58 protein-coding genes and 1 tRNA gene (2 of these 59 running past the window's edge) are annotated in these 55,609 nt (G+C 65.9%); 38 read left to right on the top strand and 21 right to left on the bottom strand.

All coding sequences use genetic code 11. The annotated features are described in order from the left end of the window. Both DKT70_RS07360 and dxs read left to right on the top strand, forming a co-directional pair. Window positions 1–338, top strand: the end of a protein-coding gene (locus DKT70_RS07360; RefSeq protein ID WP_111558548.1) for a farnesyl diphosphate synthase. Its footprint begins 526 nt before the window's first position; only the last 338 of its 864 coding nucleotides appear in the window; its start codon lies off the left edge, out of view; the stop codon is at window positions 336–338. A gap of 29 nt (window positions 339–367) precedes the next feature. Further along, on the top strand, window positions 368–2,299 hold the full coding sequence (dxs, locus tag DKT70_RS07355; RefSeq protein WP_111558528.1) for a 1-deoxy-D-xylulose-5-phosphate synthase: 1,932 nt from the start codon (window positions 368–370) through the stop codon (window positions 2,297–2,299). Here the strand turns inward: dxs and fliP are convergent. Genes fliP through fliF form a run of 4 tightly spaced genes read right to left on the bottom strand, consistent with a single transcriptional unit; the run spans window position 2,290 to window position 5,385 of the window. Further along, window positions 2,290–2,985, bottom strand: coding sequence for a flagellar type III secretion system pore protein FliP (gene fliP / locus DKT70_RS07350; RefSeq protein ID WP_407672197.1), 696 nt, complete (start codon window positions 2,983–2,985; stop codon window positions 2,290–2,292). The two genes, dxs and fliP, sit on opposite strands and share 10 nt — an antisense overlap. Next, window positions 2,985–3,242 (bottom strand): FliM/FliN family flagellar motor switch protein, encoded by a 258-nt coding sequence (locus DKT70_RS07345; RefSeq protein ID WP_083554021.1) that lies wholly within the window; start codon window positions 3,240–3,242, stop codon window positions 2,985–2,987. The genes fliP and DKT70_RS07345 overlap by 1 nt, the downstream gene beginning before the upstream one ends. Beyond that, on the bottom strand, window positions 3,230–3,793 hold the full coding sequence (locus DKT70_RS07340) for a hypothetical protein (protein WP_146612601.1): 564 nt from the start codon (window positions 3,791–3,793) through the stop codon (window positions 3,230–3,232). Before DKT70_RS07340 ends, DKT70_RS07345 begins: the two co-directional genes overlap by 13 nt. 8 nt (window positions 3,794–3,801) lie before the next feature. Next, window positions 3,802–5,385, bottom strand: coding sequence for a flagellar basal-body MS-ring/collar protein FliF (fliF, locus tag DKT70_RS07335; RefSeq protein WP_111558526.1), 1,584 nt, complete (start codon window positions 5,383–5,385; stop codon window positions 3,802–3,804). 117 nt (window positions 5,386–5,502) lie between these two features. Between fliF and DKT70_RS07330 the strand changes: the two genes are divergently transcribed. From DKT70_RS07330 to DKT70_RS07270, 13 genes are all read left to right on the top strand, one after another. Further along, on the top strand, window positions 5,503–5,967 hold the full coding sequence (locus DKT70_RS07330) for a flagellar basal body-associated FliL family protein (RefSeq protein ID WP_111558525.1): 465 nt from the start codon (window positions 5,503–5,505) through the stop codon (window positions 5,965–5,967). Then, entirely contained in the window at window positions 5,964–6,314 is a 351-nt protein-coding gene (locus DKT70_RS07325; protein WP_072295674.1) for a hypothetical protein, read from the top strand. Before DKT70_RS07330 ends, DKT70_RS07325 begins: the two co-directional genes overlap by 4 nt. Next, window positions 6,307–6,849 (top strand): MotE family protein, encoded by a 543-nt coding sequence (locus DKT70_RS07320; RefSeq protein WP_111558524.1) that lies wholly within the window; start codon window positions 6,307–6,309, stop codon window positions 6,847–6,849. The genes DKT70_RS07325 and DKT70_RS07320 overlap by 8 nt, the downstream gene beginning before the upstream one ends. A 10-nt stretch (window positions 6,850–6,859) precedes the next feature. After that, entirely contained in the window at window positions 6,860–7,726 is an 867-nt protein-coding gene (motA, locus tag DKT70_RS07315) for a flagellar motor stator protein MotA (RefSeq protein ID WP_111558523.1), read from the top strand. A 5-nt stretch (window positions 7,727–7,731) separates the two neighbouring features. After that, window positions 7,732–7,980 (top strand): hypothetical protein, encoded by a 249-nt coding sequence (locus DKT70_RS07310; RefSeq protein WP_233490464.1) that lies wholly within the window; start codon window positions 7,732–7,734, stop codon window positions 7,978–7,980. Beyond that, window positions 7,977–10,052, top strand: a complete 2,076-nt coding sequence (locus tag DKT70_RS07305; protein WP_111558521.1) for a flagellar biosynthesis protein FlhA — start codon at window positions 7,977–7,979, stop codon at window positions 10,050–10,052. The genes DKT70_RS07310 and DKT70_RS07305 overlap by 4 nt, the downstream gene beginning before the upstream one ends. Beyond that, on the top strand, window positions 10,052–10,807 hold the full coding sequence (locus DKT70_RS07300; protein ID WP_111558520.1) for a flagellar biosynthetic protein FliR: 756 nt from the start codon (window positions 10,052–10,054) through the stop codon (window positions 10,805–10,807). Before DKT70_RS07305 ends, DKT70_RS07300 begins: the two co-directional genes overlap by 1 nt. After that, a complete protein-coding gene (flhB, locus tag DKT70_RS07295) occupies window positions 10,804–11,862 on the top strand; it encodes a flagellar type III secretion system protein FlhB (protein ID WP_111558519.1) in 1,059 nt (352 codons plus the stop codon). The genes DKT70_RS07300 and flhB overlap by 4 nt, the downstream gene beginning before the upstream one ends. After that, complete coding sequence (locus tag DKT70_RS07290) at window positions 11,856–12,227, top strand: hypothetical protein (protein WP_072295681.1); 372 nt, start codon at window positions 11,856–11,858, stop codon at window positions 12,225–12,227. Before flhB ends, DKT70_RS07290 begins: the two co-directional genes overlap by 7 nt. Before the next feature lie 64 nt (window positions 12,228–12,291). Continuing rightward, a complete protein-coding gene (gene bioB / locus DKT70_RS07285) occupies window positions 12,292–13,332 on the top strand; it encodes a biotin synthase BioB (protein WP_111558518.1) in 1,041 nt (346 codons plus the stop codon). 49 nt (window positions 13,333–13,381) lie between these two features. Beyond that, window positions 13,382–14,530 carry an 8-amino-7-oxononanoate synthase gene (locus tag DKT70_RS07280; protein WP_199559545.1) on the top strand — a complete coding sequence of 383 codons (1,149 nt, stop codon included), beginning with the start codon at window positions 13,382–13,384 and terminating at the stop codon, window positions 14,528–14,530. Next, on the top strand, window positions 14,515–15,171 hold the full coding sequence (gene bioD / locus DKT70_RS07275; protein ID WP_111558516.1) for a dethiobiotin synthase: 657 nt from the start codon (window positions 14,515–14,517) through the stop codon (window positions 15,169–15,171). The genes DKT70_RS07280 and bioD overlap by 16 nt, the downstream gene beginning before the upstream one ends. Beyond that, window positions 15,168–16,406, top strand: coding sequence for an adenosylmethionine--8-amino-7-oxononanoate transaminase (locus tag DKT70_RS07270; protein WP_111558515.1), 1,239 nt, complete (start codon window positions 15,168–15,170; stop codon window positions 16,404–16,406). Before bioD ends, DKT70_RS07270 begins: the two co-directional genes overlap by 4 nt. Here the strand turns inward: DKT70_RS07270 and DKT70_RS07265 are convergent. The 3 genes from DKT70_RS07265 to leuC are packed head-to-tail and all read right to left on the bottom strand — an operon-like array spanning window position 16,392 to window position 19,434. After that, window positions 16,392–17,393 (bottom strand): endonuclease/exonuclease/phosphatase family protein, encoded by a 1,002-nt coding sequence (locus DKT70_RS07265; RefSeq protein ID WP_233490463.1) that lies wholly within the window; start codon window positions 17,391–17,393, stop codon window positions 16,392–16,394. The genes DKT70_RS07270 and DKT70_RS07265 overlap by 15 nt on opposite strands. Beyond that, window positions 17,384–17,989, bottom strand: coding sequence for a 3-isopropylmalate dehydratase small subunit (gene leuD, locus DKT70_RS07260; protein WP_111558514.1), 606 nt, complete (start codon window positions 17,987–17,989; stop codon window positions 17,384–17,386). Before leuD ends, DKT70_RS07265 begins: the two co-directional genes overlap by 10 nt. A gap of 11 nt (window positions 17,990–18,000) precedes the next feature. Beyond that, complete coding sequence (gene leuC / locus DKT70_RS07255) at window positions 18,001–19,434, bottom strand: 3-isopropylmalate dehydratase large subunit (RefSeq protein ID WP_111558513.1); 1,434 nt, start codon at window positions 19,432–19,434, stop codon at window positions 18,001–18,003. A 426-nt stretch (window positions 19,435–19,860) separates the two neighbouring features. Between leuC and rsfS the strand changes: the two genes are divergently transcribed. From rsfS to DKT70_RS07225, 6 genes are all read left to right on the top strand, one after another. Then, entirely contained in the window at window positions 19,861–20,196 is a 336-nt protein-coding gene (gene rsfS / locus DKT70_RS07250; RefSeq protein ID WP_072295686.1) for a ribosome silencing factor, read from the top strand. A gap of 9 nt (window positions 20,197–20,205) precedes the next feature. Beyond that, window positions 20,206–20,673 (top strand): 23S rRNA (pseudouridine(1915)-N(3))-methyltransferase RlmH, encoded by a 468-nt coding sequence (gene rlmH / locus DKT70_RS07245; protein WP_111558512.1) that lies wholly within the window; start codon window positions 20,206–20,208, stop codon window positions 20,671–20,673. Between the two features lie 66 nt (window positions 20,674–20,739). After that, complete coding sequence (gene gpmI, locus DKT70_RS07240) at window positions 20,740–22,254, top strand: 2,3-bisphosphoglycerate-independent phosphoglycerate mutase (RefSeq protein WP_111558511.1); 1,515 nt, start codon at window positions 20,740–20,742, stop codon at window positions 22,252–22,254. After that, window positions 22,251–23,435, top strand: a complete 1,185-nt coding sequence (locus tag DKT70_RS07235) for a murein hydrolase activator EnvC family protein (protein ID WP_111558510.1) — start codon at window positions 22,251–22,253, stop codon at window positions 23,433–23,435. Before gpmI ends, DKT70_RS07235 begins: the two co-directional genes overlap by 4 nt. A 16-nt stretch (window positions 23,436–23,451) precedes the next feature. Then, complete coding sequence (locus DKT70_RS07230) at window positions 23,452–24,861, top strand: S41 family peptidase (protein ID WP_111558509.1); 1,410 nt, start codon at window positions 23,452–23,454, stop codon at window positions 24,859–24,861. A gap of 5 nt (window positions 24,862–24,866) precedes the next feature. Continuing rightward, window positions 24,867–25,352: an RNA pyrophosphohydrolase gene (locus DKT70_RS07225; RefSeq protein WP_111558508.1), complete on the top strand. Its 486-nt coding sequence runs from the start codon at window positions 24,867–24,869 to the stop codon at window positions 25,350–25,352. Here the strand turns inward: DKT70_RS07225 and bluB are convergent. The 4 genes from bluB to DKT70_RS07205 all read right to left on the bottom strand — a co-directional run bounded on the left by bluB (window position 25,310) and on the right by DKT70_RS07205 (window position 28,465). Continuing rightward, window positions 25,310–26,023 carry a 5,6-dimethylbenzimidazole synthase gene (gene bluB, locus DKT70_RS07220; RefSeq protein ID WP_111558507.1) on the bottom strand — a complete coding sequence of 238 codons (714 nt, stop codon included), beginning with the start codon at window positions 26,021–26,023 and terminating at the stop codon, window positions 25,310–25,312. The genes DKT70_RS07225 and bluB overlap by 43 nt on opposite strands. A 2-nt stretch (window positions 26,024–26,025) precedes the next feature. After that, a complete protein-coding gene (locus DKT70_RS07215) occupies window positions 26,026–27,294 on the bottom strand; it encodes a lytic murein transglycosylase (protein WP_111558506.1) in 1,269 nt (422 codons plus the stop codon). Between the two features lie 85 nt (window positions 27,295–27,379). Next, the gene (locus DKT70_RS07210) at window positions 27,380–27,712 is read right to left on the bottom strand and encodes a hypothetical protein (RefSeq protein ID WP_072295691.1); all 333 of its coding nucleotides are present in this window, start codon (window positions 27,710–27,712) and stop codon (window positions 27,380–27,382) included. 3 nt (window positions 27,713–27,715) lie between these two features. Further along, a complete protein-coding gene (locus tag DKT70_RS07205) occupies window positions 27,716–28,465 on the bottom strand; it encodes a DUF421 domain-containing protein (RefSeq protein ID WP_111558505.1) in 750 nt (249 codons plus the stop codon). Window positions 28,466–28,616: 151 nt separating this feature from the next. On the opposite strand from DKT70_RS07205, the gene DKT70_RS07200 reads away from it, so the two are divergent. Then, window positions 28,617–29,453 carry an aldo/keto reductase gene (locus DKT70_RS07200; protein ID WP_111558504.1) on the top strand — a complete coding sequence of 279 codons (837 nt, stop codon included), beginning with the start codon at window positions 28,617–28,619 and terminating at the stop codon, window positions 29,451–29,453. Here DKT70_RS07200 and DKT70_RS07195 read toward each other — a convergent pair. Then, entirely contained in the window at window positions 29,435–30,238 is an 804-nt protein-coding gene (locus tag DKT70_RS07195) for an alpha/beta hydrolase (protein ID WP_111558503.1), read from the bottom strand. The two genes, DKT70_RS07200 and DKT70_RS07195, sit on opposite strands and share 19 nt — an antisense overlap. 64 nt (window positions 30,239–30,302) lie before the next feature. Between DKT70_RS07195 and kynU the strand changes: the two genes are divergently transcribed. The 4 genes from kynU to DKT70_RS07175 all read left to right on the top strand — a co-directional run bounded on the left by kynU (window position 30,303) and on the right by DKT70_RS07175 (window position 36,793). After that, window positions 30,303–31,490 carry a kynureninase gene (gene kynU / locus DKT70_RS07190; RefSeq protein WP_111558502.1) on the top strand — a complete coding sequence of 396 codons (1,188 nt, stop codon included), beginning with the start codon at window positions 30,303–30,305 and terminating at the stop codon, window positions 31,488–31,490. Window positions 31,491–31,557: 67 nt separating this feature from the next. Beyond that, window positions 31,558–32,643 carry an efflux RND transporter periplasmic adaptor subunit gene (locus DKT70_RS07185; protein WP_111558501.1) on the top strand — a complete coding sequence of 362 codons (1,086 nt, stop codon included), beginning with the start codon at window positions 31,558–31,560 and terminating at the stop codon, window positions 32,641–32,643. Beyond that, window positions 32,640–33,743, top strand: a complete 1,104-nt coding sequence (locus DKT70_RS07180) for an efflux RND transporter periplasmic adaptor subunit (protein WP_111558500.1) — start codon at window positions 32,640–32,642, stop codon at window positions 33,741–33,743. Before DKT70_RS07185 ends, DKT70_RS07180 begins: the two co-directional genes overlap by 4 nt. Continuing rightward, on the top strand, window positions 33,740–36,793 hold the full coding sequence (locus tag DKT70_RS07175) for an efflux RND transporter permease subunit (protein ID WP_111558499.1): 3,054 nt from the start codon (window positions 33,740–33,742) through the stop codon (window positions 36,791–36,793). The genes DKT70_RS07180 and DKT70_RS07175 overlap by 4 nt, the downstream gene beginning before the upstream one ends. A 121-nt stretch (window positions 36,794–36,914) precedes the next feature. Here the strand turns inward: DKT70_RS07175 and msrA are convergent, their stop codons facing one another. From msrA to clpB, 4 genes are all read right to left on the bottom strand, one after another. Continuing rightward, window positions 36,915–37,421, bottom strand: a complete 507-nt coding sequence (msrA, locus tag DKT70_RS07170) for a peptide-methionine (S)-S-oxide reductase MsrA (RefSeq protein WP_072295699.1) — start codon at window positions 37,419–37,421, stop codon at window positions 36,915–36,917. Between the two features lies 1 nt (window position 37,422). After that, the gene (msrB, locus tag DKT70_RS07165) at window positions 37,423–37,863 is read right to left on the bottom strand and encodes a peptide-methionine (R)-S-oxide reductase MsrB (protein ID WP_111558498.1); all 441 of its coding nucleotides are present in this window, start codon (window positions 37,861–37,863) and stop codon (window positions 37,423–37,425) included. Window positions 37,864–37,929: 66 nt separating this feature from the next. After that, window positions 37,930–38,898 (bottom strand): NAD(P)H-dependent flavin oxidoreductase, encoded by a 969-nt coding sequence (locus DKT70_RS07160; protein ID WP_111558497.1) that lies wholly within the window; start codon window positions 38,896–38,898, stop codon window positions 37,930–37,932. A 145-nt stretch (window positions 38,899–39,043) separates the two neighbouring features. Continuing rightward, window positions 39,044–41,677, bottom strand: coding sequence for an ATP-dependent chaperone ClpB (clpB, locus tag DKT70_RS07155; protein ID WP_111558496.1), 2,634 nt, complete (start codon window positions 41,675–41,677; stop codon window positions 39,044–39,046). Between the two features lie 163 nt (window positions 41,678–41,840). On the opposite strand from clpB, the gene pyrF reads away from it, so the two are divergent. After that, entirely contained in the window at window positions 41,841–42,527 is a 687-nt protein-coding gene (gene pyrF / locus DKT70_RS07150; RefSeq protein ID WP_111558495.1) for an orotidine-5'-phosphate decarboxylase, read from the top strand. 31 nt (window positions 42,528–42,558) lie between these two features. Next, entirely contained in the window at window positions 42,559–43,272 is a 714-nt protein-coding gene (locus tag DKT70_RS07145; protein WP_146612599.1) for a DUF998 domain-containing protein, read from the top strand. Here DKT70_RS07145 and DKT70_RS07140 read toward each other — a convergent pair. Beyond that, a complete protein-coding gene (locus DKT70_RS07140) occupies window positions 43,237–43,674 on the bottom strand; it encodes an NUDIX hydrolase (protein ID WP_111558493.1) in 438 nt (145 codons plus the stop codon). The two genes, DKT70_RS07145 and DKT70_RS07140, sit on opposite strands and share 36 nt — an antisense overlap. Further along, window positions 43,671–44,534, bottom strand: a complete 864-nt coding sequence (locus tag DKT70_RS07135; RefSeq protein ID WP_111558492.1) for an N-formylglutamate amidohydrolase — start codon at window positions 44,532–44,534, stop codon at window positions 43,671–43,673. Before DKT70_RS07135 ends, DKT70_RS07140 begins: the two co-directional genes overlap by 4 nt. A 160-nt stretch (window positions 44,535–44,694) precedes the next feature. Between DKT70_RS07135 and DKT70_RS07130 the strand changes: the two genes are divergently transcribed. The 9 genes from DKT70_RS07130 to DKT70_RS07085 all read left to right on the top strand — a co-directional run bounded on the left by DKT70_RS07130 (window position 44,695) and on the right by DKT70_RS07085 (window position 51,899). Beyond that, window positions 44,695–44,769, top strand: a tRNA-Val gene (locus tag DKT70_RS07130). Between the two features lie 83 nt (window positions 44,770–44,852). Continuing rightward, complete coding sequence (gene ykgO / locus DKT70_RS07125) at window positions 44,853–44,978, top strand: type B 50S ribosomal protein L36 (protein ID WP_072295706.1); 126 nt, start codon at window positions 44,853–44,855, stop codon at window positions 44,976–44,978. A gap of 145 nt (window positions 44,979–45,123) precedes the next feature. After that, window positions 45,124–45,582 (top strand): DUF1643 domain-containing protein, encoded by a 459-nt coding sequence (locus DKT70_RS07120; protein ID WP_111558491.1) that lies wholly within the window; start codon window positions 45,124–45,126, stop codon window positions 45,580–45,582. 92 nt (window positions 45,583–45,674) lie between these two features. Continuing rightward, the gene (locus DKT70_RS07110; protein WP_158529966.1) at window positions 45,675–46,613 is read left to right on the top strand and encodes a calcium-binding protein; all 939 of its coding nucleotides are present in this window, start codon (window positions 45,675–45,677) and stop codon (window positions 46,611–46,613) included. Between the two features lie 158 nt (window positions 46,614–46,771). Beyond that, window positions 46,772–47,041 carry a 30S ribosomal protein S15 gene (gene rpsO, locus DKT70_RS07105; protein WP_072295708.1) on the top strand — a complete coding sequence of 90 codons (270 nt, stop codon included), beginning with the start codon at window positions 46,772–46,774 and terminating at the stop codon, window positions 47,039–47,041. 229 nt (window positions 47,042–47,270) lie between these two features. Next, on the top strand, window positions 47,271–49,412 hold the full coding sequence (pnp, locus tag DKT70_RS07100) for a polyribonucleotide nucleotidyltransferase (RefSeq protein WP_111558488.1): 2,142 nt from the start codon (window positions 47,271–47,273) through the stop codon (window positions 49,410–49,412). A gap of 67 nt (window positions 49,413–49,479) precedes the next feature. Continuing rightward, window positions 49,480–50,262 carry a ribosome maturation factor RimM gene (locus DKT70_RS07095; RefSeq protein ID WP_111558487.1) on the top strand — a complete coding sequence of 261 codons (783 nt, stop codon included), beginning with the start codon at window positions 49,480–49,482 and terminating at the stop codon, window positions 50,260–50,262. Between the two features lie 51 nt (window positions 50,263–50,313). Further along, a complete protein-coding gene (locus DKT70_RS07090) occupies window positions 50,314–51,078 on the top strand; it encodes a hypothetical protein (RefSeq protein WP_233490462.1) in 765 nt (254 codons plus the stop codon). After that, window positions 51,075–51,899: a glycosyltransferase family 2 protein gene (locus DKT70_RS07085; RefSeq protein ID WP_111558485.1), complete on the top strand. Its 825-nt coding sequence runs from the start codon at window positions 51,075–51,077 to the stop codon at window positions 51,897–51,899. The genes DKT70_RS07090 and DKT70_RS07085 overlap by 4 nt, the downstream gene beginning before the upstream one ends. On the opposite strand, the gene DKT70_RS07080 is transcribed toward DKT70_RS07085, so the two are convergent. Further along, window positions 51,900–52,556 carry a peroxiredoxin gene (locus tag DKT70_RS07080; protein ID WP_111558484.1) on the bottom strand — a complete coding sequence of 219 codons (657 nt, stop codon included), beginning with the start codon at window positions 52,554–52,556 and terminating at the stop codon, window positions 51,900–51,902. A gap of 145 nt (window positions 52,557–52,701) precedes the next feature. Between DKT70_RS07080 and DKT70_RS07075 the strand changes: the two genes are divergently transcribed. Beyond that, a complete protein-coding gene (locus tag DKT70_RS07075; protein WP_111558483.1) occupies window positions 52,702–54,153 on the top strand; it encodes an aldehyde dehydrogenase family protein in 1,452 nt (483 codons plus the stop codon). A 59-nt stretch (window positions 54,154–54,212) separates the two neighbouring features. On the opposite strand, the gene DKT70_RS07070 is transcribed toward DKT70_RS07075, so the two are convergent. Together DKT70_RS07070 and DKT70_RS07065 are read right to left on the bottom strand one after the other, a co-directional pair. Next, window positions 54,213–54,914: a response regulator transcription factor gene (locus DKT70_RS07070; RefSeq protein ID WP_111558482.1), complete on the bottom strand. Its 702-nt coding sequence runs from the start codon at window positions 54,912–54,914 to the stop codon at window positions 54,213–54,215. Further along, window positions 54,911–55,609, bottom strand: partial view of a hybrid sensor histidine kinase/response regulator gene (locus DKT70_RS07065; RefSeq protein ID WP_111558545.1) — the 3' portion only. Its footprint extends 1,200 nt past the window's final position; 699 of the gene's 1,899 nt are visible here — the last part of the coding sequence; its start codon lies off the right edge, out of view; its stop codon occupies window positions 54,911–54,913. Before DKT70_RS07065 ends, DKT70_RS07070 begins: the two co-directional genes overlap by 4 nt.

Raw genomic sequence — 55,609 nt, 5'->3', positions numbered from 1 at the left:
AGACCGGGGCCCTGATTCGCTTTGCCGCCACCGCCGGTCCCCTGATCGCGGGCGATGACCCGACCGCGCTGGACCGCTATGCCGATGCACTGGGACTGGCCTTCCAGATCGCCGACGACATCTTGGACGTGACCGGCTCCGAAGCCGTGACGGGCAAGCGCGTCGGCAAGGATGCCGATGCCGGCAAGGCCACTTTCGTGTCGCTTCTGGGACTGGACGGAGCCGAGGCCGAGGCGCGACGACTTGTCGCCGCAGGCGCCGATGCGCTGACCGGCTATGGTGAGGCTGCGGGAAACTTGCGCCTGCTGGCGCGTTTCGTTATCGAGCGCGACACCTGAACGCCGCCCGCCCCGGAGGAGGGCCAGCCATGACAGACCACCCCAAGACTCCGCTGCTGGACAGGATCACGCTTCCGTCCGACCTGAAATCATTCGACGATCACGACTTGCGGCAGGTCGCCGACGAGCTGCGGTCGGAAACGATCAGCGCGGTCAGCGTGACGGGCGGCCACCTGGGCGCCGGACTGGGCGTCGTGGAACTGACCGTGGCGCTGCACGCGGTCTTTGACACGCCGCGCGACAAGATCATCTGGGACGTGGGGCATCAGTGCTATCCGCACAAGATCCTGACCGGACGCCGTGACCGCATCCGCACTTTGCGCACCGGCGGCGGTCTGGCCGGTTTCACCAAGCGCGCCGAGAGCGAATACGATCCCTTCGGGGCGGGGCATTCCTCGACCTCGATTTCGGCCGCATTGGGTTTTGCCACGGCGCGGGATCTGGGCGGCGATCCGGGCGATGCCATCGCCGTCATCGGCGACGGCGCCATGAGCGCGGGCATGGCCTATGAGGCGCTGAACAATGCAGGTCACGAAGGCCGCCGCCTGTTCGTCATCCTGAATGACAACGAAATGTCGATTGCCCCGCCGGTGGGGGCGATGTCGTCCTATCTGACGCGGCTTTACGCGGGTGGTCCCTTCCAGGAGTTGAAGGCCGCCGCCAAGGGCGCGGTCGGTTTCCTGCCCGACGCCTTCCAGGAAGGCGCCCGCCGCGCCAAGGAAATGCTGAAGGGCATGACCGTCGGCGGCACCCTGTTCGAGGAGCTGGGCTTTTCCTATATCGGCCCCGTCGACGGGCATGACATGGAGCAGCTTCTGCCGCTGTTGCGGACGCTGAAGGCGCGGGCGACCGGTCCGGTCCTGATCCACGTCGTGACCAAGAAGGGCAAGGGCTATGCCCCCGCCGAGGATGCGGCCGACCGCGGCCACGCCCGCGGCCGCTTCGACGTGGTGACGGGCGAACAGGCCAAGGCGAAATCGAACGCCCCCAGCTATACCGCCGTCTTCGCCAAGGCGCTGATCGACGAGGCAGGGCGCGACGACCGCATCCTGGGCGTTACCGCCGCCATGCCCGATGGCACCGGGTTGAAGCAGTTCGCCGAACGCTTCCCGCGCCGCTGTTTCGACGTGGGCATCGCCGAACAGCATGCCGTGACCTTCTGTGCGGGTCTGGCGGCGGGCGGCATGAAGCCCTTCTGCGCGATCTATTCGACCTTCCTGCAGCGCGGCTACGACCAGATCGTGCATGACGTCGCGGTTCAGAACCTGCCCGTGCGTTTCGCCATCGATCGGGCCGGGCTGGTCGGACAGGACGGCCCGACCCATGCGGGCGCCTATGACATTGCGTTCCTGGCCAATCTTCCGGGCTTCACCGTCATGGCCGCCGCGGATGAGGCCGAGCTGGTCCACATGGTCGCCACCGCAGCCGCCCATGACAGCGGCCCCATCGCCTTCCGCTTTCCGCGCGGCGAGGGAACAGGCGTGGAAATGCCCGAGCGTGGCCAGATCCTGCCCATCGGCAAGGGACGCATGATCACCGAAGGCAAGACCGTGGCCCTCCTGTCCTTCGGCACCCGTCTGTCCGAGGTGATGGACGCCTGCGAGGCGCTGTCGGCACGCGGCATCACGCCGACCGTGGCGGACGCGCGTTTTGCCAAGCCGCTGGACCGCGACCTGATCCTGAGGCTTGCCCGCGATCATGATGCGCTGATCACCATCGAGGAAGGCGCCGTCGGCGGTTTCGGCAGCCATGTCGCGCAGCTTCTGGCCGAGGAAGGCGTCTTCGACACCGGGTTGAAGTTCCGTTCCATGGTGCTGCCGGACGAATTCGTTGATCACGATGCGCCGCGCGCGATGTACGACACCAGCGCGCTGAACGCCGAACATATCGAGGCGAAGGTCCTGTCGGTCCTGGGCATCGGCGATCTGGACGCGCGCCGGGCCCGCGGGGATCAGCTGTAGCTGCGCACCAGCGCCCCCGCGATCATCGTCCAGCCGTCGACGACGACAAAGAAGGCCAGCTTGAAAGGCAGCGACACCACCACCGGTGGCACCATCATCATGCCCATCGACATCAAAACGGCCGATACGACCAAGTCGATGATCAGGAAGGGCAGGGCGATCAGGAAGCCAATCTCGAAGGCGCGCTGTATTTCCGACAGCATGAAGGACGGGATCAGCACCGACAGGCGGTCGGCGGCCCCGCCTGCGCCGGGGGCGATCTCGGCCATGGCCGCCAAGGTGTCGGGGTCGGTGCGGGCGGACATGAAGCCCTGAAAGGGAATGATGCCGCGCTGGAAGGCCTCGGCAATCTCGATCCGGCCCTGCTGCAGGGGCAGCCCGGCGGTCTGCCATGCCTCGCGCAGGACGGGGTCCATGATGAACCAGGTCAGAAAGATCGACAGGCTGACGATCAGCATGTTCGGCGGCGACTGCTGCAGGCCGATGGCTTGGCGCAGGATCGACAGCACCGTCACGATGAAGGGAAACGCCGTCACCATGATGGCGATGCCCGGCGCCAGCGACAGGCCCGTCAGGGCCAGCACCAGCAGCACAGCGTTGTCGCCCAGACCCGCGCCAAGCGCGTCGCCCAGATCCTGCGCCGCTGCCGCGTGGGGTAACAGCGCCAATACAATCGCCAGCCGGATCACGCCGCCCCCGTCGCGCCCAGAACCCGCACGCAAAGCCGGTCCTCGGCGCTGCCGTCGCTGGTCAGTTCGCCGCGGGCGATGACCTTGTCGCCCACGCAGATCTCGACCCCGTCCTCAATGGCCTGATCCAGGACCAAGACGTCGTCGGTGCGTAGCGCCGACAGTTGCGCGACGGTCTGGCGGGTGCGGCCAAGGCGGATGGTCACCTCGACCTGGATGTTGTCGGTGTCGATCAGATGCATCAATGCGTCCATGTCGTGTCGTCCTCTGTGATCTCGGAAATCAGGGCGCGGATATCGCGGGTGATGGTGTCGGGGTCCAAGGTGATCCGGCCCCCCTGCAGGGTGACGGTGATGGTGTCGGTCGCGGCGGGGCCGATGGCGATGGAGTGCAGGCCGGTCTGATGCAGGCAGCGGTCGACCATGGCCCGCATCCGGTCGCTGCAGGCGATCTGGGCGACCAGCGGCGTGGCCTCTTGCGCCAAGCGCGCCAGCTCGCGCGTCAACGCCTGTTCCATCCGGCCAGCGCTGGCCGATGGCGCGACAAGGTCCAAAACCTGCGTCAGGATCGGAGCCAGCGCCTGCACGGCCTCGGACCTGATCCGGGCACGGCGGGTTTCGTCATCGGCCATGGTCCGGGCCAGTTGCACCAAGGCGGCATCCAGCGCCCGCAGCTGATCGTCCTGAGCCTTCAGCGTCGCCTCTTCGGCGCCTTCGGCAAAGGCGCGGTCCAGGTCGGCCTGGGTGAAGATCATCGGCGCAGCCTGTTCGACGGCGGCATTGGAAAAGGATTCCAGTTTGAACATGGCAAGGGTCAATTCGCGGTCTCCTTGTTGTCGATCCAGCCCGACAGGATCTTGGCGCTTTCGTCGTGGCGTTCCTTCATCATGGACTTCAGGCGCGCGACGGGATCGGCCGGCGGCAGGGACAGGGGCGCTGCGGCGGGCTCGGGGCGTTCATCCGTCAGGGCCGGCGGCGCGGTCTGCACGACGACCGGTTCGTCGTCGATGGTCCCGGTCAGGGCAGGGGCCGGGACGGGCGGCGGCAGGCTGTCATCCAGCATTGGCACCGGGGGCGTCCGGTTGCGCATGACGGGACGCAGCAGCAGCAGGATCACCGCCAGCGCAAAGATGCCGATCAGCGCGATCCGGGCGAGGTCGTTCAGCGCCAGACGGTCCAGCAGGCCCGGTGCGGCCAGGCTGCCGTCCTGGGTCAGGTCGGCGAAGGCCAGCGACTTGACCGTCAGCTGATCGCCCCGCGCCTCGTCGAAGCCGGTGGCCGATGCCACCAGTTCGCGCAGGGTCTGCAGTTCGGCGTCAGACCGGGGCACCAGCGTCGTCTGGCCCTCGGCATCGGTCTGGGGGATGCCGTTGACCAGGACGGCGACGGTCATGCGGCGGGTCGATCCGGGCTGGCGCGACACCTCGCGGGTGGTGCGGCTGACCTCGTAATTCGTCTGCTGGCGGTTTTCGGACCGCGCGCTCTGGGACTTGTCGCCCTCCTGCTCCTCGGCGTCGGGCAGGTTCGATGCGGCGGTCACCGGCCCAGCCCCGGTCGAGTTGCTAGTATCCGACGTCTCCTCGGTCACGGTCGAGATCATCGCCCGCTGTTCGGGATCGAAACGCTGTTCGGTCAGCAGTTCGGTATCGGTGACCAGATCCAGGTTCAGTTCGACGATGGCGTTGCCGATGCCGACATGAGGTTCCAAAATGCGTTCGACATTGCGCTTCATCTCGGCGGCGCGGTCGGCGCCGGTCCGGTCGTCATCGCTGGCCACGATGCCGTTCTTGCTGTCGATGACCGTCACGCGATCGGGCGACATGCCCGGCACACCCGACGACACCAGGTATTTCAACGCCGCCGCCTGTTCGCGGGTGATGGCCCCGCCTGCCGTCGTCAGCGTGACCGAGGCGCTGCCATTCTGATCGCGCCGATAGCCGCGCCCGGTTTCGATGGCCAGATGCACCCGCGCCGTGCGGACATTGGGCAGGGCCAGGATGGTGCGGGCCAGCTCGCCCTCCTTGGCCCGCCAATAGGCGGCGTCGAACATCTGCGAGGTGGTGCCAAAGCCCGACATGCCGTCCAGCAATTCGTAGCCGGTGCTGCCGGCCGCCGGCAGACCCTGCGCCGCCAAGTCCATGCGCAGGCGGTCGCGCTGGTCGGCATCGACCCAGATGGCATCGCCACGCACCTCGTAGGGGACGCCGGCGCGTTCGATGCCCGCCACGACCTCTCCGGCCTGGGCGGGGTCGAGGCCACCATAGATCAGCGCCATGTTGGTCCGGCTGGCGAACCAGCCAAAGCCCGCGATGACCAGGAAGGCGGCCAGGAAAGCACCACCAAGGATCATCCGCTGGGCGGACGTTCGCTCGTTCCAGTAATCCTGCAGTTTTTGCAAAACCGTTCCTTTCGAATCATCGCTTCATTGTCGTCGTGACCCTGATTGACATGGCCCACGTTAAGATTCGGTTAGTCGCGTTCTGATATTTCGGTCTTGTCAGGACGGAGAATCACGATGACCGAAACCGCCGAAACCAAGCCCCGCAAGAAAGGGATGCTGATCCCGATCGCGGCGACGCTGATCCTTGGAGGGGCGGGGTTCGCATCGACCTATCTGGGGCTGTGGTCGCCCGCGGCCATGCTGTCGGCCCCCGCCGAAGCCAAGGCCGGCCCCGTCGGGGTGCAGGCGGAATTCGTCGACATTCCGACGATCGAGATCATCATCCCCGGCGGTCGCGCCCGCAGCCTGATCCTGTCGGCCACCATCGAAAGCGACGCCGCGCACAAGGCCCAGGTGCAGCACCTGATGCCGCGCGTGTCGGACGCCTTCACGACCTTCCTCTCGGACGTGGACCCGTCCGCCTATGACAAGCGCGGCGTGCTGGAAATCATCCGCACCGAACTGGTCGGCCGCACCCGTCTGGTGCTGGGCGACGAGGCCGTCAAAGACCTGCTGATCACGGAGTTCAGATTCAAATGACCACCGACCATGTGCTGCAGGCCCTGCTGCTGATCGCCTGCGTGGGCCTTGCCTTCTTCTGCATCACGCTGACCCGCCGCTTGCGCCGGCTGAACGATCTGGAAAGCGGTTTGGGCGGCGCGATCGCCGTCATGGCCGCCGAGGTGGACCGGCTGGAACGGGCCATCCGTTCGGCCCGCGACGAGGCGACCGCCGCCAGCGAACTGCTGGCGGACGAGATCGAGACGGCGCGCCGGGAACGCGCCATCTGGGACCTGCGCCAGCGGATCGGCCTGGCCGCCGATGCCGCGCCCCGGCCGCAAGCCGCGCGCCGCCTGCGCAAGCGCGCCGAGGTGGCCGATGTCTAGGAAAATCCTGCCGGTCCTGGCCGTGCTGTTTGCCCTGCCCGCAGGCGCTATGATCTGGAAGGGCCAGGATTTCGCCCAGGTCTTTCAGGCCGTCGCAGGCCCCTCCGACCTGTTGGAAGGGTGCACAGACGTCCCCGAAGCCGTCGCCTTGGCCGAGGAATTGCGCGACCGGGCGCTGCGCATCGAGCGCTACATGCAGGCGCTCGATCAGCGGAAGGCCGATCTGGACACCGCCGAGGCGACGCTGCGCACCCGGCTGGGACAGCTGCAGGCCAGCAAGGGCGCCATCAAGGCCACCCGCGATGGGACGACCCAGGCCGTGCGCACCGATATCGACCGTCTGATTGCCCTTTACGATCAGATGAAACCCGCCGAGGCGGCCGCCATTCTGACCAACCTGCCCGCCGATTTCGCCGCCGAGATCCTGATGCGCGTCCAGCCCGAGGCCGGCGCCCGCATCATCGCCGCCGTCGAGCCGCGCCAGGCCGCCTTGCTGACCGCGCAGATGGGCGCGCGCAGCGTCCGCAAACCATAAGGAAACACAGATGTTCGGTTTTGTCGGAATCATCCTCACCATGGTCATGGTCTTTGGCGGCTATCTGCTGGCGGGGGGCAAGATGGGCGTCATCACCCACGCCCTGCCGTTCGAGATGATGATGATCATGGGCGCCGCCATCGGGGCCTATCTGCTGTCCAATGACAGCCACACGCTGAAAGCGACGGTGGGCGGGCTGGTGCGGGCCTTCAAGGGTCCCAAATGGACCGCGCAGGATCATCAGGACGTGCTGTGCCTGATGTTCCAGCTGCTGAAGATCGCGCGGGAAAACCCCGTGGCGCTGGAACAGCATATCGAGACGCCGGCCGAATCGCCGATCTTCTCGGCCTATCCGCGGCTTTTGGCGGACCACAACGTCGTCTCGCTGATCGCGGACACGCTGCGCTCTGCCAGCCTGAACTATGACGATCCCTATCAGGTCGAGGACATGCTGACCCGCCGCATCGCCACCATGAAGGAGGAGGAGATGCACGTCCCACACGCCCTGCAGAACATGGCCGACGCCTTGCCCGCACTGGGCATCGTCGCCGCCGTTCTGGGCGTGATCAAGACCATGAGCTCGATCGACCAGCCGCCCGCCGTACTGGGCAAGATGATCGGCGGCGCGCTGGTGGGGACCTTCCTGGGCGTGTTCTTGTCCTATGGTTTCGTGGCCCCGCTGGCCAACCGGCTTGGCGGTGTCGTCAAGCAGGACATGGGCTTTTACGACGTGATCAAGTCGGTGCTGGTCGCCGGTCTGCACCAGCACGCCACGCCCCTTTGCGTCGAGGTGGGTCGCCAGTCCGTCCCCGAGCATGTCCGCCCCAGCTTTGACACGCTGGAAGGCGCGTTGCGCGACCTGAAGAAGGCCGCGTGATGGGCATGGGCGTGATCATGCTGGCGGCGTCACTTGCAGCCGCCCCTGCGGGTTTCGAGGAATTCGCCGCCGATGCGAATGGTTGGCTGCTGTCGGGGCAGGGCCTGCCGCGCGATTACCGCGTCACCCTGATGCAGATGGACAGCGCCGACCGGATCAGCGCCATCGCCTATCTGCGCCGCATCGGCCTGCTGAACGACACCCCCTGGACGCTTGACGATCTTCTGCGACCCGCCAAGGAGCCAGCCCGATGACCATCGCGAAATCCCGCAAGATCGTCGATGCGCCGCTGCTGATCACCGGGGGGCTGGTGCTGGTGGTGATCTCTCTGGTGATCCCCCTGCCTGCGGGGGTGCTGGATTTCGGCATCGCGGTGTCGATCGCCATGGCCACCCTAGTGCTGGTCATGGCGTCGCTGGTGGACAAACCCACGGATTTTCAAGCCTTCCCGGTGCTGCTGCTGGTCAGCCTGGTCATCCGTTTGTCGCTGAACGTATCCTCTACCCGCCTGATCCTGACCGAGGGGCAGAACGGCAAGGAGGCCGCGGGCCATGTGATCAACGGCTTTGCCGATTTTGTGGCGGGCGGGTCGATCCTGGTGGGGATCACGGTCTTTGCGGTGATCTCGGTCGTGAACTTCATGGTCATCACCAAGGGTTCGGGGCGCATGGCCGAGGTCGCTGCCCGTTTCGCGCTGGATTCGCTGCCGGGCAAGCAGCTGGCCATCGACGGCGACCTGAACGCGGGCGCCATCGACCACCACGAAGCCAAGCGCCGCCGCATCCGCGAACAGACCGAGATCAGCTTTTTCGGTTCGCTGGACGGGGCCTCGAAATTCGTCAAGGGCGACGCGGTCGCGGGCATCGTCATCACGCTGATCAACCTGATGATCGGCCTGACCGTCGGCATCGTCGTCCACGGCATGCCCTTGGCCGAGGCGGCATCGACCTATTCCCACCTGACGATCGGCGACGGGCTGGTCAGCCAGATTCCGGCGTTGATCACCTCGATGGCGGCGGCGCTGCTGCTGTCGCGCGGGGGCGCGACGGACACGACCGCCGACCTGCTGTCGGCCGAATTCACCCGCAGCTGGCAGCCCGCCGCAATGGTCGCCGCCGCGATGGTGGTGATCTCCTTCGTGCCGGGTATGCCGCAGATGCTGTTCATGGGCATCGCGCTGGCTCTGGCCTTCATGGCGTGGCGCATCGCGAACAGGGCCGAGAAGCCCGCCGACATGGCGGATGCACCTGCCGCCGATCCCGCCCCCGCGGCCCGCATCGGCGACGTGCTGGACACCGATGATGTCAGCGTCGAGATCGGGTCCGACCTGATCCTGGTCGCGCTGGATCAAGCGCGCGGTCTGGGCAGCCGGATCGGCAATCTGCGCATCCATATCGCGCGCAGCTTCGGCATGGTGCTGCCCGATGTGCGAATCACCGATACCGACGATCTGCCACCCGGCGATTACCAGATCCGCATCCAGGGCGTCGTGCGGGGGCGCGGCACGCTGCACCCGTCGCAGGTTCTGGCGCTGGGGCCCGATGCAGTTCTGTCCGAACTGCGCGGCACCAGCGTGCGCGAACCTGTCTATTCCAGCCCCGCCCGATGGATCGCGCCGGACGATCAGGACGACGCCTCGGTCATGGGCGCCACCGTCGTCACCCCGATGGAGGTTCTCTCGACCCATCTGATGGAAGTCGTGAAATCCAACCTACCGGCGCTTTTGACCCTTGGTGCCATGCAGCGCCAGATCGAGGAACTGAAGACGCTGTCCGACACCAATCGTGCCGAACGCAACCGCAAGTATTTCGACAGCATGATCCCCGAAAAGGTCACGCCCGAAACCCTGCTGGCGATCCTGCGGGCGCTGCTGGAGGAGCGCATCTCGATCCGCAACCTGCCGCTGATCGTCGATGCCATCTGCGAATTCCGCAACGTCGAATCCCCCGAGATGATTTATGAACTGGTCCGCAAACGCCTGCGCGGCCAGATCACCCAGCAATATTCCGACGACGCCGGCCGCATCGCAGCCCTGCAGCTGCACCCCGCATGGGAGGCCGAGTTCGTCCGCGCCGATGCCGAAACCGGGCGTGCGGGCGGTGGCGCGATGACGCCGGACCTGTCCAAGCGCCTTCTGGAAGCCGCGCGCAAGGCGGTGTCGCTGGCCGAACCCGTGGCGCGGACCGTCATCGTGGCCCCCGACCACCGGCGCCGGATGATCCGCGCGGTTCTGGGCGCGAACGGCATGTCCGTTCCGGTGCTGGGCCTGGAAGAGGTCGATCCCGCCGCCGAACTGAGGCTGCTTGGCACGATCGAGGCCGCGTGATGTGGCAGCAGCTGCAGGCGATCTTTCCGGGTCTGGATTGGTCGCTGGTGCTGGTCTATGCCCGTGTCCAGGCCTGCGTGCTGATCCTGCCGGGCCTGGGCGAGCGGGTCATCCAGGCCCGCGTCAAGGTTGCCATCGCGCTGGCCATCACGCCCCTGTTGGGCGGTCTGGTTCCCCTGGCCACCATCCCCGACGAACCCATGGGCCTGGTCGCCCAGATCACCCCCGAAATCCTGCTGGGCTTTGCCACCGGCACGATGCTGCGGCTGATGGCGCTGGCCATCGACATCGCCACCACGGCCATTGCGGCGACGGCGTCGCTGTCCCAGATCATGGGCATCCAGAACGAGGCCGCCCCCCATCCCATCGGCAACATGCTGCATCTGGCGGGCATCGCGATCCTGATGGCACTGGGGTTACCGGCCATGCTGATTGACCTGATTGCCGACAGCCTGCGGATCTGGCCGCCCGCGCAATGGCCTGACGCCGAAATGCTTGCCACGGGGATCGTCGGCGTGGTGGCCGACAGCTTTCTGCTGGCGATGATGCTGGCGGCGCCATTCACGCTGGGCGGCTTCCTGTTTCAGGCGCTGACCGGCGTCATCAACCGGGTCATGCCGGCGCTGCCGGTGGTCTTCATCGGAGCGCCTGCCGCGATCTTTCTGGCGCTGATGGGACTGGCCATCCTGTCCCCGATGCTGATCGGGCTGTGGGCCGATGCGGTCCTGTCCTTCATGCTGCCGGTGGCACCATGAGCGAGGACAGCGATGACAAGCAGTTCGAGGCCAGCGAACAGAAGCTGACCCAGGCCCGCGAAAAGGGCGACATCCCGCGATCGACCGAGCTGAATGCCGCGACCATGTATCTGGGTGCTTTCCTGGCCTTTTCGATGGCGGCGGGGCTGGCGGTCCGCCAATGGCTGGCCATGGCCAGCCGCGCCTTGGGGTCCGAGGATTGGCCCGATGATGTCGCGGCGACGGCGCGCGACATGTCAGCCTATGCGGCGGTGGCCGCGGTGGGGCTGGCCGCGTTGCTGGTGGCGGCGATCCTGCTGGGGCTGGTCGCCACGCGGGGACTGATCTTTTCGCCCGAGAAACTGGCCCCCGACTTCAAGCGGATCAACCCGATGAAAAATGTGGGCCAGAAATTCGGGGCGAACGGCATGGTGACCTTCGGCATCTCTCTGGGAAAGGCGGGGCTGGTCTGTGCGGGGGGATGGTTCCTGTTCGCCAGCCTGCTGGACCGGATCGCCGGCAGTGCCCTGTCGGGCGCGCAATGGACCACCGCCCTTGGCGCGATCATGGGACAGGTTCTGATCCTGGCGCTGATCGTGTCGATCCTGTTCACGGTGCCCGACATCTTGTGGAAATGGTTCGACCATCGCCGCAAGAACCGCATGAGCCGCAAGGAAATGCAGGATGAATACAAGGAATCCGAGGGCGACCCGCATCTGAAGGCGGCCCGCCGCCAGCGCGCTGTCGATATTGCGATGCAGCAGATGCTGACCGACGTGGGCAAGGCAGATGTGGTGATCGTGAACCCGACCCATTACGCCGTCGCGCTGCAATGGAAGCGCGGATCGGGCCGCGCCCCGGTCTGCGTGGCCAAGGGGACCGACGAGGTCGCGGCCCGGATCCGCGCCAAGGCGCGCGAACATGCGGTGCCGATCTGGTCCGACCCCTCCTGCGCCCGCGCGATCCACGCGCAGGTCAAGATCGGCCACGAGATCGGCCACGATCATTTCGCCGCCGTCGCCGCGGCCATCAGATTTGCCGAGAAGATGCGTCAGAAAGCGAGGGCAGGGTGGTAGACAGGATCAAGCAACTGGCCCAGCTGGAGGCCCTGGCGCGCATCCGCGCCGAACGCCAGCTGAAATCCTTTGCGGCCTTCGCGGCGCATATGACCGCGGCGCATCAGCATGCCGAGGCCCTGCGCAATTCGCTGGCGCAAAGCTATGCCAGCGTCGCCCCGCTGACCATCCCCGAGGCCCGCGCCGCGAATGCCCAGGCCGGTCGCGCCGCGCGCGAATTGCGTCATGCCGACCGCGAGATGCAGCAGCTGCAGCCCCGCTTCGAGGCCGCCCGCAAGGTGGCCGCGACCGAGTTCGGCCGCGCCGAGGCCCTGCTGGGTCTGGGGCACAAGGAAAGGCAGTGGCGCGACCGCGAACGGTACTGAGCCTGCCATTGGACAGGCGGGATGCGGAATGCTAGGGAACGGCATGCACGCCAAGGGGACAGCCATGCTGCACAGCGATCCGAATACCGAAAACCGCCGCAAGATCTGGACCGCCGACGAGGCCCGCCGCGTCTTTGACCAGCCGCTGATGGATCTGCTGTTCGAGGCCCAGACCGTTCACCGCAAGCATTTCGATCCGAACCGCATCCAGATGAGCCGCCTTCTGTCGATCAAGACCGGCGGCTGCCCCGAGGATTGTTCCTATTGCAGCCAGTCGGCCCGCCATGCATCGGGCCTGTCGGCCTCCAAGCTGCTGGAGGTCGAGCGCGTGCTGGCCGAAGCGCGCCGCGCCCGCGATGCAGGCGCGACCCGTTATTGCATGGGTGCCGCTTGGCGCAGCCCCAAGCAGCGCGACATGCCGCAGATCGTGGCGATGATCGAAGGCGTTAAGGCACTTGGTATGGAAACCTGCATGACGCTTGGCATGCTGGACGGCGACCAGTCCAGGCAGCTGGCCGAAGCGGGGCTGGATTACTACAACCACAACATCGACACATCCGAGGCGCATTACGGCAACGTCATCACGACGCGGACCTTCGCCGACCGGATGGAGACCTTGGCCAATGTCCGCGCCAGCGGCATGAAGGTCTGTTCGGGCGGCATCCTGGGCCTGGGCGAGGGTCAGCAGGACCGCGTCGACATGCTGGTGACGCTGGCCAACCTGGCCGAGGCGCCCGACAGCGTGCCGATCAACATGCTGATCCCCGTCGAAGGCACGCCGATGGAAAACGCCGCCCCCGTCGATCCGATCGACTTTGTTCGCACCATCGCCACGGCCCGCATCATGATGCCGACCAGCCATGTCCGCCTGTCGGCAGGGCGCACCGCGATGTCCGATGAGATGCAGGCGATGTGCTTCTTTGCGGGGGCGAACTCGATCTTCGTGGGCGACACGCTTCTGACCAAGGACAACCCCGAGGAAGAGACCGACATGGTGCTGTTCGCCAAGCTGGGTCTTGAGCCGATGCGCGCCCATGAACACCTGCCCGAACCTGTCGCCGAGGCCGCGGCCCCGCGCGATCCCGCCATCCCGATCCTGCGCTGAGGGATGCCGGGGGTCGCCCCCCGGACCCCGGCAAAGCGAGGCAAGAATGATGGGGCAGGGCATCTTGGACCGATTGGCAAGCTATCGGCGCGACCTTGAGGGTCTGGCCACCGACGCGCGATTGCGGGGATTGGCCCCGCGTCGCGGGATCGATTTTTCCTCGAACGATTACATCGGGCTGGCGCAATCCGACCGGCTGGTGCAGGCCGCACGCAGGGCGTTGGATCAGGGCGTTCCCGTGGGCGCGGCCGGATCGCGGCTGTTGCGCGGCAACACCGACCCCCAGCAGGAATTCGAAGACGCGGCGGCCCGCTTTTTTGGCGCCGAGGCGGCCTTGGGTTTCGGCGGCGGCTATGTCGCGAATTTTGCCGTCCTGACCACCCTTCCGCAGCGTGGCGATTTGTTGCTGATGGACGCGCTGTCCCATGCCAGCACCCATGAAGGCGCACGGGCGGGGCGCGCGCAGGTGGCGCAGTTCAGGCACGGCGATGTCGGCCATGCCGCCGACGTGATCGACGACTGGCGGGCGGCGGGCAATACCGGCGCCGTCTGGATCACGGTCGAGAGCCTCTACAGCATGGACGGCGATGTTGCGCCCTTGGACGACCTGATGACGCTGGCCGACCGCCACGGCTTCCTGATGGTGGACGAGGCACATGCCACCGGCGTCTATGGTCCGCAAGGGCGCGGTCTGGCCCATCACCTGGAAGGGCGCGACAATGTCGTGACCCTGCATACGCTCGGCAAGGCCCTGGGCGGCTCGGGTGCGCTGATCTGCGGGTCGCGGGTTCTGATCGACTTCCTGATCAACCGCTGCCGGCCCTTCATTTTTGCCACCGCGCCGTCACCCCTGATGGCGGCGGTCGGCGCCGAAGCGCTGGCCGTGCTGCGCAACGAACCTTGGCGTCAGGCGGCGCTGCAGGCGCATGTGGACCTGTTTGGCGCGCAGATGGCGCAGCGCCTGCCGCAGGTGCCGGTCAGCGGCAGCCAGATCGTGCCGCTGATCGTGGGGGGCAATGCGCCCACAATGGAGCTGGCGCAGGCAGTGCAGGCACGCGGTTTCGATGTACGCGGCATCCGACCCCCGACCGTGCCGCAGGGCACGTCGCGCCTGCGCGTGTCGCTGAACCTGAATGCCAGCACGGATGACGTGATCCGACTGGCGGAAACGCTGGAGGAATTATGGCCCGAATCGTGATCACCAGCACCGGCACCGATGTCGGCAAGACGGTGTTCTCGGCCGGTCTTTGTGGATTGATCGGCGCGGATTACTGGAAGCCCCTGCAATCGGGCCTGGCCGGAAACCTGCCCAATCTTGATCCGCGCGCCGACGCGGAACCATCGCCCGACAGCGACCGTGCCGAGGTTGCGCGCCTGTCAGGCGCCCGCACCCACCCCGAGGCCTATATGCTGGCCCAGCCCCTGTCGCCCCATCGCGCCGCCGAACTGGACGGTGTGGATATCGACGCCAGCCGCCTGACGCCGCCCGATGCGGACCGCCTGGTCATTGAAGGGGCGGGCGGGGCTCTGGTGCCGATCACGCGGCGGATGCTGTTTGCCGATCTGTTCGCGACGTGGCAGCTGCCGGTGGTGCTGGTCGCCTCGACGGGGCTTGGCACCATCAGCCACAGCCTTTCGGCGCTGGAGAGCCTGCGCGCCCGCAAGGTTCCCGTGCTGGGCGTGGCCTTCGTGGGCGATGACAATGCCGACAACATGGCGACGATCGGCCAGATCGGCCAGGTCAAGGTGCTGGGCCGCCTGCCGGTGCTGCCGGTTCTGGACCGCGCCAGCCTGTCCGCCGCCATGACCGAACATTTCGATCCGAAGGATTTCGCATGACAAGCGCCGTCTGGCACCCGTTCTTCCAGCATGCCACCGAACCCGATCCGGTCCGCGCGATCAGCACCGAAGGTGCCTATATCCGGACAGATCGCGGGCCGCTGCTGGATGCAGTCAGCAGCTGGTGGGTGGTCACGCATGGCCACAACCAGCCCCAGATCGTGCAGGCGATCTGCGACACGGCGGGGCATCTGGACCAGGTCATTTTCGCCGGCCTGACCCATCAGCCAGCCGAGGATCTGGCCAGCGCGCTGGTCGGCATGGCGCCCGCGGGGTTGGATCACGTCTTCTTCAGCGACAGCGGTTCGACCGCGGTCGAGGTCGCGCTGAAGATGGCGCTTGGCTATTGGAAACACGAAGGCGACGGCCGCAACCGCATCGCCGTCATCGAGGACAGCTATCACGGCGACACCATCGGCACGATGAGCGTGGGCGAGCGTGGCGTCTTCAACGCCGCCTACGACCCGCTGATGTTCGGCGTGGACCGCCTGCCATTCCCCGTGGGCGACAGGTCGAACACGCTGGACGCCTTTGAAACACTGGCCGCGACCGGCAAGATGGCCGCGCTGATCCTGGAACCGCTGATCCTGGGCGCGGGCGGCATGCGGGTCTATTCCGCCGATGTGCTGGCAGGGCTGCGGGCGATCTGCGACCGCCATGACGTGCTGATGATCGTAGATGAGGTGATGACAGGATGGGGTCGCACGGGGCGGCTCTGGGCCTGTGACCATACGGGGATCAGCCCCGACATCATGTGCACCTCCAAGGGGCTGACCGGGGGTGTGATCCCGCTGGCGGCGACCTTGGCCAGCGGTCGCGTGTTCCGGGCACATCATTCGACGGACCGGCGGCGGACCTTCTATCACTCCTCCAGCTATACCGCGAACCCGATTGCCTGTGCGGCGGCGCTGGCGCAGGTGCGGCTGTGGCAGGCCAGCCCGATGCAGGATCGTCTGGACGCGCTGGAGACCATGCAGGGCGAACGGCTGGCGGGCTTGGCTGAAGATCCCCGGTTCGAAAACCCGCGCCAATGCGGCACCATCGCCGCGATCGACCTGAAGGTCCCCGAAGGCGGCTATCTGTCCGAGGTCGGGCCCCGCCTGCGCGCCCATGCCATCGACCAGGGGGTGCTGCTGCGACCCTTGGGGAACACCGTCTACGTCATGCCGCCCTATTGCGTGACGGCGGCGGATCTGGACAAGGCCTGGGGGGCCATCGCCTCATTCCAGGTCTAGATCCAGCCAGACAAGGCGACGGTGCGAGGCGGTGTCGACCGCCTCGGCCAGCGGATCGTCCGGGGCGGGCCAGACGACGCCCGAACTGGTGACCGTCAGGCCCTGCGCGGGCAGGATGTAATCCAGCCGCAGGTTGCCGGGGTCACGGTCGTATTTGGCTGTATCCAGCGCCGGGTCGCCCTTCTGCCCGGCATTCGGGCCGTCCTGAGGCGGCTGCCAGGTCCCGCGCGGCTGCCTGTCCTGCGTGACCTTCTGCAGCGCGCGCAGTGCAGCGGCGTCGCCATCGCCGTCCTGCGGATCGACATTCAGGTTGCCGATGATGGCAAAGGGTGCGTTGGGCAGGTGATCCAGCCAGAAGGCAGCCTCATCGTGGTTGCGGGCGATGTTGCGCGGCTCGAAGGCGGGGGGCGTTGCGGCCATCGCCAGCAGATGCAGCGGCCCGACCTGCACATCCCAATGCGACGACGATGACAGCCGCTGGACATCCGCCTGACCGCCCTCGGGCATCCGGTTGCCCGGCATGTCCCGCCAGAGCGTCGCCGTGTGATCCGCGACATCCCCGATGGGCAGTCGCGACAGGATCGCCAGTCCCGCGCCGCCGGTGAAATCGCCATAGCCCTGCGCATCGCGCGGCCGTCCCATGCGTCCGTCGCCGTCCAGATCCCGGCCCACTTGCATGCCGCGATTGCCCAAGGCGGCAAAGGCATGGGGCATGGGATGGCCCTGATCGGCCAGAACAGCCTGAAAAGCCGCCAGGGCGCGACCTTCCAAATCCCAGTCGAACGCGGTCAGCAGGATCACGTCGGGGGCGGTCGCCGCGATCACCTGCGCCGCGGCCAGGACCTGCGGATCGCCCTTGGTGATGTCGCGCAGCAAAAGACCCGGGCCCTTTCGCGAAAGGCCCGGGTCCCATGTGGCAAGACGCAACGTGTCCGCCTGCGCGGGCAAGCCCAGCAGGCACAGCGCCGCGGCGATCCTCAGATCCAAGGGCGCGCCTGCGCCATCTGGTCTTCGAAGGTGTCGATGGCGGCGGCCTTTTCCATCGTCAGCCCGATATCGTCCAACCCGTTCAGCAGGCAATGCTTGCGGAAGGCATCGACCTCGAAGTGATAGACCGTGCCGTCGGGGCTGGTGACGGTCTGGCTTTCCAGATCGACGGTGACGCGGGCATTCGCGCCCTTGCCCGCATCCGCCATCAGGGCGTCGACGGCGTCCTGGGGCAGGGCGACGGGCAGGATGCCGTTCTTGAAGCAGTTGTTGAAAAAGATGTCGGCAAAGCTGGTCGAGATGACGCAGCGGATGCCGAAATCCAGCAGTGCCCAAGGGGCGTGTTCGCGCGACGACCCGCAGCCGAAATTGTCGCCCGCAATCAGGATCTCCGCATCGCGATAGGCAGGTTGGTTCAGGACGAAATCGGGGATCTCGTTGCCGTCACGGTCATAGCGCATCTCGTCGAACAGGTTCACCCCAAGGCCCGACCGCTTGATGGTCTTCAGGAACTGCTTGGGGATGATCATGTCCGTGTCGACATTGACCAGCGGCATGGGGGCCGCGATGCCCGTCAGGGTGGTGAACTTATCCATGATGGGCGTCCTTATGCGGGTTCGTTGGCGAATTCGCGGATGTCGACAAGGTGCCCGCAGACACCGGCGGCGGCGGCCATGGCGGGCGACATCAGATGGGTGCGCCCCTTGTAGCCTTGGCGACCTTCGAAATTGCGGTTGCTGGTGGCCGCGCAGCGTTCGCCCGGCGCCAGCTGGTCGGGATTCATGCCCAGACACATGGAACAGCCCGCAAGGCGCCATTCGAAACCGGCGTCGGTGAAGATGACGTCTAGGCCCTCTTCCTCGGCTTGGGCGCGGACAAGGCCCGATCCGGGCACGACCATGCCGCGCACGCCCGGCGCCAGCTTGCGGCCCTGCAGGATTTCGGCGGCGGCGCGCAGATCCTCGATCCGGCCATTGGTGCAGCTGCCGATGAAGACGGCGTCGATGGCGATGTCGGTCAGCGGCGTGCCGGCGGTCAGCGCCATGTAGTCCAAGGACCGGCGCGCGGCCTCGACCTTGCCGCCGGTGAAGCTTTCGGGGGCGGGGACCGATGCGGTGATGGGCAGCGCGTCCTCGGGGCTGGTGCCCCAGGTGACAGTGGGGGCGATGTCCTCGCCGCGAATGGTCAGCACCTTGTCGAAATGCGCGCCTTCGTCGGAAAACAGCGTCTTCCACCAGGCGATGGCGGCCTCCCATTGGGCGCCTTTCGGGGCGTGGGCGCGTCCCTTGACATAGGCGAAGGTGGTCTCATCCGGCGCAATCAGGCCTGCGCGGGCGCCACCCTCGATCGCCATGTTGCAGATGGTCATGCGGCCTTCCATCGACAGGTTGCGGATCGCTTCGCCGCAATATTCGATGACATGGCCGGTGCCGCCCGCCGTGCCGGTTTCGGCGATGATGCGCAAGACGATGTCCTTGGCGGTGACGCCGGGCGCGATGCGGCCGGTGATTTCTACCTTCATGTTCTTCGATTTGCCCTGGATCAGGGTCTGGGTGGCCAGCACATGTTCGACTTCGGACGTGCCGATGCCGTGGGCCAGCGCGCCGAAGGCGCCGTGTGTTGCCGTATGACTGTCGCCGCAGACGACGGTCATGCCGGGCAGGGTCCAGCCCTGTTCGGGGCCGACGATATGCACGATGCCTTGGCGGATGTCGTTTACCGGGTAATAGTTCACGCCGAACTCGCGGGCGTTCTTGTCCAGCGCATCGACCTGGATGCGGGATTCGGGGTTCTCGATCCCGGTCTGGCGGTCCAGCGTGGTGGGCACGTTGTGATCGGGCACCGCGATGGTGCGTTCGGGGGCGCGGACCGTGCGGCCGGTCATGCGCAGACCCTCGAAGGCCTGCGGGCTGGTCACTTCGTGGACCAAGTGGCGGTCGATATACAGAAGACAGGTGCCGTCGTCTTGGCGTTCGACGACATGGGCGTCCCAAATCTTGTCATAAAGCGTGCGCGGCGCGGCGGCTGCGGGAATGGTCATGGCTGATGTCTTTCGGCTGTGATGCAGGGTGCGGGCATGGACAAGCGGCGGGACAGGGATGTCCCGCGGGCCGATCAGCCCCGCGCGGTCACGCAGAGCGTTTCGCCATAGAATCGCTGCGGCAGTCGCGCACGATCATGAATGTCGAAGAAACGCATCATTCCGCAAGATTAGGCATTCGGCGCCTTGCTGGCAAGGCCCGCGCTGCGCCCTGCGGGGCGTGTCAGGAAGATTGCCGAAAGGAAAAGCCCGCCAGCGATTGAGATGGGGCGAAAAGATGCTATGTTGAAGGGACCCCTGCGCCGGGGGTCATCGGCGCGCTGACCGGAGGATATAACCCTGTCACAAGACGTCCCGTCGACCCAAGGGCCGGCCACGACCGCTGCGAAAGGCTCGCTGACCAGCGACCAGGTTCTTTCGCTTGTTATGACTTCGCTGGATGATGACAAGGCCGAAGAGGTCGTCAGCATCGATCTGCGGGGCCGCTCGGCCATGGCCGATCACATGGTGATCGCCTCGGGGCGCAGCAGCCGGCAGGTGGGTGCCATCGCGGAAAAGCTGGCCGAACGCGTCAAGCATGCCACGGGCCGCAGCCCGCGCATCGAAGGCAAGGAAGCTGGCGACTGGGTGCTGATCGACACCGACGATGTGATCGTCCATGTCTTCCGCCCCGAGGTCCGTGATTTCTATCAGCTGGAGAAGATGTGGATGCCTGCGGACGCGCTGTCCCGCGTGCGTGACGACCATCACCACCAGCCGTAAGGCGAGCCGATGCGGATCGACATCGCCGCCGTCGGGCGGCTTCGCAAGGGCCCCGAGGCGGCGCTGATCGCCGATTATCTTGACCGCTTCGCGAAAACCGGCCGCAGCCTTGGGCTGCCGGCCGTTTCCGTCGTCGAGGTCGAGGACAAGCGCGGTCTAGGCATGAAAGCCGAGGCCGAATTGCTGAGCCGTGCTCTGCCTGCGGGGGCCGCGCTGGTGATGATGGACGAACGCGGCGATCAGCCCCTGTCGCCCGATTTTGCGGCCCGCATCGCGGGGTGGCGCGACAGTGCCCGCGACGTGTGCTTTGTCATCGGCGGTGCGGACGGGCTGGACCCCGATCTGCGGGCGCGTGCCGATTGGTCGATCAGCTTCGGGCGCATGGTCTGGCCGCATATGCTGGTGCGCGTCATGCTGGCCGAACAGTTGTACCGGGCTGCCACCATCCTGTCGGGATCGCCTTATCACCGTGCCTGATGCCAACCGCCTCTGGTTGCCGTCCCGCCTTCGCCCGCGTATGAGGGGGAAAACCGCGAGGCAATCATGACCAAACCCGTGATCCTGTGCATTCTGGATGGTTGGGGCCTGTCCGACCGCCCCGAGCAGAGCGCACCCGACCAGGCCGCGACGCCGAACTTCGACCGTCTGATGCGCGATTGTCCCAACGCCACGCTGGTGACCTATGGTCCCGACGTGGGTCTGCCGCGCGGCCAGATGGGCAATTCCGAGGTCGGCCACACCAATATCGGTGCCGGGCGCGTGGTCGCCATGGATCTGGGCCAGATCGATCTGGCCATCGAGGAAGGCAGCTTTGGCAAGAACGACGCGCTGCTGGATTTCATCGACCGCATGAAGGCCTCGGGCGGGACGGCGCATGTCATGGGCGTTGTGTCCGATGGCGGGGTGCATGGCCATCTGCAGCACATGCTGGCGGCGGTGAAGATCGTCAGCGAGGCGGGCGTGCCGGTCGTCATCCATGCCATCACCGACGGGCGCGACGTGGCGCCCAGTTCGGCCCATGGCTATCTGACCGAATTGCAGGGCGCGATGCCGAAGGGTGCGCGGATCGGCACCGTGATCGGACGCTATTTCGCGATGGACCGCGACAACCGCTGGGACCGGGTCGAGCGCGCCTTCGGGGCGATCGTCGCGGGCCGGGGGCAGGACGTTCCCAGGGCCGAGGATGCCGTCGTCGCCGCCTATGCCGACGGCAAGACCGATGAATTCATCCCGCCCTTCGTCATCGACGGCTATAACGGCGCGCAGGACGGGGACGGGCTGTTCTGCCTGAACTTCCGCGCCGACCGTGCGCGGGAAATCCTGTCGGCGCTGGCCGATCCCGAATTCGACGCCTTTGACGCCAGCGACCGTCCCGAATGGGCTGGCGTACTTGGCATGGTCGATTACAGCAGCCGCCATACCGATTTCATGCAGACCGCCTATCCCAAGACGCAGGTAGTCAACACGCTTGGGGCTTGGGTCGCCAGCAAGGGTCTGCGCCAGTTCCGCCTGGCCGAGACCGAGAAATACCCCCATGTCACCTTCTTCCTGAACGGCGGCAAGGAAACCCCCGAAGAGGGCGAGGATCGGCACATGCCGCAAAGCCCCAAGGTCGCGACCTATGACATGGCCCCCGAAATGGCCGCGGCCGAGGTTGCCGACAAGCTGGTCGAGGTGATCGGCGCGGGCTATGACCTGATCGTGGTGAATTTCGCCAACCCCGACATGGTCGGCCATACCGGCAGCCTGCAGGCCGCCGCCCGCGCCTGCGAGGCCGTGGACCAGGGTCTGGGACGCATGCTGGAGGCGCTGGACAAGGTCGGCGGGGCCGCCGTCATCTGCGCCGATCACGGCAATTGCGAACAGATGATCGATCCGGAAACCGGCAATGCCCATACGGCCCATACGCTGAACCCCGTGCCGGTGATCGTCTATGGCGGTCCCGCAGGCGCATCGGTGCGCGCCGGTCGCCTGGCCGATCTGGCGCCCACGGTCCTGGACCTGATGGGGCTGTCCCTTCCGCCGCAGATGACCGGCGAAAGCCTGATCACCCGATGATGCCCCGCGCCCTTGCCGCCGTCCTGGCCTGCGCCATGGCGCTGATGTCGCCCGCCCATGCACAGGACGGGATCAACCCGGCCAACCAGGCGGTGCGCGACGCCGAAGGTGCCGCGGCCATGCTGCGGGCATCCATCGGGGAACTGGCCGATGCGGTCACCGCCGATGACCAGGTTGTCGCCCTGACTGAGGTGATCCGCGGATATGAGATGGGCCTTGCCGCCCTGCGCGACGGCCTGCGCCAGGCCAGCGCCCGCGAGGCGGAATTGCGCGCCCGCTTCGATGCGCAGCGTGACCAGCTGGGGCAGGTGCTGGGGGCGATGACCGCCCTGCAGCAAAGCCCAGAAAGCACGATGCTGCTGCATCCGGCGGGGGCCTTGGCCAATGCGCGGTCGGCGATGCTGCTGTCGGGTGTCACCCCGGGCCTGCGCGCCGAGGCCGAGGCCCTGCAGGGCGATCTGGACGAGATCGCCACGGTGCGGGAATTGCAGGCCAATGCGGCGGGCATGCTGGGATCGGGGCTTGCCTCGGTTCAGGAGGCACGCCGTCTGCTGTCCAGCGCCGTCACCGACCGCAGTTCCATGCCGGTGCGCTTTGCCGAGGACCCCGAGGAGCTGAGCGCCCTGCGCGAGGCCGCCCAGACCCTGGACGATTTCGCCACCGGCATCGCCAAGATGGAAAAGGATGTCGGCGCGCCCATGGAGGATTTCGAAAGCGCGCAAGGCAGCCTGCGCCTGCCGGTCGTGGGATCGGTGGTGCGGCCCTATGACGAACCCGATGCCGCCGGCGTCACGCGTCCGGGCTGGGTCATCGCCACCGCCCCCGCCGCGCTGGTCCAGACGCCTTGGCCTGCGACGATTCGCTATCGCGGACCGTTTCTGGATTACGGCAATGTGATGATTGTCGAGCCCGCGCGCGGCTATCTTATGATCTTCGCGGGGCTCGCCCAGGTCTTCGGAGAGGTGGGCGATGTCCTGAAGGCCGGTGATCCCGTCGGCCTGATGGGCGGTGCCGAGGCACCCGCGCAGGAATTCGGGTCGCAATTCGTCGCGGATGCCGCCCGCGGCGATCAGGCCGGACGCAGTGAATCGCTGTATCTTGAACTGCGGCAGGGCAATGAAACGCTGGACCCGGCAGACTGGTTCGTGCTGAATCCATTCGTCGACCCGCAACAGGACTGAGGCAGGAAAGGCCGCCATGAGACATTATCTGATCGCAGGACTGGGGGGCGTGCTTGCGGGGGCGCTGGCAACGACCCAGATCGCCGGACCGCTTATGGCGCAGGAATCCGGGCGCAACACCGCAACCTATGAACAGCTTGAACTGTTCGGCAACATCTTCGAACGCATCCGCGCCGATTACGTCGAGGCGCCTGACGACAAGGAACTGATCGAGGCCGCCATCAACGGCATGCTGACCTCGCTTGATCCGCATTCCAGTTTCCTGTCGGCGGATGCCTATTCCGACATGCAGACCCAGACCCGCGGCAGCTTCGGCGGCCTGGGCATCGAGGTCAGCCAGGAGGAGGGCATGGTCAAGGTCGTGTCCCCCATCGACGACACCCCCGCCGCCGAGGCGGGCGTCCAGTCGGGCGACTTCATCACCCATGTGAACGGCGAATCGCTCTTGGGCTTGAACCTGGACGAGGCGGTCGAGATGATGCGCGGCCCGGTCGGGTCCGAGATCACCATCACGATCCTGCGCGAGGGCGAGACCGAGCCTTTCGATCTGACCATGTCCCGTGACACGATCAAGCTGACCGTCGTGCGGTCGCGCGTCGAGGGCCATGCCGTCGTGCTGCGCGTCTCGACCTTCAACGACGAGACCTATGATGCGCTGAAGACCGAACTGGCCAAGGCCGTTGAGGAAGCGGGCGGCATCGACAAGGTGACGGGGTTCGTCCTGGACCTGCGCAACAACCCCGGCGGGTTGCTGAATCAGGCGATCAGCGTCAGCGACGCCTTCTTGGATGCGGGCGAAATCGTCAGCACCCGCGGTCGTAACCCCGATGAGAGCGAGCGCTGGAACGCCGAGGAGGGCGATCTGGCCGAAGGCAAGCCGATGGTCGTTCTGACCAATGGCGGCTCGGCCAGCGCGTCGGAAATCGTCGCTGGTGCGCTGCAGGATCACCGCCGCGCCATCGTCGTGGGCGAGAAATCCTTCGGCAAGGGCAGCGTCCAGACCGTGATGCCCGTCACCTCGGACAGTGCGATCCGGCTGACCACGGCGCGTTACTATACGCCGTCGGGACGGTCGATCCAGTCCTTGGGCATCCAGCCCGACATCCTGGTCGCCCAGCCCACCCCCGCCCAGCCCACGGAGGAGGAAGAATCGCGCACCAACAGCAGCTTCAGCCGCTCCGAGGCGGATCTGCGCGGTGCCTTGGGCAACGACATCAGCGATGAGGACCGCGAGCAGATCGAGAACGAGGCCGCCGAGGTCGAGGCGACCGCCGCCCTGCGCGACGAGGATTATCAGCTGGCCTATGCCGTCGACATCCTGAAGGGCCTGGCCGCCGTCAGCTTCAGCGCCGACGATGTGCCCGCCGGTGAAACCCCGGCCGCCAATGCCGATCCGGCCGCAAACGAAGATGCGGACAAGGGATAAGCGTGATGAATGACCGGACGGGGCCGATGGGCCTGCCCTATCGGCCCTGTGCGGGCGTGGTGCTGATCAATGGTGACGGGCTGGTCTTTGCGGGCCAGCGCATCGACACGCCCGATGCCTGGCAGATGCCCCAAGGGGGCATCGACGCGGGCGAAACCTTCCATCAGGCCGCCCTGCGCGAACTGGTCGAGGAAACCGGCGTGTCCACCGACAAGGTCGAGATCCTGGCCGAGACGCCCGACTGGGTCTATTACGATCTGCCGCCGCATCTGCTGGGCAAGGCTTGGAAAGGGCGGTTCTGCGGCCAGCGCCAGAAATGGCTGCTGTTGCGGTTCACGGGTGAGGACGGCGACGTGAACATCGCCACCGACCAACCGGAATTCGACCGCTGGCAATGGATGCGACCCGAAGAACTGCTGGACAGCATCGTGCCCTTCAAGCGGCAGGTCTATGCCGAAGTGCTGGACATCTTTCGTGACAAGCTGGCCTGAGGGCCGTCCCAGCTGTCCTCCAGCACCAGGTCGCCCAAAGGCAAGCGTTCGGCCCAGCCCCGCGCCTGCAGTTCGGGTTCCTGATACAGCTCCGCCACATGGCCGATGCACAGATAGGCCACCGGCACGACATGGTCGGGCAGGCGCAGGATGGACCGCAGGTCGTCTTCGCGAAAGATGCTGACCCAACCGACGCCGACGCCTTCGGCGCGTGCCGCCAGCCACAGGTTCTGGACGGCGCAGACGGTGGAGTAAAGATCCGTCGCCCGGTCATGGGTGCGCCCCAGTACATGGTCGCCGCCGCGGCTGCGGTCGCAGGTGATGCACAGATTGACCGGCGCCTGCAGGATCCCCTGCAGCTTCAGCGATGAATAGAGCGCCTTGCGGTCGGGAAATCTGTCCGCGGCCTCGGCATTGGCACGGGTGAAAGCATCGTGGACACGCTGGCGCACGGCCATGTCGCGCAGCAGGATGAAGTTCCAGGGCTGCGACAGGCCGACCGATGGTGCGTCATGGGCGGCCTGCAGCAGGCGCAGCAGCAGGTCGGGCTCGATCGGATCGGGCAGGAACTGGCTGCGCACGTCGCGGCGCAGGCGGATCGCGCGATAAACGGCGGCGCGGTCGCTGTCGGAAAACGGCCCCGCAGGTGCGGGGCCGGTATCGTCCGTCATGGTCAACCGCGCAGCTGACCCAGAAGGATCGAGGTCGGATAGCCGTCGGGCGTCGTTCCGATCGAACGCTGGAACGCCGCCACGGCCTCCATCGTGCCCGACCCGAACAGCCCGTCGATTTCCCCGTCATAGAAGCCCCGGCGCTTCAGCAGCACCTGGATTTCCTGGCGTTCGGCGGTCGAGAGAGGACGGTCGCTGCGCGGCCAGTTCCCCTGGATGCCCGAACGGCCGGCGATGCGTTCGCCCAGATAGGCCACGCCAAGCGCATAATTGTCCGAGTTGTTGTAGCGCAGGATCGACCGGAAGTTGTCGGTGATGAAGAAGGCCGGGCCGCGTGCCCCCGCAGGCATGATGATCGAGCCGTTGCCCGCCGGCAGGCCGCCGCCCGACATCGTGCGCACGCCCTGTGCCGACCAATCGCCGGCCGAGCGGCGCGTGCCCTTGCCGATGAGGCCCATGTTGAAATTCGCGGGCAGCTGCACCTCGGCGCCCCAGGTCTGGCCGCGCTGCCAGCCGCTGCGGGCCAGATAGGCGGCGGTCGATGCCAGCGCGTCGGTCGGATCGTCCGACCAGATGTCGCGGCGTCCGTCGCCGGTGAAATCGACCGCATATTCCAGATAGGATGTCGGCATGAACTGGGTGTGGCCCATCGCGCCAGCCCAGCTGCCCAGCATGTGTTCGGGATCGGTGTCGCCCGCCTGCAGGATCTGCAGTGCCGCGATCAGCTGGTTCTGGAACATCTCTCCGCGGCGGCCGTCATAGGCCAGCGTCGTCAGCGAGGGGATGATCTGCATCTTGCCGCGGTTGCCGCCGAAATTGGATTCCATGCCCCAGACGGCCAGCACGATCTCGCGCGGGACGCCGTATTGCGATTCGATCCGCGACAAGGTCGAGGACAGCTGGGCGTTCTTTTCGCGCCCCGTGCTGATGCGCACATCCGACACGGCGCTGTCGAGATAGAGCCAGACCGGACGCGAGAATTCCGACTGCTTGCGGTCCAGGCGGATCACGTCGGGATTGTACTGGGCGATGCGCATGGCGCGATCATAGGTCGCAGGCGAGATGCCCGAGGACAGCGCGCGCGGGCGGAAGCTTTGGACGAAACGCTGCAAACCGGCCTCGTCGGCGGCCGAGGCTGCGGGAATTGCCGTCGGCGTGACCGAGGAATATCCCGCCGAAGGGCCGGATGCGGGCATGCGCGACACCGGCGATGCGCAGGATGCCAAGGCCCCGATCAGGGCGGTGGACAGGAAAATGCGGGAAATGCTCATGGATGATCGCCTGTTCGTGACTGCTCGGGTTATTGTTGTGAACAGTCTAACCGAAGGCGATACCCATGGGTAGGGCAAGTAGCCGTCAGTGGCGCGGCTTGTCCTGCGCGGCCTCGTCGCCGAAATAGGGTGTCATCTGCGCGATGATGACCGAGTTTTCGGCCAGCGCGCGATCCATCAGGTCGCGTTCGTCCTGGTCGATCTCGTGGCCCTCGGCCAAGCGTTCCTCAAGCGTGCCGTATCCGGTGACGTCCAGCGGTGCCATGTCGGCCTGCTTGAGGATGGCCACGGTTTCGCGGACGGCTTCGGCCTCGTCGGTGCCTGCGGCGAAGCAGACAAGACCCGCCCCCGTCGCGCCCTTGGGCAGGCCGTCACCGGTCCGGCGTCCCAGTTCGACCACAAGCGTAAAGACCTTCATGCGTCACTCCATCGGCTTGCTGCCGCCCTTCAATTCATCATCGGTGCCCGGGGGCCATTCCGGTGCCAGCCATGTCTGTCCGTCGCAGTTGTGGCAACGGCCACGGGTGGCGATGATCTGCGCGCCGGTCGACACGCCGCAGATGCCACAACATGTCTGGCCGTCCATCGCAAGTGGCTTGTCTTCGGCTGGTGCGGGGTTAAGCAGGTGCTGCGGCGGCACCAGCGACAGGCCGGGGCGCGGCGGATGGGCGCGAAAGACCGACAGACCGCCGCCCGCCTCCAGATAGGCGACGCGCAGTTCGCCCAGGTTCTCGACCCCGGCAAGGCGCAGCATGGACTTGATCTCGGCAATGCCCAGATCGCGATGTTTCATAGCGTCCAGCAGGATGTGCCCGTCGCGAACCAAGGCGATGGGGCAGCCGTCCAACGTTCGCTTGGCGCGGTCGAAGCGGACGATCAGGCGGTCCAGCACCTTGTTGACGAAGACGACCGTGGTGATCACCGCCATCGCAGCCAGCAGCGGCACCTCGGGATAAAACATCGCGTCGCCCACCGCCGAACCCAGCGCGATGACCAGCAAGAATTCCACCAGCGACAGCTGCGCCACGCCTCGACCGCCGATCCAGCGCAGCATGACCAGGGTATAAAGATAGATCAGGACAGTGCGGAACAGGATCTCGGCATAAAAAAGCGGCGGCTGTTCGCCGATGAACATGCGGGCAAGATCGAAGGGGATGACCGGCTGGTCCATGATGTGCCTTTCGTGGCGCGCGTCGGAAAACCTTGGGCCGAGGTCGGGGGTTCCGTGCAAGGATGGGGGTCGCGGAAAATTGCTGCAGGGGAAATGCTGGACCCCAACCCTGCCTAGCGCGTTGTCTGCGGCAACGAAAGGAGCAGCCGTCATGACCCAACCGATGATGACACTGAACGATGGCCACAAGATGCCCCAGCTGGGCACCGGTATCTGGCAGATCGACGACGCCAAGACCCCCGAGGTCGTCGCGCAGGCGCTGAAGACCGGCTATCGCCTGATCGACGGCGCCGCCGCCTACAAGAACGAACGCGGCATGGGCGAGGGGATCCGCGCATCCGGCGTGCCCCGCGACCAGATCTTCGTGACCTCGAAGCTGTGGAACGACGCGCAAGGTTACGACCAGGCGCTGCGCGCCTTTGACCAGACGATGACGCGCACGGGTCTGGAAAAACTGGATCTGTTCCTGATCCACTGGCCGCTGCCCCGGCTGGACGCCTATGTCGACACCTGGAAGGCGCTGATCCGCCTGCGCGAGGAAGGCCGCGTCACCTCGATCGGGGTGGCGAATTTCCACGAAGACCATCTGAAGCGCTTGATCGACGAAACCGGCGTCACGCCCGCGTTGAACCAGATCGAGCTGCATCCGTCGCTGGCGCAGACAAAGATGCGCGCGGTGAACAAGCGTCTGGGCATCGTCACCCAAAGCTGGACCCCCTTGGGTCGCGGCGACAGCTTTGACGCCCCCGCCGTCACCCAGATCGCGGAGCGGCTGGATCGCAGCCCCGCGCAGGTCATCCTGCGCTGGCATATCCAGCACGGGCTTTCGGTCATTCCGAAATCGGAACATGCCGACCGCCTGGCGCAGAACTTTGCCGCGCTGGAGTTCGAACTGACCGCGGATGATATGGCCGCGCTGGACCGGCTGGACAACAACCACCGCACCGGCCCGGACCCTGACGAGTTCGACTATCGCGAGCCGCTGTAACCCAGCAGCCGTTCCATCAGCGGGCTGTCGGGGCGGCGCAACGCCTCGACCACGCTGAAGTGATGATCGCCCGGGGCCGTGACGCAATCCGTCGCGGCCCCGAGGCCCGCCCAGATATCGGCCAGAAGCCGCGCCTGGCGCAGGAATTCGGGCCGTTCGGACCCGCCGACCCAGGTGGTGACGGGAATGCCCAGCACCGGGGTCAGCAGGGCGGGGCTTTCGGACGCGGCCTCCGTGGCGTCGATCCGCAGCGTCTGGTTCATCTGCGTGCGCATCAGGGGCCGCAGATCCGTCAGCGGAGAGATCGGCACGCAGGCCGTCACGCGCGCCAACACTGCCGCAGGCAACGTCCCGTCATCGCAGATCATCCGCGCCGCCAGATGCCCGCCCGCCGAATGGCCGCTGATGGCGATGGGCCCCGCAATGCGGTCGGCGGCCAGTGCGATCTGTTCCGCGACCTGGGTCGTCATCTGCGCGATGCGGGCATCCGGCGCCAGCACGTAACCCGGCAGCAGTGCCGCCCACCCGGCCTCGATCGCGCCTTGGGCCAGATGCGACCAGACACTGGGGTCGGTCCGCATCCAGTATCCGCCATGGACAAAGACCATTAGCCCGCGCGGCGCATCCTGGGGCATGAACAGATGACCACGCCCCAACTCCAGCGGCGGATGCCGGTCGCGAAAGGCCGCCGCGCTGTGGGGCCAGCTGTCGGCGATGCCCTCCGCACCCGCGATATGGGCGCCATTGGCATAGGCGTCGTCCCAGTCATGCACCTGATAGATCATGGTTTTGCCCCTCTTTCCGGCAGGTGACCCGCCTGCTAGCGTGCCGTCAAGAGGGAGCTTCACGATGACAGATTTCGCCAGAACGCGCGCCGCATTCCACCTGCCGCAGGGGGTGACCTATCTGGACGGCAACTCGCTTGGACCGATGCCCAAGGCGGCGGCGGCCAAGGTTTCCGCGATGATGACCGACGAATGGTCGGAAATGCTGATCACCGGCTGGAACAAGGCCGGATGGTTCGACCAGCCCCGCAAGGTCGGCGATCGCATCGCCCAGCTGATCGGCGCGGGGCCGGGGCAGGTCGTGATGGGGGACACGCTGTCGATCAAGGTCTTTCAGGCCGTCAGCGCCGCGCGCGCCCTGCGTCCCGACCGCCGGGTGATTCTGTCCGATAGCGGGAATTTCCCCTCGGATCTCTATGTCGCCCAAGGGCTGGCGCGGGCCGTCGATGCCGAACTGCGCGTCGTCGCCCCCGAGGATGTCGCCGAGGCGATCACCGACGAGGTCGCCGTCACCATGATCACCGAGGTCGATTACCGCACCGGACGCCGTCACGACATGGCGGCGCTGACCGCCAGGGCCCATGCGGCGGGCGCGCTGACGGTCTGGGACCTGGCCCATTCGGCGGGGGCGGTCGATGTCGACCTGCTGGGGGCCCATGCCGATTTTGCGGTCGGCTGCACCTACAAATACCTGAACGGCGGGCCGGGGGCGCCGGCCTTCATCTGGATCAACCCCGCCCATGCCGAGGCCGCGCAGCCGATCCTGCAAGGCTGGATGGGCCATGCCGCGCCCTTCGCCTTTGATCTGGATTATCGCCCCGCGGGCGGCATCGACCGGATGCGCGTCGGCACGCCCCCCGTGATCGCCATGACCGCGCTGGAGGCCGCGCTGGATGTCTGGGACGGCGTGCAGATGGCCGACCTGCGCGCCCGTTCCATCGAGCTGAGCGAGGCCTTCATCAAGGGCGTCGAGGCGCATTGCCCCGTTGTCACCCTGCATTCGCCGCGCGACCCCGCGCAACGCGGATCGCAGGTCGGTTTCCGCCATCCCCAAGCCTATGCCGTGATGCAGGCGCTGATTGCGCAAGGGGTCATCGGCGATTTTCGCGCGCCCGATGTGCTGCGATTCGGTTTTGCGCCGCTCTATAACGATCTGGACGATGTGGCCCGCGCGGTGGATGTCCTTGCCGCAATCCTGCGCAACAGAACTTGGGACAGAGAGGATTTCCATCGAAAAGCTGCGGTGACCTGAGGGAAAGGGGGTTCCCAAACAGCCCGAAAGGCAGGAAACGTCTGGTATCGCAACATATCGGTCGATCATGTCGAAACAGATCTTTGGAACTGCCCTTCTGGCTTGGCTGGGCGCCTTTCCCGTGCTGGCGCAGGATGACCCCGACCAGGTCATCCGCGTCCAGATCGAGACTGTCCAGACCGCCCAGTTGAACACCGACATGCAGCTCTCGGGCGAGATCAAGGCCATCGATGCGCTGCAGCTGGGCTTTCGTCAGGGCGGTCGCGTGACCGAGGTCCTGGTGGATCAGGGCGACCGCGTCGTCGCCGGACAGGCCTTGGCGCGTCTGGCCTCGGTCCAGCAGGATCAGGCGTTGAACGTGGCCGAGGCCGGGCTGCTGTCGGCCCGCGCGGGTCAGGACCAGGCCCGGCAGGCCAGCGAACGCGCCGCCGCATTGTTGTCGCGCGGGGTGGGCACCAAGGCCGCCGCCGATCAGGCCGAACAGGCGCTGTCGCAGGCCGACGGCATCTTGGAGCGTGCGACATCGGCGGTGGACCAGGCCCGGCGCGCCGTCGAGGACGCCGTTCTGCGCGCCCCGCAGGACGCCGTGATCACCACCAAATCCGTCGCGCCGGGACAGGTCGTGGCGGCCGCCCAGCCGGTCTTCGGCCTGGCGGCGCTGACCGGGCTGGAGGCGATCTTTCATGTCGCCGACGATCCGATCCTGCGCGACATCATCGGCACCACGATCCGGCTGGAGACACTGGACATCGACCGCCCTTCCATGACCGGAAAGGTGACCGAGGTCTCGCCGCTGGTCGATCCGGAAACCGGCACCGTCACCGTGCGGGCGCGGTTGCAGGCGGCGCAGATGGGGACATCGCTTCTGGGGGCGTCGGTCAGGGGCTATCTGGACGTGGCGCTGGATCACGGGACCGAGGTTCCTTGGACCGCCCTGATGCGCAGCGGCGATCAGCCCGCGGTCTGGACCGTGGACGAGGATGACCGCGTCACCCTGTCGCCGGTCACCGTCAGCCATTTCGGCGATCATTCGGTCTTCATCTCGGACGGGTTGCAGGACGGGCAGCGCGTCGTGGGCGCCGGATCGCAGCTGCTTTACCCCGGTCGGCAGGTCATGGCCGCCGACATGGTGCCGGAAGGGGATCGGGAATGAGATACCTGGCCATCATCTGCGCGGCAGTCCTGCTGGCGGGGCCCGCATCCGCGCTGTCCCTGCCGTCTTGGCTGGGCGGCGGCGCCCATGCTCAGGCCGAGCCCGAAGGTCCCCCGCGACCCGTCGTCAGCGTGATCGTGCAGGACGAGGGCGCCGAAGCGCGCTGGATCCCCGGTCTGGTTACGTCGCGCGACCAGGTGGCGCTTGGTTTCCAGACGCTGGGCCGCATGATCGCGCGCCCGGTCGATTTGGGCGCCATTGTGACCCAAGGCCAGATCCTGGCCGAACTGGACACCGACGACCTGGCCGCCAACACTCGTGCCGCCAGCGCCGCGCTTGACGCGGCCGAGGTCCAGCAGCGCACCGCCGAGGCGACCCTGGCGCGCACCACCGCACTGGCCGAACGCAACGTCGCATCCGACGCGCAGCTGGAACAGGCCCAGCAGGCCGCGACCGCCGCCGCCGCCGCCGCCGAACAGGCGCGGTCGGAATTGGTGCAGGCGCAGGATTCCGAAGGCTTCGCCCGCATGACCGCGCCTTTCGACGGCGTGATCAGCGCCGTCTATGAAGAGCCGGGCGCGGTCGTCAGCGCTGGCCAGCAGGTTCTGCAACTGTCGGCGCAGGACGAAAAGGAGGTCGTCATTGACCTGCCCGAATCGGCGCTGCTGGGGTTGGAGGAGGAGGCCGTCTTCACCGTATGGCATCGCAACGAACCCCAAACCCAGCTTCCCGCCGTGCTGGACCGCATCGACCCCGTGGCCGACAGCGCGACCCGCACGCGGCGTCTGCATCTGCGCCTGCCCCCCGAGGCGGGCTTCCGGCTGGGGTCGCTGGTGCGCGCACGGTTCGGCAGCGTCGACAACCCGTCGCTTTCCCTGCCATCCGAGGCGCTGGTCATCGTCGATGATGAAAGCTTCGTCTGGCGCGTGCGCCGCGACGGCGACACGGCCCATGTCGAACAGGTTGCCGTCCAGGCCGCGACCCCGTTCCAGGGCCGCGTCTCGATCACCTCGGGGCTGACCGCCGGCGACGAGATCGTTATCCGCGGCGTGAATTCCCTGACCCAAGACCAGGCCGTGGGCCGGAGGCTGACCCCGTGAAGCGTTTCAACCTGTCCGACTGGTCCCTGCATCACCGCAGCTTCGTGTGGTTCCTGCTGCTGCTGTCGATGTTCGCGGGCTTTCTCAGCTATCAGTCCCTAGGGCGCGAAGAAGACCCTGATTTCACCATCAAGACGATGATCATCGGCGCGGCCCTTCCCGGGGCCACCACCGACGAGACGTTGAAGCAGGTCACCACCCGCATCGAGACCAAGCTGGAGGAGCTGGACGAGCTGGACTTCACCCGCTCGGTCACAATGCCGGGGCAGGCGGTCGTCTATGTCGAACTGGACCCCACCACCCGCGCCAATGTCGTCCCCGAGGTCTGGAAGCGTGTCCGCCAGATGATGTCAGACATCCGGCCCGAATTCCCTCAGGAATTTGCGGGTTTTCAGTTCAACGACAATTTCGGCGATGTCTTCGGCAACATCTATGCTTTCACCGCCGATGGCTTTACCCCGCGCGAATTGCGCGACCGGGTCGAGGATATCCGCAAGCAGGTCGCCGCCCTGGATCTTGCCGGCAAGACCGAACTGCTGGGCGAACAGGAGGAGGAGGTCTTTCTGGAGTTTTCCGCCGCGCGCCTGGCGGCCCTGGGGCTGAACCAGCAGCAGGTTCTGGGAACGCTGGCCCAGCAGAACGCCATCGCGCCTTCGGGCGTCATCCAGTCCGGTCCCGAACGGGTGCTGGTCCGCGTCGGCGGCCAGTTCGACGACGCCAGCGCCATCGAGGCCGTGAACCTGCGCGTCGGCGAACGGTTCTTCAACCTCGCCGACGTGGCCACCATTACCCGCGGCTATGCCGACCCGCCGGAATCGCTTTTCCGCTATCAGGGGGAACAGGCCATCGGGTTGCAGATCGGCATGCGCAAGGGCGGCAACATCCTGGAATTCGGCGAGGAACTGGACGCGCTGATGGACCAGATCGCGGCCGACCTGCCCATCGGCATCAAGATGTCGAAATTTGCCGACCAGCCCCACGTGGTCGAGGAAGCCGTCGGCCATTTCGTCAAGGCCCTGGCCGAGGCCGTGGGCATCGTCCTGATCGTCAGCTTCGTGAGCCTGGGGCTGCGGGCGGGCCTGGTCGTGACGCTGACTATCCCGCTGTGCCTGGCGATCACCTTCGTCATCCTCGAGGTCTATGGCATCACGCTGCAGCGGATCTCGCTTGGGGCGCTGATCATCGCGCTTGGGCTGCTGGTCGATGACGCGATGATCGCGATCGAGACGATGATCTCGCGGCTGGAGATCGGCGAGACGCTGACCGATGCGGCCAGCTATGCCTGGACCTCGATCGCCTTTCCGATGCTGACGGGGACGCTGGTGACGGTGGCGGGCTTCATCCCCATCGGTTTGAACAATTCGGCGGCGGGGGAATTCACCTTCTCGCTCTTTGTCGTGATCGCGGTGTCGCTGACGATTTCATGGATCGTGGCGGTGCTGTTCGCGCCACTTCTGGGGGTGACCTTCCTATCCTCCAAGATGGCCCATGCCCATAGCGGACCGGGCCGCCTGCGCCGCGCCTTCCATGCCCTTCTGCGCAAGGCCATGCGGTTCAAGTGGATCACCATCGCCGTGACGCTTGCCATGTTCTTCGTGTCGCTCTGGGGGATGCAGTTCGTGGAACAGCAGTTCTTCCCGACCTCGGACCGGACCGAGGTGCTGATCGACATCAACGAACGCCAGAACGCCTCGATCGCGCGGACCATTGCCGACATGGACCGGCTGGAACAAACCCTGGCGGGCGACGAAGACGTGCTGTTCTGGACATCCTATGTCGGACAGGGCGCGCCGCGCTTCGTGTTGTCGATGGATGTCCCGACCGCCGGCCCGCATATGGGCCAGATCGTGATCCAGACCCCCGATCTGGCGGCGCGCGACCGCGTCAAGGCGCGGCTGACCGACCTGGCGCGGTCCGAATTCGCGGGCGTCGACATTTATATCAAGAACCTGGAAATCGGGCCGCCGGTCGGCAAGCCCGTGCAATACCGCGTCAGCGCGCCCGACCCCGATGCCGCCCGCGATGCCGCGCGCGGGTTGGCCACCGTCCTGTCGGGCGAATCCCGCCTGCAGGACATCGCGCTGGACTGGAACGAGCCCGCGCGCATGGTCCGCCTGAACGTCGATCAGGATCAGGCCCGCCAGCTGGGCGTGACCAATGGCGACATCTCGGATGCGCTTTCGGCCATTTTCAACGGCGTGCAGGTCACCCAGCTGCGTGACGACATCTTCCTGGTCGACGTGATCGCGCGCGGCCAGGCCGACGACCGCCAGTCGCTGGATTCGATCCGGAACCTGCAGATGAACCTGGCGGATGGGCGCACCATCCCGCTGGCCGCGCTGGTCACGCTGGAATACGGCACCGAACAGCCGCTGATCCTGCAACGCGACGGCCTGCCCACGGTCACCGTCAAGGCGGGCATCGCCACCAAGGACCAGCCCGCGACCCTTGTCACCGCGTTGGCCGACCGCGTAGCAGAATATCAGGCGACCCTGCCTCCGGGCGTCAAGGTGGTGGTCGGTGGCACGGTCGAAAGCTCGACCGACAGCCAGGCGCCCATCGCGGCGGTGGTGCCGGTCATGCTGCTGATCATGGCGGTGCTGGTCATGGCCCAGATGCAAAGCTTCCGCCTGTCGCTGATCGTCTTTGCCGCCGCCCCCCTGGGGCTGATCGGCGTGGTGGCGGTTCTGGTGCCCTTCGGCGTGCCGATGGGCTTCGTGGCCATTTTGGGGATCCTGGCGCTGATCGGCATCCTGATCCGCAACTCGATCATCCTGGTGCATGAAATCCAGGAACTGCTGCACAAGGGTAAGACCCGTTGGGATGCCGTATTCGAAGCGTCGGACAGTCGTGCCCGCCCGATCCTGCTAACGGCGGCGGCGGCGTCGCTGGCGCTGATCCCGATCTCGCGCCAGGTCTTCTGGGGTCCGATGGCCTTCGCCATGATGGGGGGCATCATCGCGGGGACGCTGGTGACGCTGGTCTTCGTTCCCGCGCTTTATTGTGCGGTGTTCCGCGTCCGGGCCCCCAAGGGCGACCAGGCGGCGTGATGGCGTCCATGCCGGGGGCGATACCCTCGGGGGGTCCGGGGGGCGGCGCCCCCCGGCCGTCGCGGGACGCAAAAGGCGCCCGGAACATGGTTCCGGGCGCCTTTCCTTCAGAGGGTGGCTGTCACTCGGCTGCGTCGCGCTTGGGAAGAACCCAATCGGGGCGCGGAAAGTGGCAGGTATAGCCGTTCGGGAACCGTTCCAGGTAATCCTGATGCTCGGGTTCGGCCTCCCAGAAATCGCCGACCGGTTCGACCTCGGTGACGACCTTGCCCGGCCAGATGCCGGACGCCTCGACATCGGCGATCGTGTCCAGCGCCACGGCCTTCTGATCCTCGGACGTGTAATAGATCGCCGAGCGATAGCTGAGGCCGATATCGTTGCCCTGCCGGTTCGGCGTGGTGGGGTCGTGGATCTGGAAGAAGAACTCCAGCAACCGGCGATAGCTGATCTGATCGGGATCGAAATTGATCTCGATCGCCTCGGCATGGGTGCCGTGGTTGCGATAGGTCGCATTGGGCACGTCGCCGCCGCTATAGCCGACGCGGGTCGAATGGACGCCCGGCAACCGCCGGATCAGGTCCTGCATGCCCCAGAAACATCCGCCTGCAAATACTGCGCGTTCGCTCATCTTATGCCTCCTTTGCCTGGTCCAGGTACTCACCGTAACCCTCGGCCTCCATCTGGTCCCGCGGCACGAAACGCAGCGAGGCCGAGTTGATGCAATAGCGCAGGCCCCCCGCCTCGGGTGGGCCGTCGGGGAAGACATGGCCCAGATGGCTGTCGCCATGGGTAGACCGCACCTCGGTGCGCACCATGCCGAAACTGACATCGCGATGTTCGGTCACGTTCTGCTGGATCGGCTTGGTGAAAGCCGGCCAGCCGCAGCCGGAATTGTATTTCGCGCCGCTGGCGAACAGCGGCTCGCCCGAGACGATGTCGACATAGATGCCGGGTTCGAAATGATGGTCGTATTCGCCGGTAAAGGCCCGTTCGGTGCCGTTTTCCTGCGTGACGCGATACTGCTCCGGCGTCAGCCGGTCAATCGCGTCCTGGCTTTTCTGATAGGCCAAGTTGTCCTCCGCGGATGGATGGCGTTCGGCCCCCTATATGGGGACCGAACTGCCGTTCCGCAAAGGTCAGAGGCGCGAAACTGCCTCTTTGGCGGCGTGATATTCGGTCGCAAGCCGGTCGATGCGCGTGGCTGCCGGTTCGACCGCGCGAACCGCCCCGATGCCCTGACCCGCGCCCCAGATCGTGGACCAGGCCTTGGGCTTTGACGACCCGTCCGAGAAGTTCATCGACGACGCATCCGCCGCCGCCAGATTGTCGGGGTCCAGCCCCGCCTTGCGGATCGACGGTGCCAGATAATTGCCTGACACGCCGGTAAACAGTGATGATGTGACGATATCCATCGCCCCGCTTTCCACGATCATCCGCTTGTAGTCATCCTGGGCATTCGCCTCCTCGGTAGCGATGAAGGGGCTGCCGATATAGGCCAGATCCGCCCCCATCACCTGCGCCGCCAGCACCGCGCGCCCGGTGGCGATGGACCCTGACAACAGCAGCGGCCCGTCGAACCATTCGCGGATCTCCTGTATTAGGGCAAAGGGCGATTGCGGGCCTGCGTGACCACCTGCGCCTGCGGCGACCGCGATCAGCCCGTCGGCGCCCTTCTCGATGGCCTTCTTCGCGAACATGTTGTTGATCACGTCATGCAGCGCAATGCCGCCGCAGTCATGGGCGGCCCGGTTGACCTCGACCCGGGCGCCAAGCGAAGTGATCCAGATCGGCACCTTGTGGCGGTGGCAGGTTTCCAGATCGCGCTCCAGCCGCGCATTGCTGCGATGGACGATCTGGTTCACCGCATAGGGGGCGGCAGGGCTGTCGGGATTGGCCTGGTTGTGCCGGTCCAACTCCTCAGTGATGCGCGTCAGCCAGGCGTCCAGCATCGACGGCTCGCCCTCCTTCTCGCGCGCGTTCAGGGCGGGAAAGCTGCCGACGATGCCCGCCTTGCATTGCGCGATGACCAGTTCCGGCCCGGAAACGATGAACATGGGCGACGCGACGACGGGAATGCGCAGGTTCTGCAGGATCGGTGGCAGCATTGGGTCCTCCCTCAAGGTTTGCGCAACGATGACCTGCGACCCGGTGGGGGGCAAGCCGTGACGCGGCGACAGGGCAGGGGCCTGCGCGATGGCAAAAGGCCCCGGATGCGATCCGGGGCCTTTCGATGCTGGCGGGGGCCGCCCGTCAGTGGATGGGCGCGTCGGGGCGCGGACCTTCGCCCACCGCGCCGATGCGCGCGCCCGCCTTGCCGATGCGGTCGGCCACCATCAGCCCGTCGGGACCGGCGCTGACTTTGACAGTGGCACCGTCCAGAACCTCGCCCGACAGCAGCAGTTCCGCCAAGGGGTCCTGCAAGGCGCGCTGGATCACGCGCTTCAACGGGCGTGCCCCGAAGACCGGGTCATAGCCCTGATCGGCCAGCCAGGTCCGGGCGGCATCGTCCAGATCCAGCGTGATCTTGCGCGCGGCAAGGCGCCGTTCCAGCCGGGCCAGCTGAACCGTGACGATCCCGTCCATGTTCGACCGCGACAGGCGGCGGAAGATGATGATCTCGTCCAGGCGGTTCAGGAACTCGGGGCGGAAATGGCTGCGGACGGCCTCCATGACGTGATGGCGGGCCTCGGTGGCGTCCTGATCCTCGGGCAGATGCGACAGCGCCTGCGACCCGAGGTTCGAGGTCAGGATGATCAGCGTCTGCTTGAAATCTACCGTCCGGCCTTGGCCGTCGGTCAGAACGCCGTCGTCCAGCACCTGCAGCAGCACGTTGAACACGTCCGGATGCGCCTTTTCGACCTCGTCGAACAGGATCACCTGATAGGGACGCCGACGCACCGCCTCGGTCAGGACGCCGCCTTCGTCATAGCCGACATAGCCCGGAGGCGCGCCGATCAGCCGGGCCACGGAATGTTTTTCCATGAACTCGGACATGTCGATCCGGACCATCGCGCTGTCATCGTCAAACATGTATTCGGCCAGCGCTTTGGTCAGCTCGGTCTTGCCGACGCCGGTGGGGCCAAGGAACAGGAAGGACCCAAGCGGTCGGTTTTCGTCGTTCAGCCCGGCGCGGGCGCGGCGGACGGCATTGCTGACCGCCGTCACGGCCTCCTGCTGGCCGATCACGCGCTTGCCGATCTGCTGTTCCATCTTCAGCAGCTTGTCGCGTTCCCCCTCCAGCATCTTGGCGGTGGGGATGCCGGTCCAGCGTTCGACGACCTCGGCGATCTGCTCGGGGCGGACGGCTTCCTCGACCATCAGGCCGTCGGTCGCCTCGACGTCGGCCAGCTGCTTTTCCAGGCCGGGGATGATGCCATAGGACAGTTCGCCCGCGCGGGCCAGATTGCCCTCGCGCTTGGCCTGGTCCAGTTCGGCCCGCGCACGGTCCAGCTGTTCGCCCAGGTTGCGCGACCCTTCCAGCCGGTCGCGTTCGGCCTGCCAGCGGGCGGTCATTTCCGCGCTGCGTTCCTGGATGTCGGACAGGTCCTTTTCCAGCCGTTCCAGACGATCGCGGGACGCGGCGTCGTCCTCCTTCTTCAGGGCCTCGGCCTCGATCTGCATCTGCAGGATCTGGCGATCCAGCTGATCCAGCTCCTCGGGCTTGCTGTCGACTTCCATCCGCAAGCGCGACGAGGCTTCGTCCACCAAATCGATCGCTTTGTCGGGCAGGAAGCGGTCGGTGATATAGCGGTGGGACAGCTGGGCAGCGGCGACCAGCGCGGCATCGCTGATGCGAACCCCGTGGTGCAGCTCGTATTTCTCCTTGATGCCGCGCAGGATGCTGATCGTGTCCTCGACCGTGGGTTCTGCGATCATCACCGGCTGGAAGCGACGGGCCAGGGCCGCGTCCTTTTCGATATACTTGCGGTATTCGTCCAGCGTCGTGGCGCCCACGCAATGCAGTTCCCCCCGGGCAAGCGCAGGCTTGATCAGGTTGGCGGCATCCATGGCCCCATCGGTCTTGCCGGCACCCACAAGGGTGTGCAGTTCGTCGATGAAGAGGACGATCTCACCGTCCGCGGATTCGATTTCCTTGAGGATCGACTTCAGCCGTTCCTCGAAATCGCCGCGATATTTGGCACCGGCGATCAACGCGCCCATGTCCAGCGCCATCAGGCGCTTGTCGCGCAGGGATTCGGGCACATCGCCGTCGATGATGCGCAGGGCCAGCCCTTCGGCGATGGCAGTCTTGCCGACGCCGGGTTCGCCGATCAGCACGGGGTTGTTCTTCGTGCGGCGCGACAGGACCTGCATGGCGCGGCGGATTTCCTCGTCGCGGCCGATGATCGGGTCGATCTTGCCGTCGCGGGCGGCTTGGGTCAGGTCGCGGGCGTATTTCTCCAGCGCCTCATAGCTGTCCTCGGCGGATGCCGTGTCGGCGGTGCGGCCCTTGCGGATGTCGTTGATGGCCGCGTTCAGGGCCTGCGCATTGACGCCACCGGCGCTCAGCGCATCGCGGGCCGAGGTGTTGACCATGGCCAACGCCATCAGCACGCGTTCAGCGGGCACGAAGCTGTCACCGGCCTTCTTGGCCAGCTTTTCGGCCTCGTCCAAGACACGCACCATGGACGGATCGACATAGACCTGGCCGCTGCCACCCGATACCTTGGGCTGCTTGGCCACCGCCTGATCGACGGCAACCCGCACGGCCTGGGCATCCCCCCCCGACCGGGTGATCAGGTTCGAGGCCAGCCCCTGGTCGTCATCCATCAGGGCTTTCAGCAGATGTTCGGGCATGACGCGCTGCTGGCCTTCGCGCATCGCGATGGTCTGGGCGGATTGCAGGAAGCCGCGCGACCGTTCCGTGAACTTTTCCATGTTCATCGGGCATTCTCCATTCTTGGTTAGCCCCCGAGTGCCGGACGCCCGCGTTCGGCACGTCCCCGTTCGGGTCTTCACGATAAGAAATGGGATATTTCCGGACGCTTTCAAGAACGCCGCGTTCATGTCATAACGCCGCGATTTTGCGGAAATAAGGGGACAGGCGATGGATGACAGGTTGATCGTGGCACTGGACGTGCCGGACGCGTTGGCGGGGCTGGCGCTGGCAGAAAAGCTGGGCGATGCGGTGGGCTTCTACAAGATCGGGCTGGGGATGCTGACCGGCGGTGGCTTGGCGCTGGCCAACGAGCTGAAGCAGGAACACGGCAAGCGCATCTTTCTGGACATGAAGCTGTTCGACATCGGCGCCACGGTCGAGGCGGCGGTCCGCGGTCTGGCGCAATATGACATCGACTTCCTGACCGTGCATGGGGACCCGCATGTGGTGCGCGCCGCCAAGCAAGGTGCCGCGGGCAGCAAGATGCAGATTCTGGGCGTCACCATCCTCACCTCGCTCGAACGGGCCGATCTGGACGCGGGGATGATGCAGGCGGGCGATCTGCACGACATCACCGTCGAACGCGCCGCCCGCGCCTTCGAGGCCGGGGCCGATGGCATCATCTGTTCCCCGCGCGAGGCGCAGGCCATCCGCGCCCTGCCGGATGCGCGGCTGATCATCACGCCGGGCGTGCGGCCAAGCGGTGCCTCGCTGGGCGATCAGAAACGGGTCGAGACCCCGGCCAGCGCCATCGCTGCCGGCGCCGATCACATCGTGGTGGGCCGCCCCGTCTGGCAGGCCGCCGATCCGCGTGCCGCCGCCCAGGCCATCCTGTCGGAAATCCGGGCGCATTGACCCCGTCCGTCCCCTTTGCCACCATCGCGCCATGGCAAGGGGGACGGGCATGGATGATGGCGGCGCGCAGAAGGCGCAGAACGATCTGGTCCTGTCCTTTCTGGCCGTGCGCCGCGCCATCGGCGGTCTTGGCTATTTCCTGCCCGTCTCGCTGATGGTCTTTGCCATCCTGACGGGGCGAGGGCTGGGGACCAGCATCTCTGCCTATTATTATTCCCCCATGCGCGACGTCTTTGTCGGCACCTTGATCGCGCAGGCGGTCTTTTTGTGGAGCTATGAGGGTTTCCGCCCCCGCGCGGGTGAAATCGTCTCGGACTGGCTGACGGCGCGGGTTGCGGCCGTCGCCGCCGCCCTGATCGCATTGTCCCCGACCAGCGGCCCCGATATCCCCTGCACCCTGCTGCAATGCGTGCTGGGTCCGGTCGTCGCGGGTTGGCTGCATCTTGTCGCCGCGGCGGTGTTCTTTCTGGCGCTGGCGGTCTTTTGCCTGGTGCTGTTCGTCAGGGGCCAAGAAGACAGCGCCGAAAAGCGGGCCTCGAACCGGATCTATCGTCTGTGCGGCTGGGTGATCCTGGTCAGCATCGGCCTGATCGGGGTGATGTTCCTGACCGGGCTGGACCAGCGACTGGCATTTTTGCGGCCGGTCTTCGTGCTGGAAACCGCGGCGACCTTTGCCTTTGCGACGAGCTGGGCGGTCAAGGGCGATGCCCTAGGGCCGCTGGTGCGGGGCATGGCCCGACCCTAGGATCCAGTCGCAGAAATGCGGGATGCGTCGGGGATGGGCCAGGTAATCGGCCATGGGCATCATCCGCCATTCCTGTCCCTCGTCGCCGAATCGGATCGCGGCGATCTGTGCGGCGGTCAGGGTGCCGGTGAACAGCCAGGATTGCATGCGCGGGTCCTGGAAGGATGCGAATGCGTGGCCGGTCAGCCCATCCGCAGGCAGGTGCAGGGCGAATTCCTCGTGCAGTTCCCGCAGGGCGCAGGCGAGGGGGCTTTCGTTTCCTTCCCGCCCGCCGCCCGGCAGGTCCCAATGGGCGGGAAAGGGGATGCCAGCGTCGTCGTCGCGCAGATAGACCAGCATCGAGGCCCCATGGGTCAGCAGCAGCTTGGCGCCGTGGAATGGGGGGCTGCCGGTTCCGGTCATTCCGCCGCGATGCGCCCGCCGCTGAGATCGGTGGTCAGGCTGGCCAGCCGCGCGATGACCTGTTCGATCCGCGCGGCGAAAAGGTCGAAATCGGGGCGCGGCGTGATTGCACGTTCGTTCATGTAGAGCGAGCGGTCGATCTCCAGCTGGACGACATGGATGTTCTGCGCAGGCCGCCCATAGGCCGAACAGATATAGGCGCCGGAAAAGGGCGAATTGCGGCGGATGCGCCAGCCACCATCCTCGACCGCCCGGCAGACCGCATCCGACACGCGGGCCGAGGCGGACAGCCCGTGGCGGTTGCCCAGCACCATGTCGGGACGCAGGCCCTGCAGATGGGTCAGGGAATCATGGGGCATGGAATGCATGTCGATCAGGATCGCCTGTCCGAATCGCGTCCGCGCCTCCGAGATCAGCGCGCCAAGCGCCTGGTGATAGGGCCGCCAGCAGAGATCGATGCGGCGTTCGGCCTCGGCGCGGTCCATGGGCGCGTCATGAATCACCCGGCCCTGCGACACGACACGGGGAATCACGCCCAGACCCGCAAGGGTGCGCTGGTTCAGCGGATGACGCGGCACGCCGCGCACGATCACCGGGTCGATTTCATCCGCGCCGCGATTAAGGTCCACGATGCAACGCGGCACGCGCGAGGCGAGCGTCACCGCGCCGTAACGCGATGCAGGTGCTATCAGCCTGTCCACAAAGGCATCTTCCGAGGACCGCAGGGTGCTGACGGGCAGCCTGGTATCTTTCAGGAACCAGTCCGGATAGTCGCATCCCGAATGCGGAGAGGCGAAGATCACCCCGCTCAGCCACGAATCGGGGCGGGTCAGAACAAAGGGCGGTTCAGGCTGTGACACGGGACAGACCTCGTCATCAGTCGCAATAAACTATATAAACCTGAAAAACTTGCTGCCGATAGGTCTTGAATACCCCCGGCACCCCCGTTATAGACCTGCGGACCAAGAGGCGCTGAGACGGCATCCAGACGGAAGCGGGACCGGTTCTTCACGGCAGCGTGGGCGGTTAGCTCAGCGGTAGAGCACTACGTTGACATCGTAGTGGCCACTGGTTCGATCCCAGTACCGCCCACCATAAATTTTTCGCCGCCCCTGGCAAGCGTCGGGGGCATTCGTTTTCCTGGCGGCTGCGATGCGCCGCGATGATGGAGAAGACCGATGAAGGTTCGCAACTCGCTCCGCTCGCTCAAGAGCCGGCACCGTGACTGCCAAATCGTGCGCCGCAAAGGCCGCGTCTACGTGATCAACAAGACCAACCGCCGCTTCAAGGCCCGCCAGGGCTGATCGGCGCGGGTCTTGCCGGGATGACCGGCAGATCGCGGAAAACGATCCGAACAGACCCGCCCCTTAAGGCGGGTTTTTTCATGTCCGGAAAGGATCGCGGATGATTCGCTAAACCCATCAGGTCGCAGCCACCCGGTCCGAGGCGATCTGGTCGCCCTGCCGGACCTATCGCTATGCGCTGACGCGGCGATGGAGTGACGGGCCGGGCTTGGGCATCGTGATGCTGAACCCCTCGACCGCCGACGCCTTTCGCAACGATCCCACCGTCGAACGCTGCGAGCGTCGGGCGCGCGCCCTGGGCTATGGCGCCTTTCGGGTGGTAAACCTTTTTGCCTTCTGCGCGACCGATCCTCGTGATCTGCGCCGTGCCGATGCGCCGGTGGGACCCGGTAATGACGATGTCCTGCAAGAGACCGCCGCATGGTCGCAGGCCGTCCTGTGCGGCTGGGGTGTACATGGCGCGCATCTGGGGCGTGGGAACCGGGTCGAATCACTGCTGCGGGCGACGGGGGTGCCTCTTTGTCATCTGGGTCTGACCCGGGACGGCATGCCCCGCCATCCGCTCTACGTTGCCTATCGGCAGGGTCCGGTGGCATGGCGTTAAGTTTTTATTAATTATTCGGTTCTGGGACGGGCTTCCGCTGCGTATCATGCAAGGCATCGGCATGTTGCCGGTCGTGTGTGGGGTCCGTGTCGATGCTGTTCATAGGTGGTATTCTCAGTTTGATGATGGCGGGGCTGATGGTGGATCTGAGCGCGTTGACCTCGTCCACCGCCGAAGACGACGAGGACCCCGATGCCACCCCAGAGGATGACGGCGAACTGCCCCCCATCCTGCCCGAACCAGAGCCCGAACCCGAACCTGTCGATCCGGCCCCCGTCGAGGAACCCGCGCAGGCTTTGGGCAGCAATCAGGCCGACATGCTGATGGGAACGCCGCTGGGCGACGTGATCAGCGGTTATGACGGTGATGACGATCTGCGCGGGGGACTGGGCGACGACCTGATTCAGGGGGGTGACGGGGATGACTGGGTGCAGGGCGACGGCGCCTATGGCCTGGGCGGAGCCGACACGATCGAGGGCGGTGCGGGCGACGACATGCTGGCGGGGCAGGGGGGCGACGACCTCATCTATGGTGATTCGGGCGACGACACGCTGTTTGGCGGCGAAGGGCGGGACACGCTGTTCGGTGGCGCGGGCGACGATATCCTGGCCGGACACGAAGGCGATGACCTGCTTGTTTCGACCGGGGGCGGCGATGATCTGGATGGCGGGGCGGGGAATGACGTGCTGATCGGCCATGACGGTCCAGAAACCGTCTGGATGAATGGCGGCGATGGCGACGACACGCTGATGCCGGGCGCGCATGATTTCGTTTCGGGCAATGATGGCGGCGACAGCTTTGTTTTGCGCGACACCCCCGAAGGTTTCCCCACGATCGCCGATTTCGACGCCGACCGGGACCAGATCGAACTGCACCTGAATGCCGATGACGCCCAGAATGCCGAAGTGACGCTGGAGCGGGATCAGGACGGCACCTATCTGCTATCGGTCAATGGCCATCCGGTTGGACGGCTGTTGCAGGATGGCGGGCTGGACGTAGCCGACGTGCGGATCGTCACACCCTTGGGCTGATTTTCCGCACCCGTGCACGCCGGGGCTTTCCTTTTTGCCGGGCCTGTCCTATACGCGCGCATCCGCCGGGCACCCCGTGTCCGGCTGACGACTTCATGGGCCTGTGCTGGACGACATCCCGGCCTGCGCCATCACCCCTAATCCGGAAGGAGATCCCGATGTCGATCACCGTCGAAGAAAAAGCCCGCCTGATCAAGGAATTCGGTACCAAGGAAGGTGACACCGGTTCGCCCGAAGTCCAGGTCGCGATCCTGACCTCGCGCATCACCACCCTGACCGAGCATTTCAAGTCGCACAAGAAAGACAACCACTCGCGTCGTGGTCTGTTGATGATGGTCGCACAGCGCCGCAAGCTGCTGGACTATCTGAAGGGCAAGGAAGAAGCACGCTATACCGACCTGATCGGCAAGCTGGGCATCCGCCGCTAATCATTTCCGATCATTCGGAAGGGGAACGCCCGCAGCGAAAGCTGCGGGCGTTCTTCATTGGCCCATCCCTGCCACCCACTTCCCAAACAGCGCGTTTTCCTGTATCTGCCGTCCATCTGCGACGTGAGGTCCAGCCCCGGGGCACATGCAAAGGATAGGGGCGGCGGCAATGGGGCCGCCATATGACACGGGGTGACCGGAGGGCCGGAACACTCCCAGAGGAAATCAGATGTTTGATGTAGTGAAGAAATCGATCCAGTGGGGCCAGGAAACCCTGACGCTGGAAACGGGCAAGGTTGCCCGTCAGGCCGACGGCAGCGTCATCGCCACCCTGGGCGAGACCAGCGTCATGGCCAACGTCACCTTCGCGAAGGAACCCAAGCCCGGGCAGGATTTCTTCCCGCTGACGGTTCACTATCAGGAAAAATACTATGCCGCCGGCAAGGTGCCGGGCGGTTTCTTCAAGCGCGAGGCACGTCCGACCGAAAAGGAAACGCTGACCGCGCGCCTGATCGACCGTCCGATCCGCCCGCTGTTCGCACCCGGCTTCAAGCATGAAGTGCTGGTCATGTGCACCGTGCTGAGCCACGATCTGGTCAATGATCCCGACATGGTCGCGATGATCGCCGCATCCGCTGCGCTGACGATCTCGGGCGTGCCGTTCATGGGCCCCATCGGTGCGGCCCGCGTCGGCTTCGCCAATGGCGAATACGTGCTGAACCCCGAGGTTCAGGACATGGACCAGCTGCGCAACAATCCTGAACAGCGTCTGGATCTGGTCGTCGCCGGCACCAAGGACGCCGTGATGATGGTCGAATCCGAAGCCTATGAGCTGTCGGAAGCCGAAATGCTGGGCGCCGTGAAATTCGGTCATGACGCCATCCAGCCGGTCATCGACCTGATCATCGATCTGGCCGAAGACGCCGCGAAAGAGCCCTTCGACTTCCAGTCGCCGGACTACAGCGCGCTCTACAACCGCGTGAAATCCATCGGCGAGGCCGACATGCGCGCCGCCTATGCGATCCGCGACAAGTCGGACCGTCAGGACGCGATTGCCGCTGCCAAGGCAAAGGTCAAGGAGCAGCTTTCCGAGGACGAGTTGGCCGACGCCAACCTCGGTTCGGCGCTGAAGAAGCTGGAATCGGGCATCCTGCGCGGTGACATCATCAGCGGCGGCGCCCGCATCGACGGCCGCGACACCAAGACCGTCCGCCCGATCGTCAGCGAAGTCGGCATCCTGCCGCGCACCCACGGTTCGGCGCTGTTCACCCGCGGCGAGACGCAGGGCCTGGTCGTGACCACGCTCGGCACCGGCGATGACGAACAGATCATCGACGCGCTGCACGGCAACTATCGTTCGAACTTCATGCTGCACTATAACTTCCCGCCCTATTCGGTCGGTGAGGTCGGTCGCGTGGGTTCGCCCGGTCGTCGCGAAATCGGCCACGGCAAGCTGGCATGGCGCGCCCTGCAGGCGGTTCTGCCGGCGGCGACGGACTTCCCCTATACCATCCGCGTCGTCTCCGAGATCACCGAATCAAACGGCTCGTCGTCCATGGCTTCGGTCTGTGGCGGTTCGCTGTCGATGATGGATGCGGGCGTTCCGCTGAAGGCACCGGTCGCCGGTGTCGCCATGGGTCTGATCCTGGAAGACGACGGCCGCTTCGCCGTTCTGACCGACATCCTGGGTGACGAAGACCACCTGGGCGACATGGACTTCAAGGTGGCGGGGACCGAAAACGGCATCACGTCGCTGCAGATGGACATCAAGGTCGCGGGCATCACGCCCGAGATCATGGAACAGGCGCTGGCACAGGCTAAGGATGGCCGCATGCACATCCTGTCCGAGATGTCGAAGGCCCTGACCGAAGGTCGCCAGGAATTCAGCGCCCACGCCCCGCGCATCGAGACGATGCAGATCCCGACCGACAAGATCCGTGAAGTGATCGGCTCGGGCGGCAAGGTCATCCGCGAGATCGTGGAAGTCTCGGGCGCCAAGGTCGACATCAATGACGAAGGGATCATCAAGATCGCCTCGGCCAATGGTGAGTCGATCAAGAAGGCCTATGACATGATCTATTCGATCGTGGCCGAGCCGGAAGAAGGCAAGATCTATACCGGCAAGGTCGTCAAGCTGGTCGATTTCGGTGCCTTCGTGAACTTCTTCGGCAAGCGTGACGGGCTGGTGCATGTCAGCCAGATCGCGAACCGTCGTCTGGGTCACCCCAACGAGATCCTGAAAGAGGGTCAGGAGGTCAAGGTCAAGCTGCTGGGCTTCGACGATCGTGGCAAGGTCCGCCTTGGCATGAAGATGGTCGACCAGGAAACCGGCGCCGAGATCGACGAAAACGCCGAAGAAGCGAACGCCTGATCTGCAAGATACGGCCGGCCACATCGTGGCCGGCCGTTTTTTCATCCAGCGAGCAAGGATCATGACTTTGCGTGAACTCGCTACCCTGTGGATCGGCGGGGCCTTGGGCCTGATGGAGATTGCCAGCCTGAATTCATTGATGCGTCTGGGGCACCCCGTGACGCTTTACAGCTATGCCCCCATTCCCAACGTCCCCGACGGCGTGACCACGCGCGACGCGGCCGAAGTCATGTCCGGGTCCAGGATCCTGGTCTATCGCGACAAGCGCAAGCCCAGTCCAGCCCTGCACGCCAACCTGTTCCGCTATGCACTGCTGAAGACGACCGATGCGACCTGGGTCGATCTGGACATCATTGGCCTGCGCCCGATGCCCGACGGCGACTATGTCATGGGGTTCGAGACCGGTCGCTCGGTCAACAATGCCGTCCTGCGACTTCCGCGCCGATCGCCCACATTGCAGGATCTGTGTCGGTTTTCGCCGTCGACCCGCGGCGTCGCCCCCCACATCACCGGCGCGCGGCGGTTGAAATACTGGGTGCGCACCCTGGGGCAGGGTTACCCGATCGAGAAATGGGCCTGGGGCAGTACGGGCCCCAAGGCGCTGACGATCTATCTGACCCAGCATGACGAACTGCACCATGCCCTGCCACCGGCCGCATTCTACCCCATCGACGTGCATGATCATGGTCAGTTCCTGGAGCCCGGGCGGTGGCGACTGTCCGATTTCGGCACGGACACCATCTGCCTGCATCTGTGGGGCAGCCGAATCCGCAAGACCCTGCAGGAGGACCATGACGGCAAGGTTCCCGCAGGCAGCCTTTATGCCGAGATCCTGAACGCCTATCTATGACCCGAACACGAGTCCCTTGCGATGACAGATGATCCCCTCCTGATTTTGACGATGAAATGGGGCACGCTTTACAGCAGTGACGATGTGAACCGGCTGGCGGCGCAGGTCCGGCGGCATCTGGCGCGCCCGCATCGCTTCATCTGTTTCACCGATGACGCCACGGGCCTTGATCCGCAGGTCGAGGCGCTGCCGCTGCCCGAGCTGGGGCTGCCGCAGGGGCATTCCGACACGCGCTGGCGCAAGCTCGGGCTGTTCCGGCGCGATCTGGGCGGCCCCAATGCGTCCCTGTCGGGGACGGCGCTGTTTCTGGACATCGACCTGGTGGTGGTGGACGACCTGGCGCCGTTCTTCGACCTGCCGGGCGATTTCCTCATCATCCGCGACGACGACCTGTTCCGGGCAAAGCCCCTGCGCCGCATCAATCCGGGGCGCGACCGGTTTCTGCACAGCGTCGGCAATTCCAGCGTCTTCCGGTATCGGATTGGGGACCATGCCTATGTCCTGGACGCCTATCTGGCCGATCCCGCCGCAGCGACCGCAGGATACGAAATCAGCCAGCAGTTCCAGTCGGCGCAGCTGGCCGCGCGTGGGCATCTGCATTACTGGCCCAAGGGTTGGTGCGTCAGCTTCAAAAACGACTGCGTGCCGCGCAATCTTCTGTCCTATCTGCGCGATCCGGCCATGCCCGAAGGGGCCAAGATCGTCTTGTTCGCGGGCGCCCCCAAGATGGAGGACGTCTTTGCCGGGCGCGGCCACAAATGGTACCGCCGCATCGGGGATATCGGCTGGCTGCGCCGCGCGTGGGAAAACCCATGATCCGCGATGCGTTCCGCCGCTTCAAGCGGCGCCGCCGCCAAGCCCGCGCCGTGGCCGAAATAGACGGGCGGCCCGATCGTGCGGGTCGTCCGCATGGCTTACCCGCTCCGCTGATCGTGTCATTGACCAGCTATCCCGCGCGCTTTGGGACACTGGCACCGACCTTGCAGGCCCTGACGCGCCAGACCGTTCAGCCGGACCGGGTGATCCTGTGGCTGGACGACGAAGACCATGCCCATCTTCCGCCCGAGATTGCCGGGATGGACCGGTTGGAGATCCGGACCTGCGCGTCCTGGCGGTCCTACAAGAAGATCGTGCCGACGCTGTTGGCCCATCCTGACGCCTTCATCGCGACGGCGGATGACGACCTCTACTATCCCGCCGACTGGCTGGAGCGGCTGGTGGCTGCCGCGCAAGCTGGGGCAGGCGTCGCCTGCCTGCGCGCCCATCGCGTGACGATGACGGGTAGCCGGCCCGCCGGATACGAAGACTGGGATCACAACCTGCAATCGCCCGAAACCGGGCCGCTGGTCTTTCCAACCGGCGTGTCGGGGGTGATCTATGCGCCGGGGGTGTTTCACCCGGACGTAACGCGCGACGACCTGTTCATGCGGCTGGCGCCGGGGGCCGATGACATCTGGCTGTACTGGATGCACCGGATGGCCGGTTCACGGCCCGCCAAGATCGGGGAACGCGCCCGGATCCTGGAATGGGAAAGCAGCCAAGCAGTCAGCCTGCGGTCGGTGAACCGCCCCGCCCAAGGGCAGGGCGGCAATGACCGTGCCATCGCCGCCCTGCTGGGTCAATATGGCTGGCCGTGATCAGGCCGGGTCCTTGGCATAGCGCAGATAGGGCAGCTTGATGTCCAGGGGGCCAAATTTTTCCTCGGCTGCCTTGTCGTCCAGCGACAGGGCGACGATCACGTCCTGACCCGGCACCCAGTTGGCCGGCGTCGCGATCGGCACGCCATCGGTCTTGCGCACCGCGTCCAGCGCCCGCAGAATCTCGGCAAAGTTGCGGCCGACCGACATCGGATAGGTCATCGTCAGGCGGACCTTCTTGTCCGGCCCGATGATGAAGACCGTGCGCACGGTGGCCGAATGGGCGGGGGTGCGGCCCTCGGTCGGCAGATAGTATTCGGCGGGCAGCATGTCATAGGCCTTGGCCACCGTCAGGTCGCTGTCGTCGATGATGGCGAAATTGGCCGGTGCACCCGCGACCTTCGAGATGTCGGATTTCCATTTCTGGTGGTCATCGACGCTGTCCACGGACACGCCCAGAACCTTGGTGCCTCGCTTCTCGAACTCGGGTGCCAGCTGGGCGACGGCGCCGAATTCCGTGGTGCAGACCGGCGTGAAGTCGCGCGGATGGCTGAAGACGATCGCATAGCTGTCGCCGATCCAGTCGTGGAAGCTGATCTGCCCTTCGGTCGAATCGGCGGTGAAATCGGGGGCGATGTCATTGATGCGCAGGGACATGCGGTGTCCTTTCCATGGGTTGCGTTGGCTTCAACATAAGCAGCCCTTTCGGGAATGCCAGTGGTCGATCCGCCCTGCATCGCGGGCTTGCGGCGGCGGGGCGGCGGTGACAGGCTGTGCCCCAATCATGGAGCAGGAGAGTCCGATGTCCCAGGTTCTGGACAAGCGCAAATTCTTTATCGACGGCGCATGGGTGGCCCCCGCGACCGCGCGCGACCTCGAGGTGATCGACCCCTCGACCGAGGAAGCCGTCGCCGTCATCAGCCTGGGCGACCAGGCCGATACCGACGCCGCCGTCGCCGCCGCCAAGCGTGCCTTCCCGGCATGGTCCGCCACGCCGCCCGCCGAACGCCTGGCGAAGGTCGAGCAGATCCTCGAGATCTATCAGAAGCGGGCCGAGGACATGGCTTGGGCCATCAGCCATGAAATGGGCGCGCCGGCCGAGATGTCGCTGAACAACCAGGTCGCCAGCGGCACCTTCCACATCACCAATTTCATCGACGCCTTCCGCGACTTCCAGTTCGTGCGGCCCTTGGGGGATCATGCGCCCACCACGATGATATCCTGGGAACCGGTCGGGGTGGTGGGGCTGATCACGCCTTGGAACTGGCCGATGAACCAGGTGACGCTGAAGGTCATCCCGGCGCTGCTGGCGGGCAATACCTGCGTGCTGAAACCATCCGAGATCGCGCCGCTGAGTTCCATCGTCTTCGCCGAGATCCTGGAGGAGGCGGGCCTGCCCAAGGGCGTCTTCAACATGGTCCATGGCGATGGTCCGGGCGTCGGCACGCAACTGTCCACCCATGACGATGTCGAGATGATCAGCTTTACCGGATCGACCCGCGCGGGCATCGCCATCACCAAGGCGGCCGCCGACAGCCTGAAGAAGGTGGTGCTGGAACTGGGCGGCAAGGGCGCCAACATCGTCTTTGCCGATGCCGACGATGCGGCGGTCGCCCGCGGCGCCAAGCATTGCTTCAACAATACCGGTCAGTCCTGCAACGCACCCACCCGCATGCTGGTCGAGCGTTCGGCCTATGACCGCGCGGTCGAGGTCGCCACGCAGGTCGCCAACGACACCAAGGTCGCCAGCGCCCATGCCGATGGCCGCCATATCGGTCCCGTCATCAGCAAGGGCCAATGGGACAAGATCCAAGGGTTGATCCAGAAGGGCATCGATGAAGGCGCACGCCTGACCGCTGGCGGCACCGGCCTGCCCGAAGGCGTCAACCGCGGCTATTTCGTCCGCCCGACGGTCTTTGCCGATGTGACGAACGAAATGACCATCGCGCGCGAGGAGATCTTTGGTCCCGTCCTGTCGATCATCCCCTTCGAGGATGAGGAGGAGGCCATCCGCATCGCCAATGACACGCCATATGGTCTGACGAACTATGTCCAGTCGCAGGACGGCGCCAAGCGCAACCGCGTCGCGCGTCAGCTGCGCGCGGGCATGGTCGAGATGAACGGTGAGTCGCGCGGGGCCGGGGCGCCTTTTGGCGGGGTCAAGAAATCGGGCCGTGCGCGCGAAGGCGGGATCATGGGGCTGGAGGAGTTCATGGACAGCAAGGCCATCAGCGGTTGGGACCGCGACGCCTGATCACGGCCTGTTCCGAGGGTCAGAGGCGTGCGGGGCCGGCCCCCCCAACATCTCTGACCTCAATCTAGCTCCGCAAGGAAGATATAGCCCGCGCCATAGATCGTCTTGATCAGGCGCGGGTTTTTCGGATCCTCGCACAGCTTGGTGCGCAGCCGCGAGATGCGCACGTCCATCGCCCGATCGAAACTGTCGCCCGCCGAACCGCCAAGCGTCTCCAGCATCTGGGCGCGGGTGATCAGGCGTCGTGGATTGTCGGTGAACATGCGCAGCACCTCGGCCTCGGCATGGCTGAGGGGGGTTTCCACCCCTTCGGGGGATGTCAGCAGGTACCGGTCGAAATCGGCGCTCCACCCGGCAAAGCGCAGCGTGCGGGCGCTGCGGGTCTGGGCCTGCGCGGGCTTGCGCAGGCGGGCGCGGATGCGGGCCACGACCTCGGAGGGTTCGAAGGGCTTGATGATGTAATCGTCGGCGCCCAGCTCCAGCCCGGTGATCCGGTCCTGCACCTGCGACCGACCCGAGATGATGATGATTGCCGCCCCCGAATCCATCGCCAACCGATGCACCAAAGCCAACCCGTCGCGGTCGGGCAGACCCAGATCGATCAGGCAGACATCGGGGGTGATGCGGCGCAGCGCCGCCTCGAATTCGGTGGCGCGGGCAAAGCACTGGGTGCGGAAGCCCGCCTGTTCCAGAGCTTGGGACAGCAGGTGCCGGATCTGGGGTTCGTCGTCCAGGATGGCGATCAGCGGGGCATCGGTCATGGCTGGTCTTTCGTGGCCAGGGCCAGCGCAGCGGCAAGGCGCGCGGAAGTGAAGGGTTTGGTCAGCACCGGCCCGGCGCTGCGACAGCGCAGCGCGTCGCCCGGCGGCAAGGACGTCATCAGCAGGATCGGCACCGGCGCGGCAAGGTCAAGCCCCAGCCCGTCGCCCAGCTGGATGTCGGACAGGATCAGCGTCAGGCCGGGAAGGTCGGTCAGGGCGGTCGCCTCGGCCAGGGACGCGGCCTCGATCACGGCATGGCCCAGCCCCGTCAGCTGGTCTCGTACCTGCGTGCGGATCGCGTCGTCATCCTCGACCAGCAGCACCATCTGGGGCACGACCGGACGCCAGGGAAGGCGCAGTGTCACGCGGGCACCCGTCCCGGTGTTCTCCAGCCGCAAGGTGCCCCCCACCAGCTTGGTCTGGTCATAGACCATCGACAGGCCCAGCCCTGATCCCTGTCCGCCCTTGGTGGTGAAGAAGGGCTGGGTGGCGCGGATCAAGGCTTCGGGGGTGAAGCCGGGGCCGGTATCGCTGACCGCGATCTGCAGCCAGTCGCCGCTGCGCCCCGCGGCAAGCGTGATGCAGCCCCCCGGGCCGGTCGCAGCATCGGCGTTCAGGATCAGGTTCAGCAGCGAATCCTGCAGCGCGTCGGGGTCCAGCAGCAGGGGGCCGGGGATGGTCGCCAGCCGCAGGTC

It is taken from the genome of Paracoccus sediminilitoris (genome assembly GCF_003259195.1).
Taxonomy (GTDB): domain Bacteria; phylum Pseudomonadota; class Alphaproteobacteria; order Rhodobacterales; family Rhodobacteraceae; genus Paracoccus; species Paracoccus sediminilitoris.
Note: the sequence above shows the minus strand (reverse complement) of the source record. Positions and strands in the feature narration are given on the sequence as shown.

Bases quoted from the DNA above. Each gene is read 5' to 3' on its own strand.
- bioB (WP_111558518.1), top strand. From the start codon at position 12,292: ATGCTGCACAGCGATCCGAATACCGAAAACCGCCGCAAGATCTGGACC.
- DKT70_RS07110 (WP_158529966.1), top strand. From the start codon at position 45,675: ATGCTGTTCATAGGTGGTATTCTCAGTTTGATGATGGCGGGGCTGATG.
- DKT70_RS07230 (WP_111558509.1), top strand. From the start codon at position 23,452: ATGAGACATTATCTGATCGCAGGACTGGGGGGCGTGCTTGCGGGGGCG.
- DKT70_RS07200 (WP_111558504.1), top strand. From the start codon at position 28,617: ATGACCCAACCGATGATGACACTGAACGATGGCCACAAGATGCCCCAG.
- DKT70_RS07185 (WP_111558501.1), top strand. From the start codon at position 31,558: ATGTCGAAACAGATCTTTGGAACTGCCCTTCTGGCTTGGCTGGGCGCC.
- leuC (WP_111558513.1), bottom strand. From the start codon at position 19,434: ATGACCATTCCCGCAGCCGCCGCGCCGCGCACGCTTTATGACAAGATT.
- pyrF (WP_111558495.1), top strand. From the start codon at position 41,841: ATGGATGACAGGTTGATCGTGGCACTGGACGTGCCGGACGCGTTGGCG.
- leuD (WP_111558514.1), bottom strand. From the start codon at position 17,989: ATGGATAAGTTCACCACCCTGACGGGCATCGCGGCCCCCATGCCGCTG.
- DKT70_RS07330 (WP_111558525.1), top strand. From the start codon at position 5,503: ATGACCGAAACCGCCGAAACCAAGCCCCGCAAGAAAGGGATGCTGATC.
- DKT70_RS07090 (WP_233490462.1), top strand. From the start codon at position 50,314: ATGAAATGGGGCACGCTTTACAGCAGTGACGATGTGAACCGGCTGGCG.
- DKT70_RS07085 (WP_111558485.1), top strand. From the start codon at position 51,075: ATGATCCGCGATGCGTTCCGCCGCTTCAAGCGGCGCCGCCGCCAAGCC.
- DKT70_RS07080 (WP_111558484.1), bottom strand. From the start codon at position 52,556: ATGTCCCTGCGCATCAATGACATCGCCCCCGATTTCACCGCCGATTCG.
- DKT70_RS07305 (WP_111558521.1), top strand. From the start codon at position 7,977: ATGACCATCGCGAAATCCCGCAAGATCGTCGATGCGCCGCTGCTGATC.
- DKT70_RS07340 (WP_146612601.1), bottom strand. From the start codon at position 3,793: ATGTTCAAACTGGAATCCTTTTCCAATGCCGCCGTCGAACAGGCTGCG.
- DKT70_RS07145 (WP_146612599.1), top strand. From the start codon at position 42,559: ATGGCAAGGGGGACGGGCATGGATGATGGCGGCGCGCAGAAGGCGCAG.
- gpmI (WP_111558511.1), top strand. From the start codon at position 20,740: ATGACCAAACCCGTGATCCTGTGCATTCTGGATGGTTGGGGCCTGTCC.
- rsfS (WP_072295686.1), top strand. From the start codon at position 19,861: ATGACTTCGCTGGATGATGACAAGGCCGAAGAGGTCGTCAGCATCGAT.
- DKT70_RS07205 (WP_111558505.1), bottom strand. From the start codon at position 28,465: ATGGACCAGCCGGTCATCCCCTTCGATCTTGCCCGCATGTTCATCGGC.
- DKT70_RS07195 (WP_111558503.1), bottom strand. From the start codon at position 30,238: ATGATCTATCAGGTGCATGACTGGGACGACGCCTATGCCAATGGCGCC.
- bioD (WP_111558516.1), top strand. From the start codon at position 14,515: ATGGCCCGAATCGTGATCACCAGCACCGGCACCGATGTCGGCAAGACG.
- DKT70_RS07270 (WP_111558515.1), top strand. From the start codon at position 15,168: ATGACAAGCGCCGTCTGGCACCCGTTCTTCCAGCATGCCACCGAACCC.
- DKT70_RS07280 (WP_199559545.1), top strand. From the start codon at position 13,382: ATGGGGCAGGGCATCTTGGACCGATTGGCAAGCTATCGGCGCGACCTT.
- DKT70_RS07345 (WP_083554021.1), bottom strand. From the start codon at position 3,242: ATGGACGCATTGATGCATCTGATCGACACCGACAACATCCAGGTCGAG.
- ykgO (WP_072295706.1), top strand. From the start codon at position 44,853: ATGAAGGTTCGCAACTCGCTCCGCTCGCTCAAGAGCCGGCACCGTGAC.
- motA (WP_111558523.1), top strand. From the start codon at position 6,860: ATGTTCGGTTTTGTCGGAATCATCCTCACCATGGTCATGGTCTTTGGC.
- DKT70_RS07235 (WP_111558510.1), top strand. From the start codon at position 22,251: ATGATGCCCCGCGCCCTTGCCGCCGTCCTGGCCTGCGCCATGGCGCTG.
- bluB (WP_111558507.1), bottom strand. From the start codon at position 26,023: ATGACGGACGATACCGGCCCCGCACCTGCGGGGCCGTTTTCCGACAGC.
- DKT70_RS07310 (WP_233490464.1), top strand. From the start codon at position 7,732: ATGGGCGTGATCATGCTGGCGGCGTCACTTGCAGCCGCCCCTGCGGGT.
- DKT70_RS07070 (WP_111558482.1), bottom strand. From the start codon at position 54,914: ATGACCGATGCCCCGCTGATCGCCATCCTGGACGACGAACCCCAGATC.
- rpsO (WP_072295708.1), top strand. From the start codon at position 46,772: ATGTCGATCACCGTCGAAGAAAAAGCCCGCCTGATCAAGGAATTCGGT.
- DKT70_RS07210 (WP_072295691.1), bottom strand. From the start codon at position 27,712: ATGAAGGTCTTTACGCTTGTGGTCGAACTGGGACGCCGGACCGGTGAC.
- dxs (WP_111558528.1), top strand. From the start codon at position 368: ATGACAGACCACCCCAAGACTCCGCTGCTGGACAGGATCACGCTTCCG.
- clpB (WP_111558496.1), bottom strand. From the start codon at position 41,677: ATGAACATGGAAAAGTTCACGGAACGGTCGCGCGGCTTCCTGCAATCC.
- DKT70_RS07225 (WP_111558508.1), top strand. From the start codon at position 24,867: ATGAATGACCGGACGGGGCCGATGGGCCTGCCCTATCGGCCCTGTGCG.
- msrA (WP_072295699.1), bottom strand. From the start codon at position 37,421: ATGAGCGAACGCGCAGTATTTGCAGGCGGATGTTTCTGGGGCATGCAG.
- kynU (WP_111558502.1), top strand. From the start codon at position 30,303: ATGACAGATTTCGCCAGAACGCGCGCCGCATTCCACCTGCCGCAGGGG.
- DKT70_RS07300 (WP_111558520.1), top strand. From the start codon at position 10,052: ATGTGGCAGCAGCTGCAGGCGATCTTTCCGGGTCTGGATTGGTCGCTG.
- DKT70_RS07075 (WP_111558483.1), top strand. From the start codon at position 52,702: ATGTCCCAGGTTCTGGACAAGCGCAAATTCTTTATCGACGGCGCATGG.
- DKT70_RS07160 (WP_111558497.1), bottom strand. From the start codon at position 38,898: ATGCTGCCACCGATCCTGCAGAACCTGCGCATTCCCGTCGTCGCGTCG.
- pnp (WP_111558488.1), top strand. From the start codon at position 47,271: ATGTTTGATGTAGTGAAGAAATCGATCCAGTGGGGCCAGGAAACCCTG.
- rlmH (WP_111558512.1), top strand. From the start codon at position 20,206: ATGCGGATCGACATCGCCGCCGTCGGGCGGCTTCGCAAGGGCCCCGAG.
- DKT70_RS07320 (WP_111558524.1), top strand. From the start codon at position 6,307: ATGTCTAGGAAAATCCTGCCGGTCCTGGCCGTGCTGTTTGCCCTGCCC.
- DKT70_RS07180 (WP_111558500.1), top strand. From the start codon at position 32,640: ATGAGATACCTGGCCATCATCTGCGCGGCAGTCCTGCTGGCGGGGCCC.
- DKT70_RS07215 (WP_111558506.1), bottom strand. From the start codon at position 27,294: ATGAGCATTTCCCGCATTTTCCTGTCCACCGCCCTGATCGGGGCCTTG.
- flhB (WP_111558519.1), top strand. From the start codon at position 10,804: ATGAGCGAGGACAGCGATGACAAGCAGTTCGAGGCCAGCGAACAGAAG.
- DKT70_RS07325 (WP_072295674.1), top strand. From the start codon at position 5,964: ATGACCACCGACCATGTGCTGCAGGCCCTGCTGCTGATCGCCTGCGTG.
- DKT70_RS07140 (WP_111558493.1), bottom strand. From the start codon at position 43,674: ATGACCGGAACCGGCAGCCCCCCATTCCACGGCGCCAAGCTGCTGCTG.